Source organism: Actinomadura sp. KC345 (genome assembly GCF_004348515.1).
Lineage (GTDB): Bacteria > Actinomycetota > Actinomycetes > Streptosporangiales > Streptosporangiaceae > Spirillospora.
Genome location: NZ_SMKH01000026.1, coordinates 1 through 45,025 on the forward strand (window position 1 = coordinate 1; position 45,025 = coordinate 45,025).

The following is a 45,025-nucleotide window of genomic DNA, read 5'->3' on the forward strand; positions in this document are numbered from 1 at the left end:
CCCCCGCACAGCACCATCCGCCGCCCGACCCCTCCGGGCTTCATCTCGTCACTCATGACTCCATGATCCCGGACGACCACCGGACCAACGCACCGCACCCACAACTGCACCGACCCCAGTCCCAACGCAACCCCGCAACAACCGAAATCACTGCGATCGCGTCCGAAGGCAGGTTTCGAGCGAAGCGAGAAACCTGATCGCGCAGCGAGCCGCCATGGCTAGTTCAAAGCGATGCAGCGATCGCAGTGCAGTGCCCGCCGAAGGAGGGCTCCCAGGCCCGACGCCAAGGGAACCGCCATGAGTACAGCCCTCTAGGGCCTGACGCCGAGGACACCACTGAGGAACACGCCGGTGTGGCTGGCGTCGACCTTGGCGACGTCCTCGGGGGTGCCGGCGGCGACGACGGTGCCGCCGCGGGAGCCGCCCTCGGGGCCCATGTCGATGATCCAGTCGGCGGTCTTGATGACGTCCAGGTTGTGCTCGATGACGATCACCGTGTTGCCCTTGTCGACCAGGCCGTTCAGGACGCCGAGGAGCCTGCGGATGTCGTCGAAGTGCAGGCCGGTGGTCGGCTCGTCCAGCACGTAGATCGTGCGGCCGGTCGAGCGCTTCTGCAGCTCGGACGCCAGCTTGACGCGCTGGGCCTCGCCGCCGGACAGGGTCGGCGCGGGCTGGCCGAGCCGGACGTAGCCGAGGCCGACGTCGTTGAGGGTCTTCAGGTGCCGGTGGATCGCCTTGATCGGCTCGAAGAACTCGGTGGCCTGCTCGATCGGCATGTCGAGCACCTCGGAGATCGTCTTGCCCTTGTAGTGGACCTCCAGGGTCTCCCGGTTGTAGCGGGCGCCGTGGCAGACCTCGCAGGGGACGTAGACGTCCGGCAGGAAGTTCATCTCGATCTTGATGGTGCCGTCGCCGGAGCAGTTCTCGCAGCGGCCGCCCTTGACGTTGAAGGAGAACCGGCCGGGCTGGTAGCCGCGGACCTTCGCCTCGGTCGTCTGCGCGAACAGCTTGCGGATGTGGTCGAACACGCCGGTGTAGGTGGCCGGGTTGGACCGCGGCGTGCGCCCGATCGGCGACTGGTCGACGTGGACGACCTTGTCGAGCTGGTCGACGCCGTTGACGCGCCGGTGCCGGCCGGGGACGAGCTTGGCCCCGTTCAGCTTCTTGGCCAGCGAGCTGTAGAGGATGTCGTTGACCAGCGTCGACTTGCCCGAGCCGGACACGCCGGTCACCGCGGTGAAAACGCCGAGCGGGAACGCCACGTCCACGTCCCGGAGGTTGTTCTGCTGGGCGCCCTTCACCGTGACCTCGCGGCCCCTCGTGCGGGGCCGGCGGATCTCCGGGACGGCGATCTCGCGTCGCCCGTCGAGGTAGGCGCCGGTCACGGAGCGGTCGGACTTCTTCAGGTCCTCAAGGGAGCCGGACACGACGATCTCGCCGCCGTGCTCGCCGGCGCGGGGGCCGATGTCGACGATCCAGTCGGCGGCGGCGATGGTGTCCTCGTCGTGCTCGACGACGATCAGGGTGTTGCCCATGTCGCGCAGCCGGAGCAGCGTCTCCAGCAGCCGGTGGTTGTCGCGCTGGTGCAGGCCGATGGACGGCTCGTCCAGCACGTACAGGACGCCGACCAGGCCCGACCCGATCTGCGTGGCCAGCCGGATGCGCTGCGCCTCTCCCCCGGCGAGGGTCGCCGCAGGCCGGTCGAGGGACAGGTAGTCGAGGCCGACGTCCAGCAGGAACCCGAGCCGGGCGTTGATCTCCTTCAGGACGCGCTCGGCGATGTGCCGCTCGCGGTCGCTCAGCTCCATGGCGAGCAGGAACTTCGCGGCCTCGCCGATCGGCTTCGCGGCGACCTCGGCGATCGACATCCCGCCCATGGTGACGGCGAGCACGACCGGCTTGAGGCGGGCGCCGTCGCACGTCGGGCACGGGATCTCCCGCATGTAGCCCTCGTACCGCTCCCGGCTGGTGTCGCTCTCGGCCTCGGCGTGGCGCCGCTGGATGTAGGGGATCACGCCCTCGTACGCGGTGTAGTACGACCTCGTCCGGCCGTACCGGTTCTTGTAGCGCACGTGGACCTGGGTCTCGTGACCGTTGAGGATCGCCTTGCGCGCCTTGGCGGGCAGCTTCTCCCAGGGCGTGTTGAGGTCGAAGCCCATCGCATCGCCGAGCGCGGACAGCAGGCGCAGGAAGTAGTCGCTGACGTGCCCGTTCGACCACGGCTGGATCGCGCCCTCGCCGAGCGTCAGCTCCTCGTCCGGGACGACGAGCTCCGGGTCGACCTCCATCCGCGTCCCGAGCCCGGTGCAGTCGGGGCACGCGCCGTAGGGCGAGTTGAACGAGAACGACCGGGGCTCCAGCTCTTCGAACGACAGGTCGTCGTAGGGGCAGTACAGGTGCTCGGAGAACATCCGGGTGCGGTTCTCGTCGTCTTCGGGCACGTCGACGAAGTCGAGGACGATCGTCCCGCCGGCGAGGCCGAGCGCCGTCTCCACCGAGTCGGCGAGCCGCTGGCGCGCCGAGTCCTTCACCGAGAGCCGGTCGACCACGACCGCGATGTCGTGCTTCTCCTGCTTCTTCAGCGTGGGCGGCTCGTCCAGGCGGATCGTCCGGCCGTCCACGATCGCCCGCGAGTACCCCTTGGACTGCAGCTCCCGGAACAGCTCCAGGTACTCGCCCTTGCGCCCCCGGATCACCGGCGCCAGCACCTGGAACCGGGTGCCCGGCTCCAGCTCCAGCACCCGGTCGACGATCTGCTGCGGCGCCTGCCGGGTGATCGGCCGGCCGCACTCGGGGCAGTGCGGGTGCCCGATCCGCGCGTACAGCAGCCGGAGGTAGTCGTACACCTCGGTGATGGTCCCGACCGTCGACCGCGGGTTCTTGCTGGTCGACTTCTGGTCGATCGACACCGCCGGGGACAGCCCCTCGATGAAGTCGACGTCGGGCTTGTCCATCTGCCCGAGGAACTGGCGGGCGTAGGCCGACAGCGACTCCACGTACCGCCGCTGCCCCTCCGCGAAGATCGTGTCGAACGCCAGGCTGGACTTCCCGGAGCCCGACAGACCGGTGAACACGATCAGGGAGTCCCGCGGGAGGTCGAGCGAGACGTCCTTCAGGTTGTGCTCGCGTGCTCCACGCACGATGAGTCGGTCATGCACGGCGTTGATCCGGTTCCTCTTCTGGGCGCGGCGATCGGCGGACAGGCCGGTCTCAAGGCTAGCCAAGGGGTACGACAGAGTCCCCCGAGTCATTAACGGCGACGGCTCCCGCCGCATTTCATGACGCTCCCCGCCCGTCCCGCGAGGGCACGGACGGCACCAACGCACCGTACACGTGTTCGAACGCCTCTCGCCACCGCAACGCCTGCGTCACCCTCCTCACATGGTTCCCGGCGCGGGCGCGGGATGGCGTGGGCTCGGCGCGCGGTCACTCGTCGCCGGGGGCGCCGTCGTCAAGTGCGAAGGCGAGGTACCGCTCGGCGGAGCGGCGGACGGCCTCCTTGCCGTCGGTGTAGACGATCTTCTTCCACCAGGCGCCGTAGACGCGGTCGAAGTCGTAGGGCTCCAGGAGGCGCAGGGCGCGGCGGACCGTGCGGGGCCGCTCGGGGATGAGGTTCGGGTAGCTGTACATGAAGCTGACCCAGTCGCGGTCGTTGACCACCTGCAGGATGTCGCCGGAGAACACCGCTCGGGCGTCCCGCCAGTGCAGGACCTGGCCGCCGTCGAAGTGCACGCCCGCGTTGATCAGCGTGAGGCCGTCGGCGATTTCGCGGGTGTCGCCGGACCAGAAGACCACCGCGTCGTCCGGGCGGGCGACCCAGCGCCGGTCGGCCTCGTGGATGTAGACCGGGGCGTCGAAGGCGTGCGCCCACTCGATCATGCTGCCGTAGAAGTGGGGGTGGCTGACCGCGATCGCGGAGATGCCGCCCAGGTCGTGGACCTGGCGGATCAGGTCGTCGTCGATGTGGGTGACCATGTCCCAGAGGACGTTGCCGGACGGGGCGCGCAGCAGCAGGGCGCGCTGCCCGATGGCGGTGGACGGCTCGGTGCCGATCCCGATGACGCCCGGCCCCTCTTCGGCGACCCGGCCCCGGTGGTCGGCCCGGAGTTCCTCCAGCGTCGTCCATCGCTGGCCGTTCCAGCCGACGTACTGGCGCTCGTCCTCGCAGATCGGGCAGTCCGCACGGGGCCCGGCGTACTGGACTCCGCAGGTCAGGCAGATCGGTCGCTCCATGATCGTTCAAGTGTGGCACGGGCGGGGGCGGTGCGGAAGGATGAAGGCGCACTCGGGTCTAGGGGAGGCGCGTCATGGACTGGCGAGAAGTGATCGATGAGCTGGATTCCGGCGTGGACCGCATCATCGGGACGCTGTCGAAGCTCGGCGAGCAGGATCTGCGCGCCCCGTCCGCCCTGCCCGGGTGGAGCCGCGGGCACGTGGCCACGCACATCGCCAGGAACGCCGACTCCCTGTGGAACCTGCTCGAATGGGCGCGTACGGGTGTGAGGATCCCGCAGTACCCGAGCCTGGACGCCCGGAACGCCGCGCTGGAGGAGGGGGCCGGGCGGGACCGCGACGCGCTGGCCGAGGACGTCCGCGCGACCGGGGGGCGCTTCGCCGAGCAGGCGAGGAGCCTGCCCGAGGGCGCGTGGGGCGCTCCCGTGGAGGCGATGGCGGGCTGGCGGCATCCCGCCTGGTACACGCTGTACCGCCGGTGGAACGAGGTGGAGGCGCACCACGTCGACCTCGCCGCCGGGTACGGCCCCGCCGACTGGCCCGAGCCCTACGTCCGGTGGTCGCTGGGCAGTACGCTGGCGGACCTGGCCGCGCTTCCGGAGGCGCTCCGCGGTGAGCTCTCCGGGCTCCGGATCACCGCGACGGACTCCGGCGAGTCCGCCGACCTCGGCCGGGCGCCCGGCGGCCCGGAGGCGTCGGGGTCGGGGCGGGCGCTGCTCGGCTGGCTCAGCGGGCGCACGGACGGCGCGGGCGTGAGCATCCGCCCGGACGGCCGGCTGCCCGAACCGCCGCCCTGGCCGCACCGGCCCGCGGCCTTCTGAACGCCGCCTCGGCGAATCGGCGCCGTGCTCGGCCGGCGCCGTGGCAGGCCGGCTTCAGTCGGCGTCGTGGCCCGCCAGGCGGTGCAGGGCGTCCACCGAGCGGACGACGATCGCGTGGCGGGCGACGGTGAGGCCGCCGCGGACGGGGTCGGCGGCGAGGATCTGCGCCACCTTGCGGCGGCCCATCCCGGCCCACCGTCCGAGATCCTGCTGGGTGACGGGTATCCGGACCTGGACGCCGCCCTCGTCGGGCGCCTCGGTCACGCCGTCGGGGCGTTCCTCCTTGACCGGGGAGCCGAACCGCTCCACCAGGCGCAGCAGCCGGCTCGCGAGGCGCCGCCCGGGATCGTCGGGGAAGTGGGCGACGCGCAGTTCGTTGGCGTCGCGCAGCCGTTCGGCCAAGACGGCGGCGACGGCCCAGGACGAACCGGGATGGTCGTCCAGGACGCTCCGGAACCGCCCGGCGGGCAGCACGAGCGCCTCCACGCGGGTCAGCGCCTCGACGTTGGCGTGCCGGACGCCGCCGTCCACGGCCTCCAGCTCCCCGACGAGGTCGCCGGGGCCGAGGATGTCGAGGATGGCGGTCTCACCGTCCCGGTCGACCCACACCTTCACCGCTCCGGCGCGCAGGACGAAGACCTGGGACGCGCGGGTGTGCTCGCGCATCAGGTAGGCGCCCTGCCTGATCACCACGGGGGCACCGGCCCGCCGCAGCGCCTCGCGAGCGCGTTCGGGCAGCGCGTCCCAGAACCGGGTGGTCTCCATCTCGCCTCCTCCGCCGAACCCGGGCCGGGGCACGGTGCTTGATGAGCCGGTGGTTCACGAGCCGGTGCTCATGGTCCGGTGCATCATCGATCTTGTGCCACAGGTCCAGTGAACGCGGCGCCGCGCCGATGAACTAGGTCTTTTGTCACATGTCGAGAGACCTGTCCGATTCAAGAGACCCGTCCGATTCAAGCCAGCTGTCCAGGGCGCGGACGCGCCGGACGCAGTCGGCGGCGGCGGCCTGGTCGCCGAGCGCGAGATGGGAGTCGCGCAGCAGCTCCAGCGCGCGCCGCAGGCCCGACTGGTCGTCCATGTCGCGGCGGATGCCGATCTCGGCGCCCACGTGCTCGACCGCGCGGGCGTGCTTGCCGAGCATCTGGGACGCGCGGGCCATCGAGTGCAGCGCGTACGCCTGCGCGCGGGTGTCGCCGAGTTCGGCGGCCAGATCGTGGGCGCGGCGCCCGGTGTCCAGGGCGTCGTCGGCCCGGCCGAGGTCCAGGTGAATGGCGGACAGGTGGACCAGGGCGGTGCCCTCGCCGTGCCGGTCGCCGACCTCGCCGAGGAGCCGCATCGCCTCCAGCTCGTGTTCGAGGGCCTCCTCGGGGCGCCCGGCGCGGCGCAGCACGGCGGCGAGGGTGTCCATCCCGACGCCGAGGCCGTACCAGTCCCCGCCGGATTCGCGGATCCGCAGCGCCTGCCGCGCGGCGCGCTCGGCGTCCTCGGGCAGGCCGAGCCAGGAGTACGTGCGGGCCAGGCTGCCGAGCGTGCCGGCCATTCCGCCCTGCGCGCCGAGCTGGTGCCACAGGTCCAGGGCCTCCAGGCCGAGGACGAACGCCTCCTGGTGGCGGCCGAGGCGGCGCATGACCAGCGTCAGGTGCTCCAGGTCGTGGGCCTCGCCGTGCTGGTCGCCGATCTCGCGGCGGATCTCCAGGGCCCGCAGCAGGTGCTCGCGCGCCTCCCGGTACCGTCCGAGCCGCGAGTGGACGATCCCGATCTGGGCGAGCGCCTCGGACTCGCCGTGCCGGTTGCTGGTGTCGCGGTGCAGGCGCAGCGCCTGCCCGCAATAGGTGAACGCCTCGGCGAACTTGGTGGCGTCGCACATCAGCCTGCCGAGCGTGTTGAGAGCGCGCGCCTCTCCGTGTCGCGCTCCCAGGGCACGGTAGGTCTGGAGCGCCTGCTCGGCGTCCTGCTGTGCCATGTCGCGTAGGCCGAGCATCGCGTTCATGCGCGCCAGTTCCGTCAGCGCTTGCGCGGACCCGTGCATGTCGGCCTGCTCCTGGCGGATGTACAGGGCCTCCAGCGCGTGCGACACCGCCTCGTGGACGTTGCCCTGGCGCCGGTGCACCTGGGCGACGGTGAGCAGGGTCTCCGCCACGCCCGGCTGGTCGCCGATCCCGCGCCGTATGTCCAGCGCCTTCCCGGCGTGTTCCAGTGCCGCCTCGTAGCCGGCCAGGCCCAGGTAGGCGCGTGCCAGCGTGTCGTGCCCCTTGGCGACTCCCCCGTCGCCGCCCGCGTCCCGCATCTCACCGTGGATGGCCAGGGAGCGGTCCGCGTGTTCGATGGCCGTGAGGTAGCGGCCCAGCGTCACGTACACGTCGGCCAGGGTCGCCAGGGTCAGGGCCTCCCCGTACCGGTCGGGCGGGTCGACGGCCCGGAAGCCGCGCCGCGCGTCCTCCCCGTACCCGATGGCCTGGACCGAGTCGCCCAGCTCGAAGTGCGCCATCGCCAGGTTGTGCAGCATCACGGCCGCGACCGCCCAGTCCTCCTCGGTGCGGGCCGCGTGCAGGGCCGCCTGGTGGATCGCGATGTTGTCCTCGCTGTAGCGCCGGAAGTCCTGGAAGTCGAACAGCGCGTCGGCCAGTTCCCAGCACGTCCGGTGCAGCCCGAGCCGGGCCGCCTGGTGCACGGCGGCCACGAGGTTGCGCCGCTCGGACTCGAACCAGCCGAGGCCCGCCGCGCGCTCGGCGGCCGTCGGCGGGCCGCCCCGCTTCTCGCCCCGGTGGACGGTCGGACGGGGCCGTCCCGCCAGCGCCGCTCCGGCCTCGCGTGCCCCGGCGAGGCAGCCGGCCAGCAGCCGCCGCTGCGCCGCGAGCAGCTCGCCGTCGGAGTCCTCCCGCAGCCCCCGCTCCCGGGCGAACTCGCGCAGCAGGTCGTGCATCCGGTAGCGGCCCGGCCCGACGTCCTGCACCAGGTAGGCCTGGCGCAGGCCCTCCAGGCACTCGCGCGCCTCGTCCACCGTCCGGTCCTGCAGGGCCGCCAGGGCGACGGGCGTGAAGTCGGGGCCCGCGACCAGGCCCAGCCTGCGGAACGCCTCGCGCTGGTCGGGGCGCAGGCTCCGGTAGGCGACGTCGAACGTCGGGCTCATGACGGCCAGCGGGCCCGGCCCGGACGCGCCGTGGGAGGCGCCCTCGCCCAGCCCGGCGCCCGCCAGGCCCGGCCCGTACGGCGGCGCGGACTCGCCGTCCCGCGCGGCCAGCTCCCGGACGGTCGCCGCGATCGACTCCCCGGGGTTCTCGGCCAGCCGCCCGGCCATGACGCCGAGCGCCAGCGGCAGGTGCCCGCACTCGCGGGCCAGCCGCACGACCGCCCTGCGCTCCTCCCGGACGCGGACGTCCCCCGGGCCGAGCACGTTCGAGATGAGGTCGACCGCCTCCTGCGACGCCATCTCCTGCAGCTCCAGCGTCCGGATGTCGGCGCCCTCCAGCAGCGCGGGCAGCCGCCGCCGGCTCGTCACGACCACCAGCCCCGCCGTAGCCGCGGCCAGCAGCGGCCTGATCTGCTCGGGCCGGGCGGCGTTGTCGAGGATCAGCAGCATCCGCCGGCCGTCCAACATCGACCGGCACTGCGCGGCGAGCTCCGTCTCGGTGCGCGGGAGCTGGTCGCCCGGGACGCCCGCGGCGCGCAGCACCTGGCCCATGGCCTCCGCAGGGGTGACGGGACTGCGCCTCGTGCCGCGCAGGTCGGCGAACAGGACGCCGTCGGGGAACCGGTCGACGACCCGGTGCGCCCAGTGCAGCGCCAGCGTCGTCTTGCCGACCCCCGCCATCCCCTGGACGATCACGGCGCGCGGCCATTCGGACTGGCCGACCAGCATGTCCAGCTTGCTGAGGCTGAGGCTCCGGCCGGCGAAGTAGGGGTTGTCCGCGGGGAGCCGGACCCGGGCCGGCGCGCCGCCGCCGAGCCGCACCGGCTCCCGCGCCGCGATCCCGGCGTCCGCCTCGGGCCCGGCCCGGCGTACCGGCTCCTGGTCGGCGGCCGGCCACTCGTCCCCCCACGGGCTCGCCGCCCGGCGCAGCCGCTCGATGTCGAGGACGACCAGCGGGCGGGGCCTGCCGCCGAGGATCCCCCGCGACCGCCACAGCCGGAACCACCGCACCAGGGTCTCGCGGGAGATGCCCGCCCAGTTCGCCAGCTCCGCCTGGCTGAGCTTCAGCGGGATCCGCGTCCCCTGCCCGGGGGCGGGCTCGCCGAACCGGTGGGCCAGCTCCAGCAGGTGGTAGGCGAGCCGCTGGGGGTGGTCGGCCGCCCGCACCGCGTGCCGGCGGCCGCCGAACGTGACGGTCTGGGAGATCGCGTGCATCATCGCCTCGGCGACCTGCGGGCTGGCCGCCAGGAGGCTGCGGAACTTGCGGCGGTCCACCCGCAGCGCCGTGACGTGGTCCAGCGCGGCGACGGTGCCGCGCTGCGGATGCCCCCAGGGGCCGAGGACCCCGACCAGGTCCCCGGCCCCGAACAGATCGATGATCGACTCGTCGCCGTCGCTGGAGTCCACGAACTCCTTGGCCACCGCGTTGCTCGCGGCGCGCGGGGACGCCTTGAACACCACGTACACGGCCGGCGCGACCGACCCCTGATGGCACAGCATCCCGCCGGGCGGGATCTCGGTGCGCCGTCCCATGGCGCGCAGGGCCTGCCGGTCGGAGGGTTCCAGCCGCTCCCAGAAGCTTCCCGGCCGGACGCCCAGGGGGGTTTCGGGGGGCGTCGCGCCACCGGGGACATCGTCGATCAATCGGGTCAGCCTCCAGCCATCGCCGCCGCCAGCGTCCAGAACATGAACAGCACCGAGGTCGCCGCCGCCCACGCCACGGCCTGCCAGGAGAGTTCGCCGCAGCGGTGCGCCGCCGACAGCAGCCGGCGCAGTTCCACGTCGCGGATCCGGTCGTCCAGCGCGACCGCCGATCCGAAGGGGGTCCAGGGCGCGCCCCGGTCGACGGGTGAGCCGGTCCGGCCGCGGACCTCGGCGAGCACGGACACCAGCGTCCGGCGGCACCTGACCGCGTATCCGGCGGAGATCGCGAATGATCCGGCAAGCACCGGCAGCAGCGCCAGCGCGGGGAGGCCGGGCATGCCGGCCGCCAGCCGGGACACGGTCCCGACCAGCACGAGGGCGAGGAACACCGCGGCGATGGCGGAGTCCCTGCCGCAGAGCCGGACCAGCGTGCAGGCGTGCCCGAGGATGTCCTCGGGCTTCTCCCTGTCCGGTCCGGGACGGAATGCGGTAACCAACGCTTCACCGTCCTCACGGTTCCATCGGTCCTGATCTTCCATTTCCCATGGTGCGCTGGCAAGACGGAAAACTCCGTCCGCAGGCGCACGGTTCGACTGCGTCTGGTGACTCATTCGCGCCACGTCTGGGCGGCGGGGCCGGTCCAGGGCGCCGATGATGCAGGATGGGGACTTCGCACCACCCATTCGCACCTCGGCGGGAGGACGCATGACCTACATGGGAAACGTCGAGACCGGCGGCCGTCCCGACGTCCGGGAACTGCCCGGCCTGACCGTCACGAAGGTGTCGGTCGGGCCCTACGACAACAACGCCTACGTCCTGCGCTGCACCGCCACCGGCGAGCGGCTGCTCGTCGACGCGGCCAACGAGGCGCCCCGGCTGCTGGAGCTGATCGGCGACGGCCCCCTGGCCCGCATCGTCACCACGCACCGGCACCAGGACCACTGGATGGCGCTGAGCGAGGTCGTCCGCGCGACCGGCGCCCCGGTCGCCGCGCACCCCCGCGACGCCGAGGCGCTGCCCGAGCCGGTCGCCGAGCCCGTCGAGCACGGCGACACCGTCCAGGTGGGGAACGCGAGCCTGGACGTCATTCACCTGCGCGGCCACACGCCCGGCTCGATCGCGCTACTGTACGAGGCGGGCGGCGAACTGAGCGACCGCCCGCATCTGTTCACCGGCGACAGCCTGTTCCCCGGCGGAGTCGGCAACACCTGGGGCGACCCGACCCGCTTCAAGCAGCTTCTCTCCGACGTCGAGGAACGCGTTTTCGACCGGCTCCCGGACGCCACCTGGTTCTATCCAGGCCACGGCAAGGACTCGACGCTCGGCCGCGAACGTCCCGCGCTCTCCGAATGGCGGGACCGCGGCTGGTGATCTCCCGGCCGGAACAAGTGGTGGTGGGCGTTCGTTGCTCCAACACACGGCGGGCCGATACCAGGAGACGACCATCCACGAACTCGAGGAAGTGGATCCGGGACCCACCCTGCGCTACCCGGCGGGTTCCCTGGTGCTCGTCGCCGGCCTTCCGGGGGCCGGCAAGAGCACCCTGCTGAACCGCCTGTACGGGCTGGACGGTGACGAGACCGTGCCGGTGCCCGCCGGTGACGTCCTCGTCATCGACTCCGGCCAGTCCCGCAACTGGTGGGCGCGGTCGCTGCGTCCCCTCCCGATCCGGCTGCGCACCCCGCTCGTCCACGCCACCCATGTGTGGCGGATCGGCCGCGCGATCTGGACCGGCTGCGGCGTGGTCGCGCACACCCGCGGCACCTGGCCGCACATCCTGCACTTCTTCGCGTGGGTGGCGCGCCACCGCGGCAACCACCTGCACCTGATCCTGATCGACGTCGACCCCGACACGGCCCGCGCCGGCCAGATCGCCCGCGGCCGGGTCGTCGCCCCCATCACGTTCGCCCGCCACTGCCGCCGCTGGCGCCCGCTCATCGACCGCGCCCGCGGCGGCGACCCGCTCCCGCCCGCCACCGGCGTCACGATCCTCGACCGCGACACCGCCGACAAACTCCAGGCCATCCACTTCACCTGAGCGAGGTGAACCAGCGGACGGTCCGGGCGGTGCCGGCCAGGTTGGCGCCCAGGTGGCGGGAGCCGCCGTAGAGCCGGTCGCCCACGTCGACGATCGGGGTGCGGACACCGCGGGTGCGGAAGGACGCCGCGCAGTGGTCGGTGTTGAGGGTCGTGGCCTGCTCATCGTCGCTGATCTTGTAGAGGCGGACGGGGACGCGCGGGGTCCAGGCCGTGCAGACCTCCGCGTCCACGCGCAGCGCCTCGGCGAAGGCGCCGGACGGGTGGCGCAGGATCTCGAAGCCGCGCGGCTTGAGCAGGTCTTCGAGCGTTCCTGGAAGGCCCTTCAGCATGTCCGGGCCGGGGGTCGTGCCGTCGAAGTACTTCTCGACGCGGCTCGCGTACGCGTCCTCGAACAGTTCCGAGGGGTCCTCGTAGATGCCGCCGTAGACGCGGTTCCAGGACGTGAGCAGGTAGGCGGCGTAGGCGACGGACATCTTTTCGTCAAGGTCGCCGTTCAGCAGGGCGGGCAGTTCGGCGCCCCGGAAGTCGTAGGCGCCGGCGATCGGGGCGACCGCGCGGACGCGGAAGTGCGGGTCGGCGCGGTCCTGGAGGGCCCGGGCCAGGCCGAGGGCCGATGACGCGCCCTGGGAGAACCCGGTCGCCAGGACCTGGCCGTCCAGGAAGCGGCCCTTCCACGGGACGAAACGCCGCGCGGCGCGGAGCATGTCGAGAGACGCGGAGGTCTCGGACGGGACGTGCTTCCACGGGTGGATGCCGGGCCCCTTGCCGAGCCCGAGGTAGTCGGGGGCGACGGCGGCGAAGCCCGCGGCGGCGTAGGTGACGGCCGGGCCGCGGTCCCAGACGCCGTCGGCGACCGAGGGGGCGTCGGGCTTGTAGCTCGTCGTGCCGTGGGTGTACGAGACGGTGCGGAGCCATCGGTCGCCGTTGCGGGGCAGGACGAGGAGGCCGCTGGCGGTGGTCGGGCGGCCGCGGGTGTCGATCGTCCGGTAGACGAGGCGGTAGTGGTCGACGCCGTAACGGACGGAGGCGGCGTCGAACTCCTCGGTCGCCAGCCATGTGCGGACCCGGTCGGCGGTCATGCCGCCGAGGTGGGTGGCGGAGACGAGGTGTCCCCGCACGGCGTGGTCGTGCGTGCGTGCGGTCCGGCCGCCGCCGTCGCCCGCCACGGCGGGGACGGTTCCGGCGGTGAGCGCGACGCAGACGGCGGCCGCGGCCAGACCGGTGGTCGGACGGAACGTGGGGCGCCTCATCGGCGGTCTCCTCTGCTCGGGGGGCTCCAGCCTCCGGCGCGGCCCGCCGGAGGCACATCACGCCGATCGGTGATCTTGGATCTCGTACCTGCGGGGGCCTCCCGTCCGGTCGAGGCGGTACCCCGGCGGGAGTAATAGGCTCGGAAGAAGATCGACGATGGGAGGCGGCAGCATGGCGCAGCAGGTACGCGGGGTGGTCGCACCGGGCAAGGGGCAGCCGGTGCGGATCGAGACGATCACGGTTCCGGACCCCGGGCCCGGAGAGGCGGTCGTCCGGATCCAGGCGTGCGGGGTCTGCCACACCGACCTGCACTACCGCGAGGGCGGGATCAACGACGAGTTCCCCTTCCTGCTCGGGCATGAGGCCGCCGGGGTGGTCGAAACGGTGGGCGACGGGGTGACGGAGGTCGCGCCGGGCGACTTCGTGGTCCTGAACTGGCGGGCCGTGTGCGGGCAGTGCCGCGCCTGCCTGCGGGGACGTCCCTGGTACTGCTTCGACACGCACAACGCCGCGCAGAAGATGACGCTCGAGGACGGCACCGAGCTGTCGCCCGCGCTGGGCATCGGCGCGTTCGCCGACAAGACCCTGGTGGCTGCGGGGCAGTGCACCAAGGTCGACGCGGCGGCACCGCCCGAGGTCGCGGGGCTGCTCGGGTGCGGCGTGATGGCGGGGATCGGCGCCGCGATCAACACCGGCGGGGTCGGGCGGGGCGACTCGGTCGCGGTCATCGGGTGCGGCGGCGGCGGCGCGGCGTCGGTGCTCGGGGCGCGGCTGGCGGGCGCGGCGGAGATCATCGCGATCGACCTGGACGAGCGGAAGCTGGCCACCGCGGCCTCGCTGGGCGCGACGCACGTCGTCGACGCCAGGGAACGCGACGTCGTCGAGACGGTCCGGGAGATGACGGGCGGGTTCGGCGCGGACGTCGTCATCGAGGCGGTCGGCCGCCCGGAGACCTACGAGCAGGCCTTCTACGCCCGGGACCTCGCCGGGACGGTCGTGCTGGTCGGCGTGCCGACCCCGGAGATGAGGCTGGAGCTCCCGCTGCTCGACGTGTTCGGGCGCGGAGGCTCGCTGAAGTCGTCGTGGTACGGCGACTGCCTCCCCTCGCGGGACTTCCCGATGCTCATCGACCTGTACCTGCAGGGCCGCCTGGACCTGGACGCGTTCGTGTCCGAGACGATCGCGCTGGACGGCGTGGAGGGCGCGTTCGAGAAGATGCACCACGGCGACGTGCTGCGCTCGGTGGTGATGCTCTGATGGCCCGCGTCGACCACATCGTCACGTCCGGGACGTTCTCGCTGGACGGCGGGACGTGGGACGTCGACAACAACGTCTGGATCGTCGGCGACGACAGCGAGGCGATCGTCATCGACGCCGCGCACGACGCCGGCGCGATCGCGGAGGCGCTCGGCGGCCGGCGGCTCGTGGCCATCGTGTCGACGCACGGCCACGACGACCACATCGACGCCGCGCCCGCGCTGAGGGCCCGCACCGGCGCGCCGATCCTGCTGCACCCGGACGACCTGATGCTGTGGAAGCAGAGGCATCCGGACACGAGTCCCGACGGCGACCTGTCCGACGGGCAGGTCATCACGGTCGCGGGGACCGATCTCACCGTCCTGCACACTCCCGGCCACAGTCCCGGCGCGGTGTGCCTGCACGCGCCCGGGCTGGGCACGGTGTTCTCCGGCGACACCTTGTTCAACGGCGGGCCGGGCGCGACCGGGCGGTCGTTCTCCGACTTCCCGACGATCATCACCTCGATCCGGGAGCGGCTCCTGACCCTGCCCGCGGAGACGACGGTGCGGACCGGCCACGGCGACTCCACCGCCATCGGCGCGGAGGCCCCGCACCTGGAGGAGTGGATCGCCCGCGGCCACTGAGCCGCCGGGCGTCAGGACGGGACGCGCCCGGCCGGGCGGGGCGAGGCGAGCCGGGTGGGCCGGGTGCGGCCGCGCAGGAGGGTCTCGTCGCCCAGCGACCAGTGCGCCGCCTCGCCCGGGTCGGCGCGGGCGACGAGGGAGCCCGCCGCGTAAACGCGCTCGGGGGTGTCCTTGGCGAGGTCGGTGAGCCGGGCGGCCTCGTTCACCGGGTCGCCGATCACGGTGTACTCGAAGCGCTCCTCGGCGCCGATGTGCCCCGCGACGGCCTCGCCGGCGGAGACGCCGACGGCCGCCTCCAGGCCGGGGACGTCGTGGCGCAGGCGCCGGGCCAGCTCGCGGGACGCGGCGAGGGCGCGGCCGGGCGCGCCGTCCAGGTCGAGGGGCGCGCCGAAGATCGCCAGCGCGGCGTCGCCCTCGAACTTGTTGATCCAGCCGCCGTGCGCGCCGACCACCTCGACGACCACGGCGAAGAAGTCGTTGAGCAGCCGGACGACCTCGGCGGGCGGGCGGTCGGCGGCGAGCCGGGTGGAGCCGATGATGTCCACGAAGATCACCGCGACCTCGCGGAGCTCGCCGCCGAGGTCGACGCCGCGCTCGACGGCGACGCGCGCGGCGTCCTCCCCGACCTGGCGGCCGAACAGGTCCTGGAGCCGCTCGTGCTCGCGCAGCCCGGCGGCCATGTGGTTGAACCCGGCCTGCAGCAGGCCGACCTCGCTGGCGTCGTAGACGGGCACCTCGACGTCCAGGTCGCCGCGTTGGACCCGGGCCAGGCCGTGCCGCACGGACTCCACCGGGTCGGCGATCGCGCGGGCGGCGCCGTAGGTGACGCCGAGGCCGACGACGAGCGCGATCCCGCCGAGGGCGAGCACGGCCAGCGCGAAGTCCCGCACGGTGATCCTGGCGATGAGGAACGAGCCGACCGCCAGGGTGATCAGCCCGAGGATCGGTACGGCGGTGCCGAGCCCCCAGGCGAGGACGGAGCGCGCGACGACGCCCGGCAGTCCGGTGCGGCGCGGCATCTCGCTGCGCAGCGCCGTCGTCACCGCGCGGCGGAGCAGCCGCTCGGTCAGCAGGTACACGACGGTGCAGGTGGTCAGGCCGCCGAGCAGGCTGGTGAGGCCGAGCTTGACGGCGAGCAGCCCGGAGAACGGGGCGTTGATGATCACCCAGCCGACCGTCCCGATGCCCCAGAGGCTCAGGTGCAGGGACATCAGGCGCAGCGGGCCGTACAGCAACAGGGAGCGCTCGTGCCGGTCGGGCTCCTCGTGCCGCTCGACCAGGCGGTGGACGCGGCGGAAGAAGCGCTCGCCGAGCACGAGGCCGACGGGCATCGCGGCGGCGACGTAGGCGGTGAAGACGATCAGGTTGATGAGCTGCAGCCGCTCGGAGACGTCGCCGACCGGGTCGGGCATGAGCACCGCGAAGGCGAGCACGACCAGCGCGCCGACCAGGTTGGCGAGGCCGGTCGCGATCGTCACCAGGACGCGGGCGCGGCGCGCGATCCGGGCCCGCGTGTCGTCCGGGGCGCCGTCGACGAACCGCCACAGGGGGCCGAACAGGATCCGCCTGGGCCGCGGCGCAGGCTCCGCCGTGTCGGTCTCCATGAGCGTGCAGATTATCCGGTCAATTCCACCTAAACCGCCCCGCGCGCGGAATCCGCCCGGCCGGTGTCAGGCGAGTTCCCCGATGAAGGCGGCGAGCTGGGTCAGGTTGCGGCACTCGTACATGGGGACGAGCTCGCCGTAGCGGGACGCGGCGGAGTCGCCGGTGTCCCACCGGCTCCGCGGCTCGGGGTTGAGCCAGTACGCGTGCCGGGCGCGGTCGACCATCGAGCGCAGGACCGGCAGGGACAGCCCGCCGTAGTTGGAGCGGGCGTCGCCGAGGATCAGCAGCGACGTCTTGGGCGTGATGGCGTCGCGGTACCTGTCGTCGAAGACCTTGATCGCATGCCCGTAGTCGGAGCGGCCGGTGATCCACACGAGATCGGCCTCGGAGGCCAGGCGGGTCATCGCGTCGGTGACGTCCGTCCCGGGCGCGAAGAACCGGGTGATCTCGTCGGTGGCGTCGATGAACGCGAACGCGCGGACCTTGCTGAACTGCTCCCGCAGCGCGAACGTCAGCAGCAGCGTGAAGTGCGCGAACGCCGACACCGAGTCGCTGGCGTCGCACAGGACGACCAGCTCGGGCTTGTGCGGGCGGCGCGGCCGGTGGTGGGTGGTGAGCGGCACTCCCCCGCTGGCGAGGGACGCGCGGACCGTCCGGCGGAAGTCGAGCCGCCCGCGCCTGCCGTGCCGCTGCTTCTGCACGAGCCGGGACGCGAGCTTGCGCGCCAGCGGGTACACCTCGCGGCGCAGCGCGGCCAGCTCGGCCCGGTTCGCACTGGAGAAGTCGAGCCGTTCCAGCGGCGGGCGCACGGCGATGCGGGCGGTGCGCTCGACGCCGGTGTCCTCGGCGATGCGGCGCCGCACCTCCCCGGCCACGAGGTCCTCGAACCGGGCGATGCGCTCGCGGAACGTGCGGCGGGCGACCCGCTCGGCCATGCCGCCCCGCTCCTGCCCCGTCAGGACGGCGTTGAGCAGCCGGGCCATGAGCGTGTCGGGCGACATGGCGCGCATGACCCCGAAGGAGAACCACGACTCCTGCCCCGGCGTCTGGCCGTACTCGGCGACGGCCAGGCGCGCGAACTGCCGCAGCCCGGCGTCGTCCCCGGACAGCAGGAGTTCGGCCAGCTCGCCGCGGCGAGCCTGGACCTGCGGGTCGAGCGCGGGCTGGACGGGGCGCCCGTCGTCGTCCGTCGTCCGTGCGGGGCGGTCCGGGTCCGGGCGGGATCCGGCGCCGTCCCCCACCGCGGCGGGGAACCACAGGTCGAAGAGCGTGTCGAAGGTGGGGCGGTGCTGGGGGCGCTTGACGAGCGTGGCCGCATAGGCGGCGCGCAGCGACTCGCGGTCGAGGAGGCCGACGGCCTGCACGGCGCGGACGGCGTCCAGTCCCTCGGCGACCGACACCGGCAGGCCGGACCGGCGCAGCTCCGCGAGGAACCCCGTGTGGCGGTCGATGAGGGAGGCCATGTCACCTGATCCCGGGGTCAGCCCCGCAGCCCCAGTTCCTTGGCCGCGCGTTCCTGGTCGGTGACGTGCTTGAGGACGACGCCGAGGGTCCGCGCGACGGCCGCCTCGTCCAGGTCGTCCAGGCCGAGGGCGAGCAGGGTGCGCGCCCAGTCGACGGTCTCGGCGATCGACGGGGCCTTCTTGATCTCCAGGTCGCGCAGCGTGCCGACCGTCCGGACGAGCTGCTCGGCCAGCTCCGCCTCGATCCCGGGCACCTGGGCGAGGACGATGTCGCGCTCCCGGTCGGGCGCCGGGTAGCCCAGGTGCAGGTAGAGGCAGCGGCGCTTGAGCGCCTCCGACAGTTCCCGCGCCGCGTTCGAGGTGATCAGCACGAACGGGCGGCGGACGGCGCCGACGGTGCCGAGCTCGGGGATCGTGACCTGGAAGTCCGACAGGACCTCCAGCAGCATGCCCTCCACCTCGACGTCGGCCTTGTCCGCCTCGTCGATCAGCAGGACGGTCGGGCCGGTGCGCCGGATGGCCGCCAGCAGCGGCCGCTCCAGGAGGAACTCCTCGGAGAAGATGTCGTCGTGGGTCTCCTGCCAGGCCCGGTCGGAGGGCGCCGCCTGGATGGCGAGGAGCTGCTTCTTGTAGTTGAACTCGTACAGGGCGCGGGCCTCGTCCAGTCCCTCGTAGCACTGGAGCCGGATCAGCTCGGCGCCGGTCGCGGCGGCGACGGCCTTGGCCAGCTCCGTCTTGCCGACCCCGGCGGGCCCCTCGACCAGGAGCGGCTTGCCGAGCGTCTGCGCGAGATAGACGGTCGTGGCGATCGACTCGTCGGCGAGGTAGCGGACCTCCGCCAGCCTGCCGCCCACGTCGGCGGGTGACGTGAACGCCCCGTCCGCGGTGCCGGTCATCCCCTGCCCCCCTGTGCGCCGCGCTTCGTGGCGGCCGCCTTCTTGTAGGTCTGGTTGGTGCCCGCGAACACGAGCGATCTCCCGCCCTCGCCGAGGGCGACGCCCCAGTAGGACGCGGTCCGCGGGTCGCCGCCCTTCCAGGAGAAGCGGTACTTGCCCCCGCCCTCGGGGACGACCGTCCCGCTCCAGAGCTTCTGCTTCTGCCTCATCCACACGCCCTTGCCGTCCGCCGCGAACTGGAAGTGGTCCCCGGCGGCGCCGACCCAGCGTCCGACGAGGGGCTTCATGTCGGAGGGCTTCACGATGGGGAGCGGCGCGAGCGTGGTGGGCGGAGCGGACGAGGCGCCCGAGCCGGCCGTGTCCCCCTCACCGCCGCCGCAGCCGGTGAGGGCGAGCGCGGCGGCCGCGCTGACGGCCAGGGCGCTGGTTCTCACGAAGACCTCCGGGGCGATCTGGGGTGAAGCGGCAGTGTACCGGCGGCTCCGTTCCCGCCTTCGTCCCGCCCGAGACCTGCGGGGTACGCGGCGGTTCGCCCCGCCGGGTGAGGCGCCGGGCGGAAGCCGTTGCCTATAACCGGAACATGACGACCCCACGACTCCCCCGCGACGACCTCACGGCGGCCATGGCGGCCCGCCGCGAGCTGGGACCGGAGTACGACGACGCCTTCATCGAGACCGTCGTCGACCGCATCCAGGAGACGCTCGAAGCGCGCTCCGGCGCCGCGCCCCGCCCCCGGGCACGTCCGGCCGGGGCGCCGGAGCGCGGCGACCGCTATCACGGCCTGGCCATGGCGGTGCTGTCGCTGCTGGCCGCGATCCCGCTGAGCGCGATCGGCGTCGTCAACGCCGGCCTCCCGGGGCTGTTCGTCGTGATGGCCGGAATCGTCCTCATCAACGTCACCTACACCTTCCGTCCTCGCTAGTCCGCGCAGGCGCCCGTCACCTGCCGGGCTCCGGGTCGCGGGGAAGGCCGAGGAGGCGCTCGCCGATGATGTTGAGCTGCACCTCGGTGGTGCCGCCGTAGATCGTCATCGCGCGGCTGAACAGCATGGCGCGCGCGACGATGCCGCTCTCGGCCATCGGCACCTCGGTGACCGCCGCGGTGCCCTGCGCCGCCCAGCAGTGGTCGGCGACGTTCTGGTTGAACTGGACGCCGAGGAGCTTGCGGACGCTGGCCTCCGCGCCCGGCTCCACGCCGTTCAGCTGCTTGAGCGTGGTGCGCAGGCCGAGCAGGTCGATCGACTGGCCCCGGGCGACGAGCTCGCCGACCTCGGCGGCGGCGATCGCGTCCAGCTCCCGGCCCTTGAAGAACCTCAGCAGCTCGGGGACGCCCATGCCGAGGCCGCCGCCGGTCGACAGCGACACCCGCTCGTTGGACAGCGTGTTGCGCGTGACCTGCCAGCCCTTGTTCACCTCGCCGACCACGCGGTCGTCGGGAACGAACACGCCGTCGAGGAACACCTCGTTGAAGATGGCCTCGCCGGTCAGCTCCTTGAGGGGCCGGACGTCCACGCCCTCGGACTTCATGTCCACCAGGAAGTAGGTGATCCCGTCGTGCTTGGGGGCGTCGGGGTCGGTGCGGGCGATGCAGAAGCCCCACTGGGCGTAGTGGGCGAGCGACGTCCAGATCTTCTGGCCCGTGAGCCTCCAGCCGCCCTCGACGCGCTCGGCCTTCATCGACAGCGACGCGAGGTCGGAACCGGCGCCCGGCTCGGAGAACAGCTGGCACCACGCGATCTGCCCGCGCAGCGTCGGCCGGAGGAACCTCTCCTTCTGCTCGTCGGTGCCGTAGCGGACGAGTGACGGCACCAGCCAGGCGCCGATGCCCAGGTTCGGGGCCTTGACCTTGGCCGCCTTCAGCTCCTGCTGGATGAGGATCTGCTCGACCGGGCCGGCCTCGCGTCCCCACGGCTTCGGGAAGTGCGGGACGCTCCAGCCCTCGTCGCCCAGCTTCGCGTGCAGTTCCTCCTTGTCCTCGATGCCGGCCAGCTCGGCGACCTCGGCGCGGATCCGCTCGCGGATCGGCCGGGCGTCCTCGTCCAGCTCCAGGACGACCTCGCGGCGGCGGCCGTCCAGCGCGAGCTCCGCCACCTTGGCGGCCCACTCCTTGGCCGGGCCGAGCAGCGACCGGAGCGTCAGGGCGCGGCGCAGGTAGACGTGCGCGTCGTGCTCCCAGGTGAAGCCGATCCCGCCGAGGATCTGGATGGCGTCGCGGGCGGTCTGCACGCCCGCGTCCAGCGCGATGACGGCCGACACCGCGGCGGCGAACCCGGCCTCCTCCGTGCCCTCGTCCAGGGCGCGGGAGGCGTCCCAGGCGGCGGCGCGGGCCTGCTCCAATGCGATGAGGCTGCCCGCCGCCTTGTGCTTGACGCCCTGGAACTGCCCGATCGGGCGGCCGAACTGCTCGCGGACCTTGGCGTACTCGGCGGCGGTCGTCACCAGCCAGCCGGCGAGCCCGGCCGTCTCGGCGCCGAACAGCGCCGCGGCGAGGTCCTTGACGCGGGCGGCGGTGAGGCCGTCCAGGACGCGGTCCGCGGCGACGGCGAGGCCGGTCACCTCCACGGAGGCGACGCGGCGGACCCGGTCGAGGCTCTCGACCGGGGTGACGGTGACGTCGGCGGCGTCGACCGCGACCCACTGCTCGCCGTCCCCGTCGGCGACCGGCAGGACGATCACGTCGGCGAGCGCGGCGCCGAGGACCGTCGCGGACGTCCCGGAGACGACGAGGGAGCCGCCGTCCCGGCGGCCGGTCAGGTTCCCGTCGAGCGCGACGGCGCCCGTCCTGGATCCGTCGGCCAGGCCGGGCAGCAGCTCCGCCCGCACCTTGGCGTTGCTGGACGCGTCGACGACGGCGCTCGCGAACACGGTCGGCAGGAACGGGCCGGGCGCGGCGGCGCGGCCCAGCTCCTCCAGCACGACCGACAGCTCCAGGAGGCCGTAGCCCTGGCCTCCGTGCTCCTCGTCCAGGTGCAGCCCGAGCAGGCCCTGTTCGGCCAGTGCGGGCCAGAACCCGGGCCTGGTCTCCTCGTCCGCCTCCAGCGCGGCCCGGACGGCCGTCACCGGAATGTTGCGCTCGGCGAAGCCGCGCACCGAATCGGCGAGCGCCTCGTGCTCCTCGGTCAGCCCGATGGCCATGCGTGAACCCTCTCTCAGCCGCTTTTGACAGCGATTCTAGAACAGGATTCGGTGCTGTGGTCCAGAGGGCGCGGCACTCAGCCTTCGCGCGTCGCCGCGGTGCCGGTCTCGTCGGCGGGCGCGTCCACGGGCGCTTCCCGGGGCGGCTCGCCCGGCCCCTGGTCATCGGCCTTGCGGCCGACGGCCAGGCTGGCGACGGTGGTCGCGACGAGCGTGCCGGCGATCACCGACAGGGACAGCCAGATCGGCACCTCGGGCGCCCACGCGGCACCGTACTCGTGCAGCGCGTGGAGGATCAGCTTGACCCCGATGAAGCCGAGGATGAACGCCAGGCCGTGCGAGAGGTAGACGAGCCGGTCGGTGAGGCCGCCGAGCAGGAAGTAGAGCTGGACCAGCCCCATCAGCGCGAACGCGTTGGCGGTGAAGACCAGGTACGGCTCGGTCGTCAGCCCGAAGATCGCCGGGATGGAGTCCACCGCGAACAGCACGTCGGTGGAGCCGATGGCGATCATGACGATGGCCATCGGGGTGAGCATCCGGGCGCCGTTCTGCCGGGTGACGAACTTCGTGCCGTCGTACTCGTCGGACGTCGGGATGACCCGCTTGGACCACCGCAGCAGCGCGTTCTCGTTGACCTCGTCGTCGTCCCCGCTGCGGACCATCCCGTAGGCGGTCCAGAGGAGGAACACGCCGAAGATGAAGAAGACCCAGGTGAACGTCGAGATGGCGGCGGCGCCGACCGCGATGAAGAGGCCGCGCAGCACCAGCGCGATGACGATGCCCGCCATCAGCACCGTGTGCTGGGCGTGCTTCGGCACGGCGAACCGGGTCAGGATCACCATGAACACGAAGAGGTTGTCGACGCTGAGGCTCTTCTCGGTGACGAAGCCGCCGAAGTACTCACCGGCGTACTGCGCTCCGGAGAAGATCCAGACGCCGATGCCGAAGACCACGGCGAGACCGATGTAGATCGTCGACCAGAACGCGGCGCGCCGCGTGCTGAACTCCCGCGTGTCGTTCCTGTGGATGAGGAAGAGGTCGGTGGCGATGATGACGAGGATCCCTGCGATGGTCAGGGTCCACACCAGGGGGGAGACGGACAACGTGTACCTCCAGCGGACACGAACGAGCGCTGGAGGTCTCTCCCGCCCTTCATGAGCGAGGGCCGCGGCCCCGGGCCGGTATTGGACCGACCGTATTGACGGGAACCGTGCGCGGGGATACTCCCCTCCACGCCTCCTTCAACGCACGCCCCACCAGGGCGGTTCCCTCGCATCCGAACTTTCGGCGCATCTTCCGAACCGGACCGCAAGGGGTGGCGTCTAAGGTCCCTCACCCTCCACCCTCAGCTCAGCGGCGGGCGTCCGCCAGCTCCCGGTACAGGTCGGCGAGCTGCTCGACGGCGTCGTTCTCGTCCGGCAGCATGGCCGCCCGCTGCGCGGCGGCGGACCCGAGCCGCGCCGCGAGCGCCGGGTCGTCCAGGACGCGGCTCACCGCGCGTTCCAGCGCTCCCGCGTCGCCCGGAGGGACCAGCAGCGCCGCCTCGCTCTCGGGGCCGTGCAGCAGCGGGCCGCCGTTCCCGGTGGCGGGGGCGCCGTCCGCCGTCCGCCCGCCCGCGCCGACCAGGCCGGGGATCCCGCCGACGCGGGTGGCGACGAGCGGCAGCCCCGCCCGCAGGATCTCCTGGACGATCAGCGGCTGTCCCTCCCACACGCTCGGGACGACGGCCACGTCGGACGCGGCCAGGAGCGCGGGGACGTCGGAACGGCGCCCGAGCAGCCGGACCGGCAGTTCCTCGGCCTCGATGCGGGCGCGCAACTCGTCCTCCAGCGGGCCGTCCCCGGCGATCGCGACGAGCGGCGGCGGGGTGCGGCCGGCCCAGTCCCGCGCGGCGTCCAGCAGCGTCGGCAGCCCCTTCTGCTCGGCAAGCCGGCCCACCGTGACGACCAGGGGGCGCTCCCCCACGCCCAGCTCGGCGCGCAGGTCGGCGCGGACGGCCGGGCCCGGCGGCGCCTGCGGCGCGGGCGCGGGGACGATCGCGTGCCCCACCGACCGGGCGCCCAGGGACCGCATCCGCTCCTCCAGGTCGGGCGAGACGCCGAGGACGCGGGCGGCGCCGCGCGCCACGACGCGTTCCAGCGTCCCGTAGACGGCGGCCGTCCGCCCGCCGGCGATGACGGCGTTGTGCAGGGTGACGACCAGCGGCGCCGCGCCCCGCGAGAACCGCAGCGGTTCCGGCGCGACCCGCGCGCACGCCGCGACGGCGAGGGCTCCGGCGCGGAGCCCGTGGGCGTGGACGACCCCGGCCCCGCGCAGGAGCGAGCGGAGCCGGGCGACGGCCTTGGCGTCGTTCAGCGGGCGGGGCCGGTCGGCGAGGTCGACCTCCGCGAAGCGCACGCCGCTCCCGGTGAACCCGAACAGCTCCTCGGTCGAGGCGGGTCCGCACACCAGGACGCGTGCGCCGCGCTCGGCCAGGCCGGCCGCGACGGACCGGACGTGCCTGCCGACGCCGCCCGCGCTGGTGCCGAGGACCAGCGCGACGCGCAGCCCCTCCAGATCGAACGCGGAGCGTTCGCCGGGTCCGGGGGCCCGCCCCCGGGTGGAGCGGGGTTCCTTGTTCTCAGTCATTGCGGGTGACCTTCCGGCTGAGGACGGCCCGCAGATCCCGGCCGTCGATCACGAATGCGACGAGGAGGAACACCGCGCCGGCGGCGAGCGCCGCCAGCGCGCCGACGCCGGCGCTGCGCAGCTCGCCGCCCGTCCCGAGCAGCGCGGCCGCCGCGTACCCGGCGGCGCCCCCCGCGGCGCCGCCGCCGAGCCCGGCGGCCAGAGCGCGCGCTATCCCGGCCACGGACGCGGCGCCCCGGGCGCGGACGAGCGTGACCAGCAGCAGCACGCCGGCCACGGTCATCCCGGTCGCGTTGCCGACGCCGAGCGCCGCGACCACCCACTCCCGGTCGACCGTCAGCACGAGCGCGACGTCGGCGGCCATCACGACCACCCAGCCCGTCACGACCGCCGCGGCGCCCATCCGCCCCCGGTGGCACGCGTACAGGACGCGTCCGAGGTGCGCGACGAGCCCGTAGCCGACCAGGCCGGGCGCGAACGCGAGCACCGCGCGCGACAGCACCTCCTGCTGCTCGGGAAGGCCGGGGTTGAACACCGCCGCGATCGGCACGGCGACCGCGGCCAGCACCGCGGCGCCCGCGCACGACACCAGCACGACCGCGCGGGTGGTGGACGCGGTGACCTGGTCGAACCGCTCCCGCTCCCCCGCGCTCATCCGCGCCGACAGCGCCGGGAACGCGCTGGTGGCGATCGGCACGACCAGGATCGCCCACGGCAGCAGGTAGATCGCCCACGCGTACTGGTAGTTGGCGAGCGCGCCGCCCGTGCCCTCGTAGCTGAGCCGCACCACCAGCAGCGCCGACAGCTGCTGCGCGGCGACCGTGGCCAGGCCGGCGGCCGCGAGCCGCCGCACCCGCCGCGCCACCCCGTCCGGGAAGCGCAGCGTCGGCCGCAGCCGGAGCCGCAGCCGCCACGCCGCGATCACGGCGGTCGCCGCCATCGCGACCCCGCCGAGCGCCGTCCCCGCCGACAGCGCCAGCTCCGCGCTCAGCGGTAGGCCGGCCAGGTCGTTCTCGTGACCGCGGCCGAGCGGGGCGTACACGGCGTAGGCGCCGATCACCACGAGGCTCGACATCAGCGGCGCCAGCGCGGGCGCCACGAACCGGCGGTGCGACTGCAGCACCCCGTACAGGACGACCGCCACGCCGTACATCACCAGCTGCAGCGACATGACCGCGAGCATCGAGGAGCCGACGTCCACGATGTCGTCGCGCGAGCAGCCCGCCAGGTCGCCGCCCACCAGCAGCTCCATGATCGGGCGGGCGCCGAGCGCCATCAGCGCCGACAGCGGCACCATCAGCACGACGATCCAGGTCAGCAGCGCCGACCCGATGCGCCGGACCTGCTCGCGGTCGCCGCGCTCGGCGGCCCCGGCCAGCACCGGCACGACCATCGCGGTCAGGGCGCCGCCCGCGACGATCTCGTAGACGATGAAGGGGAACTGCGTGGAGGTGAAGTACGCCTGGCTGAGGCAGGACGTGGTGACCGTCTGCGAGAACGTGTAGGTGCGCCCGAATCCGGCCAGCCGCGCCAGGACCGTGATGACGGCGATGACGACGGCTGCGCCGGCGAGGCCGCCGGTCAGGCGGCGGAGAGTTGTCGGTGGCACGCTCGTGGAGTCTGCGGGGGGTGTGGTCGTCCGGTGCGGTCTAGGCGGGGTCGGCGGGGACGCCGTTGCCCGCGGGGCCGGTCTGCGGCGGGACGGTCGGGCGGAAGGCGTCCTCCATGTCCGGTTTCTCCGACGCGCCGGAGCGGGCCTGCGCGGGGACCGGCACGGCGGCGGGCCGGCGGCCGAGCATGTCGATCCGGTTCAGCGCGGGGCTGCCCGCGATGACCTTGGTGAAGCTGACGAACTCGCTGGCGGCGTTCAGTCCGGCGAGCCCGGTCAGCACGGCCAGCCGGGGCCCGCGGCCGAGGCGGGTGGCGGCCAGCCCGAGCAGCGCGCCGAGCGCGTTGGAGCCGGTGTCGCCGAGCATCGCGCGCTCGGCGAGGTCCTCGGGCAGCAGCGCGGCGGCGGCGCCCAGCGGCGCGGCCACGACGGCGGAGGACGGCCGTGCCAGCGCCAGCGGAGTGCCGGTGATGACGCCGACCTTGATCGCGCGTCCCGGACGCAGGTCGAACAGGTTCATCAGGTTCGCGGACCCGGCGATGATCGCGCCGTTGACGAGGGCGTCGAACGCGCGGCCCGTCCGGGACGGTGCGGGCGACCCGGCGACGGCGGCGGCGGCGAGCCCGGTCGCGCCGATGCCGAGGATCTTCACCGCGCCGCTGGTGACCTCGCCGCGCGCCAGCGCGGTCAGATGGCCCTTGAAGCCGCGGGACGAGGCCGAGCCCGCCAGGTCGTCGTAGCCGCCGAGCAGCCCGGACCCGACGCCCGCGAGCAGCGCGGCGGCGCGCATCCGGCCCTGGACGCCGGGCGCCAGCAGCCCGCCCGCGGCGGCGCCCGCGACGACGGCGGGCCCCTCCAGCAGCGTCACCGGCTCGCCGCGGTGGTTGGTACGGCCCCACACCTCCGCGCCCGGCACGCCGTTCACCCCGGGGGGATCGCGCGTCAACGCGGCGTAGGCGGCGCGCCCGGCCACGGCGCCGAGTCCCGCGCCCGCCAGCAGCCGTGCCGTCCTCGACGTACCGGAGGCGATGCGTCGCTTCATCAGGTCACCCGTTCTTCCCCGCCGTCGGCGCGGGCGAGGGCAGGTAGCCGCCCACACCGGCGCCCGTCCCGTACTGCCCGGTCTTGCCGCTCATCTCGTTCTGCAGCGCCAGGATCGCCACCACCTGCCCGGAGGGGGTGTCCACCACGTCGACGGTGGAGACCGACTCCTCGGCGTCGGAGTCGCGAAGCGCCGCGATCAGCCCGCCCTCCTGCGCGGAGGTCGAGGGGCCACCGACGACCGTACCGCGCCCGGCGGCGTCGAGTGCGGAGGCCAGCGAGATCAGGGCGTCGTTGTCGTCGCCGCCGCCCTCGTGCGCGTACGGGGTGGCGGGCGAGACCAGCACGGCGAGCGTCGCGTGCTGGCCGGGCTTGCCGCTGGCGGTGATGTACCCGGCCTCCTTGAAGCCGTTCAGGACGGCGCCGCCGGCGGCGTCCTCGCGGCCGGACTCGGCGGGGTCCTTGGTGACCAGGGCGTCGGCCAGCACCGCGCCCGCCTTCTCGAAGGCGCTCGCGTTGCCGGGGAACTCGACGTCGTCGGCCTTCAGCTGCGTGGCCAGCTCGTCGACGGTGGCCTGCTGGTCGTCGTCCAGGAGCTTCTTCTGGATCGTGACGCGGCCGGTGACGGCGGCGCCCGCGCTCCTGGCCAGCTCGCTGAGCTGCTCGATGCTGTCGTTGCCCGCGCCCGGCGTCTCGACCATCACCACGGACTGGCCCTTGAGGCGGTTCTCGACGATCTGCGGGGACAGCACGCTCGCGAACTGCTCCTGGCCGTTCGAACGCTGCTGGAGCTGCCGTTGCTGGTCGCGGGCCTGCTGGGCGGTCTTGGCCGCCTGGTTCGCCTGCTGCCGCAGGGTGTCGCTCACCGAGTCCGAGAGCGTCGTGGAGCCCAGGACGATGCCGAGCGCCAGCGCCAGGAAGATCGCGACGATGGAGACGAGGTGGTAACGGAAATCGATCACGTGAAGAGTCCGGTCAGCCAGAAGACGAAGGCGTGCCAGCGGTCGGCCAGCAGGGGACTGATGACGTCCCCCGCCGGGGACATGGCGACGGCGGTGACGATGGCGATGAACGCGCCGAGGACGAGGAACAGCAGCGACCAGGTCGAGATCCGGCTGCGGTAGAGCCTGCTGACGCCCTTGGCGTCCACCAGCTTGCTGCCGACCCGGAGCCGGGTGAGGAACGTGCTGGCCATGCCGGCGCGGCCCTTGTCGAGGAACTCCACCATGTTGGCGTGCGTGCCGACGGCGACGATGAGCGTCGCGCCCTTGTCGTCGGCGAGCAGCATCGCGATGTCCTCGCTGGTGGCGGTGGCGGGGAACGTCACCGCCTCCTGGCCGAGCTCGTGCACCCGCTTCAGGCCGGGCGCCCGGCCGTCCCGGTAGGCGTGCACGACGATCTCCGCGCCGCAGGTCAGGGCGTCGTCGGACACCGAGTCCATGTCCCCGACGATCATGTCGGGGCGGTAGCCGGCCTCCAGCAGCGCGTCCGCGCCGCCGTCCACCCCGATCAGCACGGGCCGGTACTCGCGGATGTAGGGCCGCAGCGTCGCGATGTCCTCGCGGTAGTGGTAGCCGCGGACCACGATCAGCGCGTGCCGCCCGCCCAGCTTCGTGGCGACCTCGGGGACGCCGACGCCGTCGATGAGCAGGTCGCGCTCGCGCTTGACGTACTCCATCGTGTTGGCGACGAACGCCTCCAACTGCGTCGCGAGGCCCGCCTTCGCCTCGGTCAGCGCCGTCTCCACCGACTCGGGGGTCTGCTCGGTGCCCTTGGCGACGACGTCCTCGCCGCGGTGCACGGCGGGGCCCTCGACGCGGACCTGCTCGCCCTCCTGGAGCTTGGCGAAGATCTCGGGCCCGACGTCGTCCACCAGCGGGATGCCCGCCTCCAGCAGGATCTGCGGGCCGAGGTTCGGGTACCGGCCCGAGATGCTCGGGGCGACGTTGACGACGGCGCCGACCTCGCACGCCACCAGCGCCTCGGCGCTGACGCGGTCGATGTCGACATGGTCGATCACCGCGACGTCGCCGGGCTGGAGGCGCTTGGTCAGGTCCTTGGTGCGGCGGTCGAGCCGGACCGTGGCGCTGACCCCCGGCCGGCCGTCCTCGCGGCCGCGGCCGAGCGCGAACGCGCGCAGCGGCAGCTTCTGCGCCAGCCGGATGCGCCGTTCGGTGGTCGGTGACGAATCGTTCATCAACTGCCATCCTGCCAGAGCAGCGGTGCGAACGCCGGAAACGGCGAGCGTCCAGGCGTGTCCGTTCGCGCACTCTCTGTAGTTTTTCGGGAACGTTGGGGGTCGCCCCCCTACAGGGGCTCTGCAGTTCTCAGGGGGCGCGGCGGGGCCCGGTCACCGTTCCTCGGCCGCCATCGCGAGGAGCTCCTCGGCGTGGGCGCGGCCCAGCTCGGAATCCTCCAGGCCGGCGAGCATCCGCGACAGCTCCCGCACCCGCCCCTCCCGGTCCAGGGCGGTGACGCCGCTGCTGGTGACGGTGCCGTCGTCGGACTTCTCCACCAGCAGGTGCTGGTCGGCGAACGCCGCGACCTGCGGAAGGTGTGTGACGACGATCACCTGGGCGTTGCGGGCCAGCCGGGCCAGCCGGCGCCCGATCTCCACCGCGGCCTTGCCGCCGACGCCCGCGTCGACCTCGTCGAACACGAACGTCGGCACCGGGTCGGCGCCGGCGAACACGACCTCGATCGCCAGCATCACCCGGGACAGCTCGCCTCCCGAGGCGCCCTTGTGCAGCGGCAGCGGCTTGGCGCCGGGATGCGGGGCGAGCCGCACCTCGACCTCGTCGAGGCCGTGCGGGCCGTAGTCGGCGGTCGGCGTGACCGACACCACGACGCGGGCGTGCGGCATCGCCAGCGCGGTCAGCTCCTCGGTGACGGCGTCGGAGAACCGCTCGGCGGCGCGGGTGCGGACCTCGGTGAGCTCCCCCGCCTCGGCGGCGAGCCGCTCGGTCAGCTCGGCGTGCTCGGCCCGCAGCTCCTCGATGCGGTCGTCGTCGCCCTCCAGCTCGGTCAGCCGGGCCGCGGACCGCCGCGCCCATTCCAGGACCTCGGCGACCGTCCCGGCGCCGCCGCCGTACTTGCGGGTCAGCCCGGTCAGGTCGGCACGCCGCTCCTGGACGGCGGCGAGCCGCGCCGGGTCGGCGTCCACGGACTCGGCGTAGGACGCGAGGTCGGTGCCGACGTCGGAGACCAGGTAGCCGGCCTCGGCGAGGCGGTCGGCGAGGGCCGCGAGCTCCGGGTCGTGCTCGCGGACGGCGTCCAGCGCGTTGCGGGCCTGGCCGAGCAGGTTCGTCACGTTCGCGGCCTCGAACGCGGCGGCCGCGTCGCCGAGCAGCGCCTCGTGCGCGGTGTCGGCGGCGCCGCGCAGCGCGTCGGCGTGCCCGAGCCGCTCCTCCTCGGCGGCGAGGTCGACGTCCTCGCCGTCCTTGGGGTCGACCTTCTCGATCTCTTCGAGGCCGAACCGGAGCGCGTCCGCCTCCTGGGCCCGCTCGCGCGCCCGCGTGGTCAGTTCCTCCAGCAGCGCGGTGACCTGCCGGTGCCGCTGGTACGCCTTGGTGTAGGCGCGCATCGGCTTGGTCAGCGCGCCGCCCGCGTACCGGTCGAGCGCGCCCCGCTGCCGCGACGACTGCAGGAGCCGCTGCTGGTCGGACTGCCCGTGGACGGCGACCAGGTCGTCCGCGAGGTTGATCAGCACGTTCACGGGGACGGAACGCCCGCCGAGGAAGGCCCGGGAACGGCCCTCCGCGGACACCGACCTGGTGACGATCAGCGCGCCCTCGTCCAGGTCGCCGCCGGACTCCTCGACGCGTTCCACCACGCGGCCGCCCGGATCGACGACGATCCTCCCCTCCACGGTGGCGCGGTCGGCGCCCGGCCGGACCCGCTGCGGGTCCGCGCGCCCGCCGAACAGCAGCCCGAGGCTGGTGACCACCATCGTCTTGCCCGCCCCGGTCTCGCCCGTGACGACGTTGAACCCCTGGGACAGATCGAGCACGGCCTCGTCGATCACTCCGAGGCCCTGTATCCGCACCTCATCGACCATCGGGCGCACCAGCGTCACAACCCTCCGCAAAAAGATCCCGGATCAGCGCCTGTGGAGATTATCTCCTCTCCTCGCCGGACGCTCCCCCGTCCGGCGCCGCGTGCCCGCCGCCGGGAGGGGCGGCCGGCTCCGGGCGGCCGGTGCCGCCGTCCGCCGCCGCGGCGTCCTTGACCTGCGAATCCGCCAGCGGCGGGGACGGATGCGCCGGCTGGCGGACGCGGCCCCGCCAGCCCGTCACGGGCAGCCCGAACTTCGTGACCAGCCGGTCGGTGAACGGGGTGGAGTGCAGCCGCGCGAGCCGTACCGGCTCGGCCCCGCGCCGGACCTCCACCCGCGCGCCGGGCGGCAGGTCCAGGGTGCGGCGCCCGTCGCACCACAGGACGGCGCGGGGCGTGCCCGGCAGCACCTCCACCGCGACCGACGAGCGCGGCGACACCACCAGCGGGCGCGCGAACAGCGAGTGCGCGCTGATCGGCACGACCAGCATCGCCTCGACCTCCGGCCACACCACCGGGCCGCCGGCCGAGAACGCGTACGCCGTCGACCCGGTCGGTGTGGCGCACACCACGCCGTCGCAGCCCCAGTTGGACAGCGGCCGGCCGTCGATCTCGGCGACGACCTCCAGCATCCGCTCCCGCTCGCCCTTCTCGATGCTCGCCTCGTTCAGCGCCCACGTCGTGCCCAGGACCGTGCCGTTGCGGCGCGCGGTGACGTCGATCGTCATGCGCTCCTCGACGTCGTAGTGCCGGGCCACGACCCGGTCGGCGGTGGCGGCGAGGTCGTCCCGCTCGGCCTCGGCGAGGAACCCGACGTGGCCGAGGTTGACGCCGAGCAGCGGCGTGCCGGACGTGCGGGTCAGGTCGGCGGCGCGCAGCAGCGTCCCGTCGCCGCCGAGGACCATCACGACCTCGGCGTCGTCGGCGGCCGCCGCGGTGCTGGGCATCACGTCCACGCCCTCGCAGCCGATCTGCGCGGCCTCGGAGTCCAGGACCCGCACGCAGATCCCGGCTTCGCCGAGCTGCTCGATGACCAGCTGGGCGCTGCGGACCGCCTCCGGCCGCCCGGTGTGCGCCACGACCAGCACCGACCTCTTGCTCATGCTCCTCGCCCCACTCCCCGACGCGCTACGGCGTACAGACGTCTGGACGAACATCCCTCTCGGGGACGTTCCCGGTTCGGACGCCTTCTGTACGGTCCTGCGGTGCGTCGCCGATCATTCCGGGCCCTCCGCGATGGCCGCGGCCAGGTCCGCCTCGTCGAGCGGCGGGGCGCCGGCGCGCAGCCACAGGAAGTACTCCACGTTCCCCGACGGGCCCGGCAGCGGGCTCGCCGTCACCCCGAGGACGCCGAGGCCCAGCGTCGCCGCGTGCTCCGCCACGCCCCGGACCGCGCCGGCGCGCAGCTCGGGGTCGCGCACCACACCGCCCGCGCCGACCCGGTCCTTGCCGACCTCGAACTGGGGCTTCACCATCATCGCGTAGTCGGCCCCGGGCGCCGCGCACGCGTGCACCGGGCCGAGGACGAGTCTCAGCGAGATGAACGACAGGTCGCCGACGACCAGGTCCGGCGGCGTGCCGCCGAGCATGCCCGGCTCCAGCTCGCGGATGTTCACCCGTTCCATGACGGTGACCCGCTCGTCCGTCCGCAGCGGCCAGGCGATCTGCCCGTACCCGACGTCCACCGCGTACACGTGCGCCGCGCCCGCGCGCAGCAGGACGTCGGTGAACCCGCCGGTCGAGGCGCCCGCGTCCAGGCACACGCGGCCCTTCGGCTCCAGCCCGGCGAACGCCGCCAGGGCGCCGGCGAGCTTGTGGCCGCCGCGCGAGACGTACTCGGGACCGCCTGCGGCCTCGGCGACGAGGATGGCGGCCCCGGTCTCGACCTGCGTCGCGGCCTTCGCCGCCCGCTGCCCGCCGACCTTCACCCGCCCGTCGCCGATGAGCTGCCCCGCGTGCTCGCGCGAGCGCGCCAGACCGCGCCGGACCAGCTCCGCGTCCAGCCGCCGCCTGCTCATCGCCTCACCTCCGCTCGGCGGTCGCTCACGGGCGGGGCCGGAGGGCGTCGGGGAACGCGGCCCTGGGCGCCTCGGGCCGCCCGGGGTGCTCGGGGTGCTCGGGCCGGTCGTCCTGGTCGGCGGACGCGAGCAGCTCCTGGAGCCGCTGGTGGACGTCCTCGTAGATCTCCACGTGCTCGGGGACCGGCCGCGCGCCCAGCTCGCCCAGGCGCGCCACGACGGCGTCGACGCGCCGGTCCCCCGTCGGGGCGAGCGGTGGCGCCGCGGGGAACTCCGGCTCGGCAGGGGCCGGACCCCGCTCCGCGGCGGGGAACTCCGCCGGGACCTCCACCGGGAACCCCGGCTCCTGCGCTGCCTCGTCGGACATCACGTTTACCTCCCAGTCGGCCCTGAGCACCCGCGACGAGTCGCTTCCCGCTCACCCAGAACGCTACCGTCCCTGAACGACATCGTTGTCGCAGGAACGGGGAACGGCCTGAGCATGGCGAACGAGGAGGACTGCCGGGCGGCGCTCGGCCGTATCGCGGCGCGCGTGGCGGAGGTGGACGCCGACCGGTTCGCCGAGCACGTGGTCGAGCGGACGATCAGCTGCCGCATCCCGGATCTCGCGCTGGCCTACCGCACCCGGCTCCACCAGGGCGGTCTCGACCCGTTCGAGCCCGACGGCGACCCCGCCGCGGCGCAGGTGCGGCTGACCGTGGACAGCGCCGACCTCATCGCGCTGTCCCACGACGAGCTGAACCCGGCCAAGGCGTGGGCGGCGGGCCGCCTCAAGATCGAGGCGAGCATCCTCGACCTGCTCCGCCTGCGCAAGCTCCTCTGAGTTCAGAGCGAGAGGCTTTCCAGGGCGCCTGCGAGAGCGGCCGCGGGCGCCGGCGTATCGCTCTCCCAGGCGGCGGACGCGAGGGCGCGCAGGCCGTCGTAGGGGTCGCCGGAGCCGGTGACGGTGAAGGCGGCGCCGTCGCGGCGGGCGGTCCAGTCGCGGCAGCGGTGCCCGCCGCCCTCGCGGTGGACCTCCGGGTGCGCGGCGAGGAGGCCGGTCAGGTCGGCGGCCAGGTAGGTGGGGCGCCGGTTCGGCGGTGCCGTGAGCACCTGCAAGGGGTCGGTGACGCCGGTGAACACGAGGAGGCTGTCGGCGCCCCCGTTGTGGGCGCCCTCGATGTCGGTGTCGAGGCGGTCGCCGACCACGAGCGGCCGCAGGGCGCCGGTGCGCAGGACCGACTCCTGGTGCAGCGGCCGCTCCGGCTTGCCGGTGACGATCGGCTCGACGCCGGTGGCGGAGCTGATCACGCGGAGCAGGGAGCCGTTCCCCGGGTGCGGCGGCCCGTCCCCGCCGGGGATGGTCAAATCGCCGTTGGAGCCGACGAACAGCGCGCCCATGCTGACGGCCTGCGCGCCCTCCGACAGCAGCCCGTACCCGATGTCCGGGTAGTAGCCCTGCGCGACGGCGGCGGGACGCCCGGCCGCGGTGGACACCGGGCGCAGGCCGTGCGCGTACACGGCGTGGCGCAGGCCCATCCCTCCCACGACGAGGACCTCCGACCCCGCGGGGAGCCGCTCGGCGAGCAGGCGGGCCGCGGCCTGCGCCGAGGTGACCACGTCCTCCGCCTCGGCCGGGACGCCCACGTCGCCGAGCAGCGCCGCGACGGCGGACGGCGTCCGCGAGGCGTTGTTGGTCACGAACGCCAGCCGCTGCCCCGCCGCGCGGGCCTTGGCGAGCGACTCCGCCGCCGCGGGGACGGGCCTGCGGCCGATGTAGACGACCCCGTCGAGATCGAGCAGGGCGACGTCGTAGACCTCGCTCAGGGGGCGGTCGCTGCCCTTCATCGTGTTCCTCATGACCGTGATCGTAGGGGACTTGTTACCCGCCGGTAAGATGTTCGGACCCGCCCGCGTCCGCGTCAGCGGCGGGCCTTGAGCGTGGCCCTGGCGTGCCGCAGCGCCTTCGCGTAGTCCTCGTTCTCCGGGCGCATCGCGGCGGCGAGCGCCAGGTGCCGGGCCGCGCCCTCGAAGTCGCCCAGGCGGCTGAGCGCCAGCCCGAGGCCGAACCGCGCGTAGTCCTCGGCGGGCTCCTCCGCGACGATCGACTCGAAGCTCTCGGCCGCCGCGCCGAACTGCCGCGTCCCGAACTGGGCGCGGGCGAGCGCCTCGCGGATGCTGTGCGACCACGGCTCGGCCTCGGCCGCCCTGGCCAGCAGTTGCAGCGCGGCGCCGGCGCTTCCGGCCCTGAGCAGCTCCAGGCCGCGCGTGTACCACTCGTAGACCCCGCCCTCCGGGGCGGCCGCATGCTCGCCCGGAGCGTCCCCGGGGGAATCCTCCGGCGATCCAGATCCTTGATGACTCATGGGGGACCTCCCTCGGACTATCGACCGTACCCGCCACGCAGAGACTCGCCCGACGGTGATTAGCATGCCCAGAGTGGACGACGACCTCCCCTCCGGCCTTCCGCCGGAGGAGTTCAGCGCCCGGATCTTCGGGACGGCGGAGCCGCGGACGGGCCGCGGACTGGAACTGTCGCCGTTCCGCGGAGTCCGCTTCGTCCCCGGCGTCGCGGGCGGCCTGGCGTCGGTGACCATGCCCCCGTACGACCTGATCGACGACGCGGCGGCCGTGCGGCTGCTCGCGGGCGGCGGGTACAACATCGTCCGGCTCAACCTCCCGCGCGCCGCCGGGGAGAGCTACGCCACGGCGGGCGAGCGGCTGCGCCGCTGGCTGGACGAGGGCGCCCTCGCGATCGACCGGGACCCGGCCCTGTACGTCTACGAGGCGTCCCGGGACGGGACGGTCCTCCAGCGCGGCCTGATCGGCGCCGTGGGGCTGCGCGCGGAATCCGAGCGGGTCGTGCTGCCGCACGAGGACGTCTTCCCGGGCCCGGTCCGCGACCGGCTCGCGCTGATGACGGCCGCCGACGCCAACCTGGAGCCGATCTTCCTGCTGTACGGGGGCGGCGGCGACGCGGCCGGGGCCGTCGACGACGCGGCGGCCGAAGAACCGCTGATGGAGTTCCGTGCGGACGACGGGCTCACCCACCGGCTGTGGCGCGTCACCGACCCGGCCGTGCATGCGCGCGTGGCCGCGGACCTTCACGGCAAGCAGGCCCTCATCGCCGACGGCCACCACCGCTACGCCACCTACCGCGCCCTTCAGGCACGCCATCACGCGGCCGGCGACGGTCCGGGCCCCTGGGACTCGGGCCTGGCGCTGCTGGTCGACTCCACGCGGTATCCGCCTCATCTGGGCGCGATCCACCGGGTCCTGCCGGATCTCCGTCCGGGTGATGCGGTCGAACGGGCCCGCAAGGTCTTCCGCGTCACCGGCTTCCCGGACGAGGGCGACGCGCTCGAAGCGCTCGCCGCCGCATCCTCTCCCGCCTTCCTCCTCGGCGGGGGAGACGCCCTTCATCTCCTCACGGACCCCGATGCGGACGCGCTGCCCCGCTCCATGCCGTCCGAGCACTCGGCACGCTGGCAACGGCTCGACACCGCCGTCCTCGACCACCTCCTCATCGGGGACGTGTGGAACGTCCCCGAGACCGAGGACGCCATCGAGGTGGTGCACGACGACCCGTCCGCCGCCGTCGCCCGCGCCCGGCGCACCGGCGGCACCGCCGTCATCCTGAACCCCCTCAAGGTCGGCGACGTCCTGGCCGTCGCCGCGGGGGGCGAGCGCGTCCCTCGCAAATCCACGTCCTTCGGACCCAAACCCCGCACGGGCCTCGTCCTGCGCCTCCTCGGGAAACGATGATCGGAGCATGGACATCACGAACACGATCACGCCGCTCGGCGGTGACGTCTACGAGATCGACACGCGGATGGCCGGGTACTCCGGGATCACCGCCGGCTACCTGATCATGTCCGACCGGCCGTGCCTGGTGGAGCCGGGCACCTCCGGTTCGGCGCCCGTGGTCCAGGCGGCTCTGCGGGAGCTGGGCGTCGGCCCCGACGACCTGGCGAGCGTGGTCGTGACGCACATCCACCTCGACCATGCCGGAGGAGTCGGCGACATCGCGCGGATGTACCCGCGGGCGGAGGTCGTCGTCCACGAGAAGGGCGCGCGTCACCTGGCGGACCCGTCCCGCCTCATGCGCAGTGCCCGCATGGTGTACGGGGACGCCCTCGACACGCTCTTCGGCGAGCTGAAGCCGACGGACGCGGCGCGCATCCGCTCCGTCGAGGACACCGGCACGGTCGACCTCGGCGGCGGGCGGCGGCTGGAGTCGCACTACTCCCCCGGCCACGCCAAGCACCATGTCGGTCTGATGGACTCCCAGACCGGCGACCTCTACGTCGGCGACGCCGCCGGCATCTACATCCCCGAGACCGCGGACGTGAAGCCCGCGACGCCGCCGCCCGACTTCGACCTCGGCACCGCCCTGGCGTCGATCGGAAAATTCCGGTCGCTGGGCCCGCAACGGCTGCTGTTCGCGCACTACGGCCCGGTGACCGACGTCGACGACACCCTCGGACGGTCGGCCGAAGAACTACGCGTCTGGGTGGACGCCGTCAGCGACGCCAACGACCAGGGCCTCGACCTCGACCACGCCGTCGCGATGGTCGTCGACCGCACCAGGGACCGCTACGCCATCACCGCCGAGGGCGCCGACCCCGCCCTGGCCGCCAAGTACGAGGTGCTGAACAGCGCGGAGAGCAACGTCGCCGGCATCATGCACGCCCTGAACAAGGGCACCTGACGCCCTCCCCGGGCCGGTTCAGCGGCGGAACGGGCCGGTCACCTCGAACGTGTGGCCGTCCGTCCCGGCGATGAAGCCGCTCTTGCCGCGCTGGGACGAGAAGTAGAAGCGCGACCCGTCGGGAGTGAAGGCCGGGCCGGTGATCTCCGACTCGTCGTGGCCGAGGATGCGCAGGAACGGCGTGACGATCCCGTCCGTGGTGATGAGGTTGATCTCCATGTTGTCGCCGTCTTCGGCGACGTAGAGGTCGCCCGACGCCGTGGCGGTCACGTTGTCGACGCCGTGCAGGGGCGCTTCGCCTTCGGTGACGAGGTCGTCGTCGTAGGCGATGTCCAGACGTTCGGCCGCCGCGTCATAGGCCCACACGCGGTTGTCACCCTTGGTCGTGAAATAGCAGACGCCGTGCGTGTAGTGGCAGCCTTCGCCGCCGTCGAAACGCATCGCCCCGGCCACCTGCTCACGGGTCGCGGTGAGCCAGAACTCCGGGTTGGGCACCTTCGCCCACTGGACGGTTCCCGTCCCGGAGCCGACCAGCACTTCGAGCGTCCCGGCCGACAGGTCGCCCCAGGTCTGAGGCCGGAACCGGTAGAAGCACCCGTCGGACTGGTCCTCGGTGAGGTAGACGACCTTCCGCTCAGGGTCGGACGCCGCGGCCTCGTGCTTGAACCGGCCCATCGCCGGACGCGCCACGGCCGAGTCCTCACCGCGCGGGTCCGTCTCCCACACCAGGCCGAGGTCGTGCTCCTCGCACGACAGCCACGTGTTCCACGGCGTCGCCCCGCCGGCGCAGTTCAGCGTGGTGCCGTTCAAAGTCCGGTAGGCGGAGGTGACCTTGCCCGACGCGTCGAACCGCAGGGCGGACACACCGCCCACGAGCGGGACCTCCGAGTTGCTGACGTAGATCCAGCCGTCCCCGTCGGGGAAGCACGCACCGCCATCGGGCGCCGGATGCCAGGTGTACCTCGTCCCCTCGACGCGCTTGAGCGAGCGCGCCACGATCCGGCTGGTGAATCCCTCGGGCAGCTGGAGGCCGTTGGCGTCCGCGGCCTGCAGCGGGCCGTACGGGCTCGGGCCGGGCTGCGCGGGACCCGCGGCGAAGGCCTGCTGCCACAGCGCGCCGGAGAAGGCCGCGGTACCGCCCGCGACGGCGGTGGCGCGCAGGAACATACGTCGGTCGACGGGCATGGCGCTCCTAGGGGTCGATCACCGCCGGACGATGCCCGGCGCCCCCCGAACGGCGCGGTCCCGTGACTATCGAGCGAAACCTACCCGCCAGTCAAGTAGGTGGCCTCATTCCGCCTGCGGCGGCCGCTCCCCGTCAACGGGCTTCGGCTCCAGGAACACCGCGGGTACCTCCGGAGCCTCCTCCTCGGCGGCCTCCGCGACGTCGGAACCGGCATCGGTGAACGCGATGTCCGTAGCCGACCCCGCCTCCGCGCCGGCCTCGCCCGGCTTGACGCTCTCCTGCCCCGGGACGGCCTCGTCCTCCGAAACGCCCTCGTCGCTCTGCACGGCCTCCCCCTGCGCGTCGGCGCGGGCTTCCGGGAGGGCCTCACCAGCCGAGGCGCCCTCGTCGTCCTGGGCGGCTGCCTGGCCCAAGAGCACTTCGCCCGCCGGGGTGGTCATGGGCTCGGAAAGGGAGGTGTCCTCGAAGTCGCCGGGCTCGGGGACGGCGTCGCCGAGTTCGTCCTCCTCGGTGTCGACGATGTGCAGGCCCTCGAGTTCGGCGTACCGTTCGGCGGCGTCGGTCTCGCCGTCCCGGTCCGCCGCGGCTGCGCGTGCGAACCAGTCGGACGCCTCCTCCCGGCCCGCCTCCGCCAGCGCGTCGGCGTAGGCGTAGAACAGCCGCACCGACCACGGCCGGAGCCGCCTGTCGCGAAGCTCGGGGATCTGCAACGTCACCACGGCGGCGTCCTGCTGCCCCAGATCGCGGCGCACACCCGACTCGACGATGCGGAGCTCGACGCGTCCCATCGGGTCGAGCCGCCTGGCCTCGGCCGACTTGATCAGGTCCAGGGCGCGCTCGGGACGTCCGAGCCCGCGCTCGCAGTCGGCCATCACGGGCAGGTACGAGTCGTCGCCGGCACTGAGCCGCCGCGCGGCGCGCAGCTCGGCGAGCGCTTCCGCCCACTCGCCGGCGTGGTAGGCCGCGATCCCGGCCGCCTCGCGGACGACACCGACCCGCGACCCGAGCCGCCTGGCGGCTCGCGCGTGCTTGTAGGCCCGCTCGGGCTCCTCCTCGGCGAGCCGCCCGGCCATCACGAGGTGCCGGGCGACCTTCGCGGCCAGCTCCTTCGGCAGCGTGCGCAGCTCGGCGCGAGCGTCCGCGTCCAGTTCCTCGCCCGTGACGTCATCGGGCAGGATCGGGTCGTCGTGCGCGGGAGCGGGACGCTCGCGCTCCTCCGGACGGCTCCGCCGCTCCGGACGGTCGCGACGCGCTCCCGAGGGGCGTCCGCCGTCCTGCGGTCGCTTGGGCCCGCCGCGCGCCTTGAACGGCTTGTCGCGGTCGCCCGGACGTCCCTCGCGCTTGCCCTCGAAGCGGCGGCCGGAGGGACGCCGCTCGTCCCGTCCTCCACGGTCGTCGCGCTCCGGGAAGCGGCCGCGCTGACCTCCATCGGCCCGCCGCTCCCCCTGACCGCCACCGCTAGGCCGTCCACTCGGCCGCCCCTCACGGCGCGGTCCGCCACCCTGACCAGGTCGAGAGCCACCCTGACCGGGACGAGAGCCACCCTGACCAGGTCGAGAGCCACGAGGCCCCCCGGGGCCGCCGCGTCCTTCACGGCGCTCCCCGCCCTGACCGCCGCGAGGCCCGGTGAAACCGCCCTCCCGGCGCTCGCCACGTGGACCGCTGGGGCGGCCTTCCCGACGGTCGTCCGAGCGTCCCTCGCGGGGTTCCGTGCGCTGGCCGTCCGAGCGTTTGAAGGGGCGCCCGGGTTTCCGGTCATCGCGCTTACCGCGCGCATCCCGGTCCTTGCCCTTCCAGCCACCGCCTTCAGGGCGACCGCGTCCACCCTGCGGCCCGCTCCTCTTGCGGTCGCCGGGGCCGGCCGGGCCGCCACGAGCGCCACCTCCACGACGGGCAGGCGCGTTCCGCTTCCCGTTATCGTCCCGCCGCCCGCGGTTGCCGTCGCCGGGGCCGTCCTCTTCCGCGCTCATCACGTCCGTCACTGTTCTTGAAGGTGGTTCCGTGGACACTTGCAGCCTACTTTGCAGCACCACGACATGCGTCGAGGGCCGCCCCACAAATCGGGGCGACCCTCGACCAATATGAGTCCGGCGGTGTCCTACTCTCCCACACAGTCTCCCATGCAGTACCATCGGCGCTGAAGGGCTTAACTTCCGGGTTCGGAATGGGACCGGGTGTTTCCCCCTCGCCAAAACCACCGAACGACCAACCCCAACACCCACCCAACCATCCGGCAGGTGCGGGAAGACTCGTCCGAGCCAGGCTCGGTATCCACTTAACAACACGCAGTCGCCCAGTTGTTTCCTGGGAACCACACAGGGACGCGAACACACTCACACAGCGATTCGGATTGAACGTCATGTGTGTTCAAGCCACTCGGCCTATTAGTACCGGTCGACTCCACACGTTACCGCGCTTCCATCCCCGGCCTATCAACCCAATCGTCTCTTGGGGGCCTTACACCCACAAAAAAGGGGTGGGAGAACTCATCTCGAGGAAGGCTTCCCGCTTAGATGCTTTCAGCGGTTATCCCGACCGAACGTAGCCAACCAGCCGTGCCCCTGGCGGGACAACTGGCACACCAGAGGTTCGTCCGTCCCGGTCCTCTCGTACTAGGGACAGACCCTCTCAATTCTCCTACGCGCGCAGCGGATAGGGACCGAACTGTCTCGCGACGTTCTAAACCCAGCTCGCGTGCCGCTTTAATGGGCGAACAGCCCAACCCTTGGGACCTACTCCAGCCCCAGGATGCGACGAGCCGACATCGAGGTGCCAAACCATCCCGTCGATATGGACTCTTGGGGAAGATCAGCCTGTTATCCCCGGGGTACCTTTTAGCCGTTGAGCGACACCACTTCCACACGTAGATGCCGGATCACTAGGCCCTGCTTTCGCACCTGCTCGACACGTCCGTCTCACAGTCAAGCTCCCTTGTGCCCTTACACTCGCCACCTGATTGCCAACCAGGCTGAGGGAACCTTTGGGCGCCTCCGTTACACTTTAGGAGGCAACCGCCCCAGTTAAACTACCCACCAGGCACTGTCCCCCACCCGGATACACGGGCGCGGGTTAGACGCTCAAAACGACCAGAGTGGTATTTCACCAACGACTCCACCGACACTGGCGTGCCGGCTTCACAGTCTCCCACCTATCCTACACAAGACGCTCCAAACGCCAATGCCAAGCTATAGTGAAGGTCCCGGGGTCTTTCCGTCCTGCTGCGCGAAACGAGCATCTTTACTCGTACTGCAATTTCACCGGGCCTGTGGTTGAGACAGCGGGGAAGTCGTTACGCCATTCGTGCAGGTCGGAACTTACCCGACAAGGAATTTCGCTACCTTAGGATGGTTATAGTTACCACCGCCGTTTACCGGCGCTTAGATTCTCAGCCTCGACCCAAAGGTCTAACCGGTCCTCTTAACGTTCCGGCACCGGGCAGGCGTCAGTCCGTATACAGCGTCTTACGACTTCGCACGGACCTGTGTTTTTAGTAAACAGTCGCTTCCCCCTGGCCACTGCGACCACACCCAGCTCCCGCCGCAAAGGACGATCACCAGACATGGCCCCCCTTCTCCCAAAGTTACGGGGGCAATTTGCCGAGTTCCTTAACCACAGTTCACCCGATCGCCTTGGTATTCTCTACCTGACCACCTGAGTCGGTTTAGGGTACGGGCCGCCGATACACTCGCTAGAGGCTTTTCTCGACAGCATGGGATCACTCACTTCACCTAAAACGGCTCGGCATCACATCTCACCCACCATGGCACACGGATTTACCTGTGCACCGGGCTACATGCTTACCCCAGGAACAACCATCGCCTGGGCTGAGCTACCCTCCTGCGTCACCCCATCACTCACCTACTACCCCCTCGGACCGACCGCTAGGCCCAGAAAAAGCCCGAAGGCTCAACCCGGGATTCAGGGTCTTAGCATCAGAGGATTCAGCGTTGGCGCATACCAGCGGGTACGGGAATATCAACCCGTTGTCCATCGACTACGCCTGTCGGCCTCGCCTTAGGTCCCGACTTACCCTGGGCGGATTAGCCTGCCCCAGGAACCCTTGGTCATCCGGCGCAAGAGTTTCTCACTCTTGACTCGCTACTCATGCCTGCATTCTCACTCCCACAGCCTCCACCACTCGATCACTCGGCGGCTTCACCGGCAGCAGGACGCTCCCCTACCCACCCGAACAAAAAGCTCGAGTGCCACGGCTTCGGCGGTGTGCTTGAGCCCCGCTACATTATCGGCGCGGAATCACTTGACCAGTGAGCTATTACGCACTCTTTCAAGGATGGCTGCTTCTAAGCCAACCTCCTGGTTGTCACTGCAACTCCACATCCTTTTCCACTTAGCACACGCTTAGGGGCCTTAGCCGATGATCTGGGCTGTTTCCCTCTCGACTACGAAGCTTATCCCCCGCAGTCTCACTGCCACGCTCTCACTTACCGGCATTCGGAGTTTGGCTGACGTCAGTAACCTGGTAGGGCCCATCAGCCATCCAGTAGCTCTACCTCCGGCAAGAAACACGCGACGCTGCACCTAAATGCATTTCGGGGAGAACCAGCTATCACGGAGTTTGATTGGCCTTTCACCCCTAACCACAGGTCATCCCCCAGGTTTTCAACCCTGGTGGGTTCGGGCCTCCACACCGTCTTACCGGCGCTTCACCCTGCCCATGGCTAGATCACCCCGCTTCGGGTCTACAGCATGCGACTAAAAACGCCCTATTCAGACTCGCTTTCGCTACGGCTACCCGCCACCGGTTAACCTCGCCACACACCATAACTCGCAGGCTCATTCTTCAAAAGGCACGCCATCACCAACACAAAAGCCGAAACTTTCATGAGGAGGCTCTGACGGCTTGTAGGCACACGGTTTCAGGTACTCTTTCACGACCCCTCACCGGGGCACTTTTCACCTTTCCCTCACGGTACTAGTCCGCTATCGGTCACCAGGAAGTATTCAGCCTTACCACGTGGTCGTGGCAGATTCACACAGGATTTCACGGGCCCCGTGCTACTCGGGGACACGCCCAAGAGGTACCGCAATTTCGTCTACCGGACTCTCACCGTCTACGGTCGGCCATCCCAAACCATTCGACTACCACGATACTTTATAACTCTCCGACCTGGCGGCAGCCAGATCAAGGCGACCCCACAACCCCGCACACGCAACGCCTGCCGGCTATCACACGCGCACGGTTTAGGCTCCTCCGCTTTCGCTCACCACTACTCACGGAATCACAATTGTTTTCTCTTCCTGCGGGTACTGAGATGTTTCACTTCCCCGCGTTCCCACCAACCTGCCTATACATTCAGCAGGCGGCGACACCCCATAACGAGTGCCAGGTTTCCCCATTCGGAAATCCCCGGATCAAAGTCTGGTTGCCGACTCCCCGAGGCATATCGCAGGCTCCCACGTCCTTCATCGGCTCCTGATGCCAAGGCATCCACCGTATGCCCTTAAAAACTTGAACACACAAAACGATCAAAACAAATCGCAGACAAGAACACGACCCCAAAAGAGCCGAGTTCTCGCCAGAGATGCTCGCGTCCACTGTGCAGTTCTCAAAAAACAACCGGGCCCACCAAAACCACACCACCCGTCACGGATGATGCGGTCCTGGTCCCGCGATCCGAGGCCACCGGGCTCGCGCCCGTTCCCTCAGGACCCAACAGCGTGTCCACCAACCCGCCCACC

The 45,025-nt window shown here is 72.3% G+C and carries 33 protein-coding genes, 2 rRNA genes and 1 pseudogene; 9 read left to right on the forward strand and 27 right to left on the reverse strand.

Annotation, left to right across the window (positions count from 1 at the left end; translation table 11 throughout):
* Positions 1-311 precede the first annotated feature (311 nt).
* Both uvrA and E1281_RS06875 read right to left on the reverse strand, forming a co-directional pair.
* Positions 312-3,158: an excinuclease ABC subunit UvrA gene (gene uvrA / locus E1281_RS06870; protein WP_131876305.1), complete on the reverse strand. Its 2,847-nt coding sequence runs from the start codon at positions 3,156-3,158 to the stop codon at positions 312-314.
* A gap of 268 nt (positions 3,159-3,426) precedes the next feature.
* The gene (locus E1281_RS06875; protein WP_131876306.1) at positions 3,427-4,233 is read right to left on the reverse strand and encodes an MBL fold metallo-hydrolase; all 807 of its coding nucleotides are present in this window, start codon (positions 4,231-4,233) and stop codon (positions 3,427-3,429) included.
* A 74-nt stretch (positions 4,234-4,307) separates the two neighbouring features.
* Here E1281_RS06875 and E1281_RS06880 point away from each other — a divergent pair, with 74 nt between their 5' ends.
* Positions 4,308-5,054 carry a maleylpyruvate isomerase family mycothiol-dependent enzyme gene (locus E1281_RS06880; RefSeq protein ID WP_131876307.1) on the forward strand — a complete coding sequence of 249 codons (747 nt, stop codon included), beginning with the start codon at positions 4,308-4,310 and terminating at the stop codon, positions 5,052-5,054.
* A gap of 54 nt (positions 5,055-5,108) precedes the next feature.
* Here the strand turns inward: E1281_RS06880 and E1281_RS06885 are convergent, their stop codons facing one another.
* From E1281_RS06885 to E1281_RS06895, 3 genes are all read right to left on the reverse strand, one after another.
* On the reverse strand, positions 5,109-5,819 hold the full coding sequence (locus tag E1281_RS06885) for a Crp/Fnr family transcriptional regulator (RefSeq protein ID WP_131876308.1): 711 nt from the start codon (positions 5,817-5,819) through the stop codon (positions 5,109-5,111).
* Between the two features lie 145 nt (positions 5,820-5,964).
* Positions 5,965-9,828: a tetratricopeptide repeat protein gene (locus tag E1281_RS06890; RefSeq protein WP_131876309.1), complete on the reverse strand. Its 3,864-nt coding sequence runs from the start codon at positions 9,826-9,828 to the stop codon at positions 5,965-5,967.
* 5 nt (positions 9,829-9,833) lie between these two features.
* The gene (locus tag E1281_RS06895; protein WP_131876310.1) at positions 9,834-10,325 is read right to left on the reverse strand and encodes a hypothetical protein; all 492 of its coding nucleotides are present in this window, start codon (positions 10,323-10,325) and stop codon (positions 9,834-9,836) included.
* A 208-nt stretch (positions 10,326-10,533) separates the two neighbouring features.
* Here E1281_RS06895 and E1281_RS06900 point away from each other — a divergent pair, with 208 nt between their 5' ends.
* On the forward strand, positions 10,534-11,199 hold the full coding sequence (locus tag E1281_RS06900) for an MBL fold metallo-hydrolase (protein ID WP_131876311.1): 666 nt from the start codon (positions 10,534-10,536) through the stop codon (positions 11,197-11,199).
* A 91-nt stretch (positions 11,200-11,290) separates the two neighbouring features.
* On the forward strand, positions 11,291-11,866 hold the full coding sequence (locus tag E1281_RS06905) for an ATP-binding protein (RefSeq protein ID WP_131876312.1): 576 nt from the start codon (positions 11,291-11,293) through the stop codon (positions 11,864-11,866).
* Here the strand turns inward: E1281_RS06905 and E1281_RS06910 are convergent.
* Positions 11,859-13,118, reverse strand: a complete 1,260-nt coding sequence (locus E1281_RS06910; protein ID WP_207943149.1) for a hypothetical protein — start codon at positions 13,116-13,118, stop codon at positions 11,859-11,861. The two genes, E1281_RS06905 and E1281_RS06910, sit on opposite strands and share 8 nt — an antisense overlap.
* A 172-nt stretch (positions 13,119-13,290) precedes the next feature.
* Here E1281_RS06910 and E1281_RS06915 point away from each other — a divergent pair, with 172 nt between their 5' ends.
* Together E1281_RS06915 and E1281_RS06920 are read left to right on the forward strand one after the other, a co-directional pair.
* Positions 13,291-14,376 carry an S-(hydroxymethyl)mycothiol dehydrogenase gene (locus E1281_RS06915; RefSeq protein ID WP_131876332.1) on the forward strand — a complete coding sequence of 362 codons (1,086 nt, stop codon included), beginning with the start codon at positions 13,291-13,293 and terminating at the stop codon, positions 14,374-14,376.
* The gene (locus tag E1281_RS06920; protein WP_207943150.1) at positions 14,376-15,002 is read left to right on the forward strand and encodes an MBL fold metallo-hydrolase; all 627 of its coding nucleotides are present in this window, start codon (positions 14,376-14,378) and stop codon (positions 15,000-15,002) included. Before E1281_RS06915 ends, E1281_RS06920 begins: the two co-directional genes overlap by 1 nt.
* A gap of 11 nt (positions 15,003-15,013) precedes the next feature.
* On the opposite strand, the gene E1281_RS06925 is transcribed toward E1281_RS06920, so the two are convergent.
* The 4 genes from E1281_RS06925 to E1281_RS06940 all read right to left on the reverse strand — a co-directional run bounded on the left by E1281_RS06925 (position 15,014) and on the right by E1281_RS06940 (position 19,400).
* Positions 15,014-16,606 (reverse strand): adenylate/guanylate cyclase domain-containing protein, encoded by a 1,593-nt coding sequence (locus E1281_RS06925; protein WP_131876313.1) that lies wholly within the window; start codon positions 16,604-16,606, stop codon positions 15,014-15,016.
* Between the two features lie 66 nt (positions 16,607-16,672).
* Positions 16,673-18,070 carry a VWA domain-containing protein gene (locus E1281_RS06930; protein WP_131876314.1) on the reverse strand — a complete coding sequence of 466 codons (1,398 nt, stop codon included), beginning with the start codon at positions 18,068-18,070 and terminating at the stop codon, positions 16,673-16,675.
* 17 nt (positions 18,071-18,087) lie between these two features.
* Positions 18,088-18,966: a MoxR family ATPase gene (locus E1281_RS06935; protein ID WP_131876315.1), complete on the reverse strand. Its 879-nt coding sequence runs from the start codon at positions 18,964-18,966 to the stop codon at positions 18,088-18,090.
* Positions 18,963-19,400 (reverse strand): hypothetical protein, encoded by a 438-nt coding sequence (locus E1281_RS06940; protein ID WP_243716671.1) that lies wholly within the window; start codon positions 19,398-19,400, stop codon positions 18,963-18,965. Before E1281_RS06940 ends, E1281_RS06935 begins: the two co-directional genes overlap by 4 nt.
* 146 nt (positions 19,401-19,546) lie before the next feature.
* On the opposite strand from E1281_RS06940, the gene E1281_RS06945 reads away from it, so the two are divergent.
* Positions 19,547-19,888, forward strand: coding sequence for a hypothetical protein (locus tag E1281_RS06945; RefSeq protein WP_131876316.1), 342 nt, complete (start codon positions 19,547-19,549; stop codon positions 19,886-19,888).
* A gap of 16 nt (positions 19,889-19,904) precedes the next feature.
* Here E1281_RS06945 and E1281_RS06950 read toward each other — a convergent pair whose 3' ends face one another.
* The 11 genes and pseudogenes from E1281_RS06950 to E1281_RS07000 all read right to left on the reverse strand — a co-directional run bounded on the left by E1281_RS06950 (position 19,905) and on the right by E1281_RS07000 (position 33,816).
* Positions 19,905-22,100: an acyl-CoA dehydrogenase gene (locus tag E1281_RS06950; protein ID WP_131876317.1), complete on the reverse strand. Its 2,196-nt coding sequence runs from the start codon at positions 22,098-22,100 to the stop codon at positions 19,905-19,907.
* Between the two features lie 77 nt (positions 22,101-22,177).
* On the reverse strand, positions 22,178-23,203 hold the full coding sequence (locus E1281_RS06955) for a TerC family protein (protein WP_131876318.1): 1,026 nt from the start codon (positions 23,201-23,203) through the stop codon (positions 22,178-22,180).
* Between the two features lie 247 nt (positions 23,204-23,450).
* On the reverse strand, positions 23,451-24,647 hold the full coding sequence (locus E1281_RS06960; RefSeq protein WP_131876335.1) for a glycosyltransferase family 4 protein: 1,197 nt from the start codon (positions 24,645-24,647) through the stop codon (positions 23,451-23,453).
* A 73-nt stretch (positions 24,648-24,720) separates the two neighbouring features.
* On the reverse strand, positions 24,721-26,337 hold the full coding sequence (locus E1281_RS06965) for a lipid II flippase MurJ (RefSeq protein ID WP_131876319.1): 1,617 nt from the start codon (positions 26,335-26,337) through the stop codon (positions 24,721-24,723).
* 40 nt (positions 26,338-26,377) lie between these two features.
* A complete protein-coding gene (locus E1281_RS06970) occupies positions 26,378-27,379 on the reverse strand; it encodes a hypothetical protein (RefSeq protein WP_243716673.1) in 1,002 nt (333 codons plus the stop codon).
* Positions 27,380-27,383: 4 nt separating this feature from the next.
* Entirely contained in the window at positions 27,384-28,340 is a 957-nt protein-coding gene (locus E1281_RS06975) for a copper transporter (RefSeq protein ID WP_131876320.1), read from the reverse strand.
* The gene (steA, locus tag E1281_RS06980) at positions 28,337-29,575 is read right to left on the reverse strand and encodes a putative cytokinetic ring protein SteA (protein WP_131876321.1); all 1,239 of its coding nucleotides are present in this window, start codon (positions 29,573-29,575) and stop codon (positions 28,337-28,339) included. Before steA ends, E1281_RS06975 begins: the two co-directional genes overlap by 4 nt.
* A 153-nt stretch (positions 29,576-29,728) precedes the next feature.
* On the reverse strand, positions 29,729-31,435 hold the full coding sequence (gene recN, locus E1281_RS06985) for a DNA repair protein RecN (protein ID WP_131876322.1): 1,707 nt from the start codon (positions 31,433-31,435) through the stop codon (positions 29,729-29,731).
* A gap of 217 nt (positions 31,436-31,652) precedes the next feature.
* Positions 31,653-32,534, reverse strand: a pseudogene (locus tag E1281_RS06990) (NAD kinase); the annotation flags it as partial.
* A gap of 114 nt (positions 32,535-32,648) precedes the next feature.
* A complete protein-coding gene (locus E1281_RS06995) occupies positions 32,649-33,449 on the reverse strand; it encodes a TlyA family RNA methyltransferase (RefSeq protein WP_131876324.1) in 801 nt (266 codons plus the stop codon).
* Positions 33,450-33,474: 25 nt separating this feature from the next.
* Positions 33,475-33,816, reverse strand: coding sequence for a hypothetical protein (locus E1281_RS07000; RefSeq protein WP_131876325.1), 342 nt, complete (start codon positions 33,814-33,816; stop codon positions 33,475-33,477).
* 114 nt (positions 33,817-33,930) lie between these two features.
* Between E1281_RS07000 and E1281_RS07005 the strand changes: the two genes are divergently transcribed.
* Entirely contained in the window at positions 33,931-34,272 is a 342-nt protein-coding gene (locus tag E1281_RS07005; RefSeq protein ID WP_131876326.1) for an SCP2 sterol-binding domain-containing protein, read from the forward strand.
* 2 nt (positions 34,273-34,274) lie between these two features.
* On the opposite strand, the gene E1281_RS07010 is transcribed toward E1281_RS07005, so the two are convergent.
* A complete protein-coding gene (locus E1281_RS07010) occupies positions 34,275-35,276 on the reverse strand; it encodes an HAD-IIA family hydrolase (RefSeq protein WP_131876336.1) in 1,002 nt (333 codons plus the stop codon).
* 74 nt (positions 35,277-35,350) lie between these two features.
* Positions 35,351-35,794 (reverse strand): tetratricopeptide repeat protein, encoded by a 444-nt coding sequence (locus E1281_RS07015; protein ID WP_131876327.1) that lies wholly within the window; start codon positions 35,792-35,794, stop codon positions 35,351-35,353.
* A 64-nt stretch (positions 35,795-35,858) separates the two neighbouring features.
* On the opposite strand from E1281_RS07015, the gene E1281_RS07020 reads away from it, so the two are divergent.
* Both E1281_RS07020 and E1281_RS07025 read left to right on the forward strand, forming a co-directional pair.
* A complete protein-coding gene (locus E1281_RS07020; RefSeq protein ID WP_131876328.1) occupies positions 35,859-37,193 on the forward strand; it encodes a DUF1015 domain-containing protein in 1,335 nt (444 codons plus the stop codon).
* A 7-nt stretch (positions 37,194-37,200) separates the two neighbouring features.
* On the forward strand, positions 37,201-38,139 hold the full coding sequence (locus E1281_RS07025) for an MBL fold metallo-hydrolase (protein ID WP_131876329.1): 939 nt from the start codon (positions 37,201-37,203) through the stop codon (positions 38,137-38,139).
* Between the two features lie 18 nt (positions 38,140-38,157).
* On the opposite strand, the gene E1281_RS07030 is transcribed toward E1281_RS07025, so the two are convergent.
* From E1281_RS07030 to E1281_RS07045, 4 genes are all read right to left on the reverse strand, one after another.
* Complete coding sequence (locus tag E1281_RS07030) at positions 38,158-39,324, reverse strand: alkaline phosphatase PhoX (RefSeq protein ID WP_131876330.1); 1,167 nt, start codon at positions 39,322-39,324, stop codon at positions 38,158-38,160.
* A 105-nt stretch (positions 39,325-39,429) separates the two neighbouring features.
* A complete protein-coding gene (locus E1281_RS07035; protein ID WP_243716675.1) occupies positions 39,430-40,398 on the reverse strand; it encodes a hypothetical protein in 969 nt (322 codons plus the stop codon).
* A 1,012-nt stretch (positions 40,399-41,410) separates the two neighbouring features.
* Positions 41,411-41,527 (reverse strand): 5S ribosomal RNA (gene rrf, locus E1281_RS07040).
* 161 nt (positions 41,528-41,688) lie between these two features.
* A 23S ribosomal RNA gene (locus E1281_RS07045) occupies positions 41,689-44,801 on the reverse strand.
* Positions 44,802-45,025: the final 224 nt, after the last annotated feature.

Bases quoted from the DNA above. Each gene is read 5' to 3' on its own strand.
- E1281_RS06915 (WP_131876332.1), top strand. From the start codon at position 13,291: ATGGCGCAGCAGGTACGCGGGGTGGTCGCACCGGGCAAGGGGCAGCCG.
- E1281_RS07020 (WP_131876328.1), top strand. From the start codon at position 35,859: ATGCCCAGAGTGGACGACGACCTCCCCTCCGGCCTTCCGCCGGAGGAG.
- E1281_RS06910 (WP_207943149.1), bottom strand. From the start codon at position 13,118: ATGAGGCGCCCCACGTTCCGTCCGACCACCGGTCTGGCCGCGGCCGCC.
- E1281_RS07000 (WP_131876325.1), bottom strand. From the start codon at position 33,816: ATGTCCGACGAGGCAGCGCAGGAGCCGGGGTTCCCGGTGGAGGTCCCG.
- E1281_RS06925 (WP_131876313.1), bottom strand. From the start codon at position 16,606: ATGGAGACCGACACGGCGGAGCCTGCGCCGCGGCCCAGGCGGATCCTG.
- E1281_RS06885 (WP_131876308.1), bottom strand. From the start codon at position 5,819: ATGGAGACCACCCGGTTCTGGGACGCGCTGCCCGAACGCGCTCGCGAG.
- E1281_RS07035 (WP_243716675.1), bottom strand. From the start codon at position 40,398: ATGGCCGGGCGGCTCGCCGAGGAGGAGCCCGAGCGGGCCTACAAGCAC.
- E1281_RS06920 (WP_207943150.1), top strand. From the start codon at position 14,376: ATGGCCCGCGTCGACCACATCGTCACGTCCGGGACGTTCTCGCTGGAC.
- E1281_RS06945 (WP_131876316.1), top strand. From the start codon at position 19,547: ATGACGACCCCACGACTCCCCCGCGACGACCTCACGGCGGCCATGGCG.
- E1281_RS07030 (WP_131876330.1), bottom strand. From the start codon at position 39,324: ATGCCCGTCGACCGACGTATGTTCCTGCGCGCCACCGCCGTCGCGGGC.
- E1281_RS06970 (WP_243716673.1), bottom strand. From the start codon at position 27,379: ATGAAGCGACGCATCGCCTCCGGTACGTCGAGGACGGCACGGCTGCTG.
- E1281_RS06930 (WP_131876314.1), bottom strand. From the start codon at position 18,070: ATGGCCTCCCTCATCGACCGCCACACGGGGTTCCTCGCGGAGCTGCGC.
- E1281_RS06935 (WP_131876315.1), bottom strand. From the start codon at position 18,966: ATGACCGGCACCGCGGACGGGGCGTTCACGTCACCCGCCGACGTGGGC.
- E1281_RS07015 (WP_131876327.1), bottom strand. From the start codon at position 35,794: ATGAGTCATCAAGGATCTGGATCGCCGGAGGATTCCCCCGGGGACGCT.
- E1281_RS06875 (WP_131876306.1), bottom strand. From the start codon at position 4,233: ATGGAGCGACCGATCTGCCTGACCTGCGGAGTCCAGTACGCCGGGCCC.
- E1281_RS07010 (WP_131876336.1), bottom strand. From the start codon at position 35,276: ATGAAGGGCAGCGACCGCCCCCTGAGCGAGGTCTACGACGTCGCCCTG.
- E1281_RS06900 (WP_131876311.1), top strand. From the start codon at position 10,534: ATGACCTACATGGGAAACGTCGAGACCGGCGGCCGTCCCGACGTCCGG.
- E1281_RS07025 (WP_131876329.1), top strand. From the start codon at position 37,201: ATGGACATCACGAACACGATCACGCCGCTCGGCGGTGACGTCTACGAG.
- E1281_RS06995 (WP_131876324.1), bottom strand. From the start codon at position 33,449: ATGAGCAGGCGGCGGCTGGACGCGGAGCTGGTCCGGCGCGGTCTGGCG.
- E1281_RS07005 (WP_131876326.1), top strand. From the start codon at position 33,931: ATGGCGAACGAGGAGGACTGCCGGGCGGCGCTCGGCCGTATCGCGGCG.
- steA (WP_131876321.1), bottom strand. From the start codon at position 29,575: ATGAACGATTCGTCACCGACCACCGAACGGCGCATCCGGCTGGCGCAG.
- recN (WP_131876322.1), bottom strand. From the start codon at position 31,435: ATGGTCGATGAGGTGCGGATACAGGGCCTCGGAGTGATCGACGAGGCC.
- E1281_RS06880 (WP_131876307.1), top strand. From the start codon at position 4,308: ATGGACTGGCGAGAAGTGATCGATGAGCTGGATTCCGGCGTGGACCGC.
- E1281_RS06950 (WP_131876317.1), bottom strand. From the start codon at position 22,100: ATGGCCATCGGGCTGACCGAGGAGCACGAGGCGCTCGCCGATTCGGTG.